We start from the raw sequence: 57,671 nt of genomic DNA on the forward strand, positions 1-57,671 counted from the left end.
GAGCAAAACGATTTGTGGGACATGGTGCTGAAATTTTCCCTCCGCCAAGATGCGCATGCGCCACAGCCCCGGCCAGTGTTCCTAAATGATAGCGCTTGGGATGAATGGAGGTCGATCGATGCTGCGACTCGCGCCAAGCGCCTTGCCCAGCCGGTCATTAGAACTGAGACGCGGACAAGTAGCGACGGCGAGAGCTTTGAAGTATCGCTCTTCAAAGGCTTGCAGACACTGGACGGGAGCGAACCGAAAGAGTGGACGGCAACGGCGAAGCAGATCGCGAGCAACGACTACAATCTCACTAGCGGACGATATAAGGTCTTCGCCGAGTCCAGCGCAACGCATCGCGCTCCAGCAGAAATCATCCGGGAGTTGCAAAGCTTGGAGGGGAAAATCCAGAGCGGCCTCGAAAGTTTGCTGGCAATGGTGGAGGCGGAAAAATGAACGTTGAGAGCTGGCGGGTCGCGCCGCTTGGCGAGGTTTGCGAGATCAGCACAAAGCTGGCGCTCGATCCTGAACCGCCCGCGGAAACGGAAGTAAGTTTCGTTCCGATGGCGGCGATTGACGAGACAGAAGGTGCGATCGTCGCGCTGGAAAAGCGCCCGTACAGTGAGGTGCGACGCGGCTTCACGAGCTTTCGCGAGAACGATGTCCTCTTCGCGAAGATCACGCCCTGCATGGAGAACGGCAAAGCTGCCATCGTGCGCGATCTTCGTAACGGTCTCGGCTTCGGTTCGACGGAATTCTATGTGCTCCGAGCCGGGCCGGACGTACGCCCCGAGTGGCTCTTTGCGTTCATTCGCCGACCTGCGTTTCGAGCGGAAGCGAAGTCAAACTTCACCGGCTCCGCCGGGCAGCAGCGGGTGCCGCTCGAATTCATGCGACGCGTGGAAATCCCGGTTCCACCCCTTGCCGAACAGGATTACATCGTTGGTTTTTTGGGAAAGGCTGGCGAGTTGCGGACCTTACGCAAACAAGGCCTCGAGAGTGTCAACTCGTTAAGGGCCGCTCTCTTTGAAACAGTCTTTTCCGGAGCCGATAGCGAACGATTTCCAATTCGTGAGCTGAATGAAATAGCAGAGGTTGTTTCTGGAGTTGCGAAAGGCAGAAAACTGGATCAGTCACGGGCAATGCTAGTGCCCTACATTCGTGTTGCTAACGTTCAAGACGGATATTTAGACCTCGCTGAGATTAAAGAAATCGAAGCCCTTCCCGAAGAGGTTGAGCAGCTCTCGTTAAGAGTAGGAGATGTCTTGATGACGGAAGGTGGTGATTTCGACAAGCTGGGCCGCGGCGCGATTTGGGAGAACGACATTCCCAAATGTATTCATCAAAATCATGTTTTCCGTGTTCGAACACAGGACGCAGAATTAGAGGCTGTTTTCTTCGCCAATTACCTACAGACCGCTCGCGCCCGACAGTACTTTCTTAGGTGCGCCAAACGCACGACCAACTTGGCAAGCATCAATATGCAGCAGCTACGTAAGCTTCCAGTTCCGCTACCGCCATTGGAATTGCAGCGCAAATTCGTCGCTAGAGCATCGATCTTACGGGAAATGCAGGGACATCAAAGTGCATCTTCCAAATCTGTTTATCAATTGACAGAAGCGCTCCTCGCGCGTGCTTTCTCTGGCGAGTTAACGGCGCGATGGCGTGCGCAACAAGCACCGCAAGAACCCGCGGCGATTGCGGCCAAAGCGCCCGAAGAAATGCCGACACCCGAACCGGAAGCGCCGCCGATTTCTGTTCCGCAGATTATCGCGGACCGCGACCGTATATACACTTCGCTTGGTCCATTCCAGCGTGCGCTTTTTGATCGCGTGGCGGCGGAGCCGGATTATTTCACTGCCGAAGAAATCGCCAAAGAGGATGCATTTGATTTGGTTGGTGTGAAGCGCGGGCTGCAATTGCTTGCGGCGGCGGGTTTCATCGTCGCGGCGAGCCGCGCAGTGAATCCTTCGGAATCGGAGATTTTCTATGTGGATTCCTTTCGCATGCCGCGTGAGGAAGATGACGTGCGAATGGATCTCGTATCTGCATGAGGCTGCGCTACGCCCGCATCTCAAAGTTGCCCCCGCTCGACGATGTGGAGATCAATTTCGGCCACGAGCAGGCGCTGGGACGCGCCTGCGCGATCCATTTTATCGTGGGAGTGAATGGCAGCGGAAAAAGCCGGCTGCTCCAGGCGCTCGCGGAAGTTTTTCTCCAGCTCGAACAACAGCGCGTCCCGCCATTTCCCACGACTATCGTCTATGACCGCGAGGTGAACGCGGAGAGCCACACGATTTCTTTCCATCATCCGGGTGGCGCGACCTCAAGCGCGGGCTTCAAAGTTTTCAAAACGAGCGCGCTGCCGCCCGATGTGAACTGCGCGAGGCTGCACGAACAAACGGATTCGCTGCTTCATTTCACTGGCGACGACCTGCCAGGGTCAGGCACGATCGGAATCTATCTGCCGAGCGTGCTCGTGGGCTACACCTCCGGCGTGACTGACCCGTGGGAGCGGATTTTTGCGCCGCCGCCGCCCGCGCTTGAAGAAGCGCTTACCGACGCGCCGAGGACGGTGGAGCTGGAATCCGAACGGCCTGCTGGTTGGAGCATCGACCGCGAGGCAGAACTAAACCCGGTCGATAAGGAGACGCGGGCGCAACTCTTTGCGATGGTTTCGCAAAGGCAAAGTGGCGAGGGGTCGCAAGGTCGGACGATCGGGCTTTTCGTCTCGCCCGAGGCGCTGCGAGGGGCGCTCTGCGCGACAGCTCTGGCGAGTTTCATTGAGGAACACAAACAGCGGATGTCGGGCGAGGCGGAGGAAAAGCAATTCGTCGCCGACATCGCGGACTCAATCGAGACGCGACAGCGAATGCCCGGGCAGCGAGGGATTTTGAACGAGGTGGACTGGCTTTGGCCCGAGACGATCACGATGCGGATCGTTTGGCGACCCGATCGCCTGGTCAGACAGCGCCAGACGCAAATCGCGCAGCTGGCGAAGGTCGCAACGCGCGTGTTACGCGAGCCGGGCCAGCATGAATCGCTTGTCGGCAGGGCGTTTCATTTTGACCTGCGCCGAGAAGTCACCGACACGCAAGACCTGAAACTGTCGACCGCCGAAGCACTCTATAAAGCGCTAGGCGGAGCCGAGCCCACACCGCTGAGTTTTTTCCGAGAACTGATGGCGTGGAAAAAAGAAGGGCTGCTGAGCGACCTTGAAATCGTGCTGCGTAAACGCAACGTGCCTGACCTGCTGCTCTACGATTGGTTGAGCGACGGCGAGCGAATGTTCCTGGGACGGATGGCGCTTTTCCATCTGCTCGTAGGCACATCCGACGCTCTCTTGATCCTCGACGAGCCAGAGACGCATTTCAACGATGTCTGGAAGCGCGAGATCGTAGACATCATTGACGAAGCGTTAGGCGATCAGCCTGCAGAGGTCCTGATCACCACGCATTCAAGTATCGCGATCACGGACGCGTTCAGCTTCGAAACTTCACTTTTCGAGAAGCAGCGGAGCACGGGCGAGGTTTCAGTGCGGCCGGTGCCAGTCAATAGTTTCGCGGCGCTTCCAGGGGAAATTTTACGGGAAGTTTTTGGCTCGGGCGGAACGGTGGGAAAACGAGCGGGCGAGTTGCTTGAAATGGTGCTCTTTCTCGCCGGGAAAGCGGAGCTTGTCGAGAGCATATGGCAAACGAAGCGCTTATTCGCTCCCTTCCACAGCATGGATGATGATTCGGAATATCAAGCTCTCCTCGCCGAGGTCCGGGAACACCGCGTCTTCCAGCGAATTCCGGATGAAAGGCTGAAGCGGCGTTTGTCTGGGACCATCCTTTGGTTGGAACAACTTGCTGGCCAAACGGAGACCGCGGACGGTCAACCAAAGTTCACGGACGCTCTTTTGGCGCTGGAGGACAAATTAGGCGCGGGTCATTATCAATTTGAAGTGCGCAGCCGCCTTCGCGATCTGCTAGGATACACGCCGGAGCCGACGCATTTCACGAGAGGCTGGGACAAGCACGACGAAGAACCGCCGGCCGCGCAGGCTATGGGAGCGTAGCATGCTGCATCGCATCCAGCTTTGCCCACACTGCGAGAAAATTCTGATGGCGGTGCTCCGCTTACAGGAAGCGATTCTCGTCTATGCCTGCGCTTCAGCAAGCGTATGGCTTCCCTCGGTGGCAGATTTCCCAACTATGGCTCCGTCCGCGGCTCAATGGTTCATTGGGAAGCTCCAACGCGGCGCGAAACTAACGAAATTCGGCACGGCGCTGAAGGCTCTCTTCGATCACGTCCGCGACGATCCGCTTGGCGGGCAGGAGATCGTTGAGGCGTTCCAGAACGATGTGAAATTTCCGAGCTCCGTAGATGATCCGGTTTTTGAGTTTCAGTTCGCGCTGCGTCTTGATGCCGCCACTCAAAAGGTCGTGAAAGAGTTGATGGTGCTCTTTTACGAAACACTTGCCGGTGCGAACTTTCCTAGCGCAGTGCACGGCGAGCCGGAGGATTTCACGCGTGATCTGCTGCTCGAAGGTTTCGAGCGCGCCAACCCCAAGCTGCAAGTCTGCCCAGCGTGCGACGGCCAGAAGCCGAGCAAAATCGAGGCAAAACTACTCGCGGATGCCGATCATTACTTGCCGAAATCGCTTTATCCATTTCTCGCCGTGCATCCGGGAAATCTCGTCCCGGTCTGCCTCGAATGTAATCAGCGAATCAAAGGCGACACCGATCCAGTGCTTGATCACGCTACCACGCCTCTTGCGAATATCTTCCTCCCCTACGTCGTTCCGGCCTCGGAGCATCTGGAGCTGTGCATCCGTCGCGATGGCGGCAAAGGGCTCGCGATTGAGTTTCACGATAGGAGTGCACCCGGATCGAGACGCGTGGAAAGCTTGCAGGCAATCTTCGCGCTCGACAAGCGCTGGCCCGGCCGGCTGGACGGCCAGAAAGACAGTGTAGTCGATGCGCTTATGGCAGCGGGCGAAAGGCGTAGAGATGCTGGTGAGGAGGTGAGCGAGCAAGTACTCGAGAGCCTGCTAACGACGAGTCCCAGAGAGGCGGAGCGATATACTGGCAGGTCACCATTTTTCCTGCTCAAACGCAGTTATCAGGAGTTTGCTCTTCACGATCCAGCGGAGAAACTGGGACTGATTGCCCAGTTCGAAGGGAAATAGTCTGATCCCCGCTCCTAAGACGCGGAGACGAAAAGCACTAGGAATCGACTTCAAGTGGGAGGAAGAGCGTCTGCGCCCGATCGAATAACGGTCGGAGGCGTGGCGGGATCGCGTGGGGATTCTTGCCACTCAGTTTCAGGATGGCCGAGCAGTTGATGACGGGGAGTGGCCTGTCCCCAACCGATGAGAGCTGGCATCTTCCCTTTTAACTGAACCAGAGCGTGGTTGGCATATCGTTCGCGGGTTCCGCCAGACCGCGCATCGCTTCCCTGGACTCGAACCAACAAGCCAGTGATTAAGAGTCACTTGCTCTGCCAATTGAGCTAACGGTGCGTTTTGGCGTCCTCGGGAGACCGCTATTTTGCCGCAGATTCTTCCCGAATCAACCGGCGCGCAGTCAGTCCAGTTGAATCCATCGCCGCGCCGCATGTCCTCGCCCGCACCAGACAAGCACAAAATCCGACGAAGAAAGGCGAGTGGCATCAAGCAACGGATCGGCCCCGCTCTCCGGAACGACAAATCAACCGTATTGGCCTGGTTAAAGTTTGCGATCGCCGCTCCAAACCGTAGTTCAGGCGGCGAATCCAAGCATAAGCCCCTTCCATTCCCGGGGCGTTCGAAAGTCACAACCGCGTTACTTTTCGCGGCTGGCTCTCGCGGAGCGGCGCGGCAAAGTCCGTCACGCCGATGAAAAAATTTTCTTCTCATTTCGATCGATCGTCCCGGAACGCACCGCAAATGCCGCCTGGCAAAAGCCAATTGATGACAAGTCCGGTTACCGCCGCAGACCGAATTTCTCGCATGAAAACGACCACCCGAATTTTTCTCCAGCTGACAATCCTGGCAGCAGCCCTCTGCGCTTTTACCGCAAGAGCAGGCGAACTGATTTATTCCCAAGCCTCGGATAACCAATCCACCTTTGGTCCGAGCCAATTATGGACGGCGACTAGTGTGAACAGCGAAGTTGCTGACGAGTTTAACGTCGTCGCCAACATCGACCGTGTTTCCGCCGGAGGATTTGTCTGGGGTTCGGTAAATTTTCAAGGCGTTTACGTTCGCTTCTATGAATTTGGCGCGGACGGCAAGCCGGGTGTGCTTCAGGGCGAATATTTCCTCCCGGCAGGGGATCCCAAGGTAACGTTCAATTCTCTCACGGGCGGAATCGACGCAACTTTGTCGCCCGCCTTCGCTGCCACCGGCCGCCATTTCCTCTCCGTCCAGCCCATCATCAACTATTGGTATTGGTGGAGCTCGAGCAGCGGCGCCCCACGCGGCCAGGCCTTCTATTTTCGGGACAACACCACCGGGGAAGGGTGGCATCACGGCGACAACCTGAACACCAACGTTAATGCGGACCTCGTTTTCAATCTCTACGGATCGGTCACCAGCGCTGGCGTCATCACCAGTTTGTCCGACACCACTCTGCCTCGCAGTGGTTTTCTGGAGATTTTCGGGAACAACTTCGGCGGTGACGGGACTGTCTTAGTGGGAGGAATCGCCGCACCCGTGGCGGATTGGAGCAGCACTCGCATTGTGGCCTATGTGCCCGAGAATGCGCCTCTGGCCACGCTGCCCTTGCAAGTGGTCAACAACTCGGGCGGCAGTAATACCACTCCGCTTACGGTAACGGCGCGTCCAGCCCCCGCGGACCACGTGAACTGGCGCTTCCGGATGAACGGCCCTTATTCGATGGTGAGGCCCGCCATTGCCGCGGATCGCACCATCTACGCGATTGACGTGTTCGACCACCTTTATGCCCTCACGCCGGATGGCGGACTGAAATGGCTCGTGCGAGGCGCGGGAGACAAAGGTGTCGCCGTCGGCGCGGATGGCAGCATTTACGTGGCCTCCGAGAGCTACATCAAGGCGTTCAATCCCGACGGCTCTTCAAAGTGGACCTACGTGCAAAATCCCCGGTCGCTTACCTGTCTGGGCGTCTCAGTGGGGCCCGATGGCAATATCTACTCGGTTGGGACGGAAGGTCCGGGAGTGTTCTCCCTCACCCCCGCGGGCACGCTGCGCTGGCAACAACCTGAAGTTTACCGGCGGCCAATCGTTGATTACGGCGAAATCGTCTTCGGCCCGAATGGCGCCAATCAACAGCTCTACTTCTATGCGAACACTCATGTTCGCGGTCTGCGCCTCGATGGCACTCCAGTCTTCGAGCTTCCCGTGTCCGGTCAGCCGGCGATTGCTCCCGATGGCAGTGTCCATTTGCCACTCGGAGCCTATTCGCCCAATGGCAACCTGCTTTGGATCTTCCCGACTCCGTTTCCCTATAATGTCTTTACGCCGGCCGACATTGGGAGCAACGGAATCCATTACTTCGTGCAAAATTTGAGCAAGCTGTTTGCGCTCAATCCTGATGGCTCGCAGCACTGGCTCGCGGAGGTGAACGGCTATGTGAACGGGCCAATTGTCGATCCGTTCAATCTGCAGTTGGTGATGGGCAGCGCCGATACCCTCGATCATGCCGGCTTTGTTATTTCCGCCAACACTCAGGACGGGCAGGAGAATTGGCGCGTAATTTTGCCTTTGGAAGATCCGGCCGTTTGGAACCCTGGCGTCGGAATGTTTGGCTTTAATCAATTCCCCAGCACGCGAGCACGATTTACTCAGGATGGCCAGACGGCCTACGTCCATACCGCGACAGCGACGGGCGACAACAACACAAGCAAGTCCTTCCTCTACTCTCTGGCCGTGGGAACCGGCGCTCCGCCGCCGTCCCCGACTCCGAGTGCAAGTCCGACTCCGAGTGCAAGTCCGAGCCCAAGCGCAAGTCCCAGCCCGAGCGTAAGTCCCAGCCCGAGCGCAAGTCCGAGCCCGAGCGCGAGTCCCAGCCCAAGCGCGAGTCCCAGCCCGAGCGTGAGTCCCAGCCCGAGCGTGAGTCCCAGCCCAAGCGCGAGTCCGAGCCCGAGTATTTCACCCAGCCCAGGTGCAACCCCGACGCCCTCAGTAAATCCGCCGGCTCAAGCCATGAACCTTTCCACCCGCACCCGGGTCCAGACCGGTGACAATGTAGGCATCGGCGGCATTATCATCACGGGAAGCGCTCCAAAACACGTGCTTATTCGCGCGGTTGGCCCGTCGCTGGCCAGTTTCGGCGTTCAGAACGTCCTGGCCGATCCGATCCTCGAACTGCATGGGCCCGGCGGCTTCACTACGATCACGAACAACAATTGGCGAGAAACGCAGGCGTCCGAGATTCAGGCCACCGGGCTTTTACCGGCTGATGAGCGGGAGGCCGCGATTGTCGCGACCCTGGCGCCCGGCGCCTACACCGCCGTTGTCAGAGGCGCTGCTAACACCGCGGGCGTCGGCTTGATTGAAGTTTACGATCTCAATCACGGCGTTGATTCCAAGCTTGCGAACCTAAGCACCCGGGCCGCCGTGGGCACAGGTGACGACATCGTTATCGCCGGGTTCATGCTCGGCAGTAATAGCGCCAATAGCAGGATCGTGATCCGCGGCATTGGTCCAAGCCTGGCCGCGACGGGAGTGACCAATGCCCTGCCGGATCCGGTTCTCGAACTGCGCGATGGCAACGGCTTGCTTCTCACCGCCAACAATGACTGGGCCGATACCCCCGCGGCAGCCGCCGAACTGACGGCCATGGGCCTCGCCCCAACAAATCATCTCGAATCCGCCATCGTCGCGACCTTGCCGCCGGGGAGCTATACCGCGCTCCTCTCGGGGACGAACAACGCTGCCGGAGTTGGAGTTGTGGAAGTTTACGAGAGCGGCAGAGCACCGTGAGGTTCATCTTGGGCGCTTGGGCGCGGAGCTGACCAACACAAATCAATTGTAGCCGCAGCTTGAACCCTTGTCACAGTCGCTTCCGTCGCCCCTAAACGGGGCTCGTTCCGATTATCCCTAACCCCGGAGTTCCGCTTCGCTTCACTCCGGGCTCCAATCCGGCGCGCCTTCCGGCGCTAGTGCTTCCCATTTCCGGTCTTTCCGGCGTCAGGCCGGTTCTCTCTCCGAGTCCGAAGGGGCGTCGGAATAAAGCCCGGAGCCGCCAACCCCGGGGTCGGAGATCTTTGCCGTCCAAGCAGCGACCTGATCGGCAATTTGAAGGGTGAAGTCTTCAAGGCCGGGCCGCGCTTCCCTAATCTCAGACGTTATTTGCCTTAGGGAGAACACCCTAGCCGATGTTCCCCCCTTTCCGAATTGCAGTTGATGGGTTAATCGAAAGACCAGCTGACTGCCTGAGAATTCCATGTTACCACCGCGCGAAGAAGACTTTCGACCACTCTCGAGCCAGATCGAACAGGCGATTTGGAAGGCCGAAGAGCGCTACCGCGCGTTGGTGGAGAACTTTCCAGGGGGCAACATTACCCTGTTCGACAGAGAACTCCGTATCCTCTTTGTCGGGGGAGACGACATGAAGAACGCCGGCCCGCCAGACATGTTCGTAGGCAAGTTCTTGCGAGAAGTGGCGCCGGTTGAGACGTGCGCGATCGTCGAACCGAACCTCGGCCTCGCGTTCCAGGGACGGAAAGTAACCTACGAAACACCCTACAAAGGAGGAACGAGATACCGCGCCACCGCTACGCCGATCTTTTCGAATGACGGGGACGTCAGTGAAGTGCTGGTGGTGGCGGCGAACATCACCGAACAGGAACAGACGCGGGCTGCCTTACATGAGAGCGAAGCGCGCTTTCGTTTGCTCGCCGAAGTCACGAACGATGCCATCTGGGACTGGGATCTGGTCAAGAACGAGGTTTGGCGGAACGACGGTTTCGAAACCCTCTTTGGCTATAGCCGCGACGAAATCGAGAACTCCATCGCTGATTGGTCCGACCGGATTCACCCTGCCGAACGTGGCCGCGTGTTTACGGGAATTCGGCGGGTCATCGATGAAGGCGGAACAACCTGGTCGGACGAATACCGGTTCCTTTGCAAGAATGGAAACTACGCCTATGTCCTGGATCGCGGACAGGTGATTCGTAACGGTGCCGGCAAAGCCGTGCGAATGGTCGGCGGCATGCGCGATTTGACCGAGCGCAAGCGCGCCGAAGAAGCGGCGAAGGTTTTCCCGGCCGAACTATTGAGAGCCCAGGATGAAGAGCGCCGGCGAATCGCCCGTGAATTACACGATTCGACCGCGCAGGAACTGGCCGTTGTCGCCCTGAATCTCGGTCGCCTCGAAGAATGGATGGAGGGCCATGATCCGTGGGCGGAGAATCTTCTCGCCGACAGTCTCGCCGTCCTGACCCAGGGAAATCGAGATTTGCGCACCCTGGCTCATCTTTTGCATCCACCGATGCTCGAGGAGCTGGGTTTGATCGGGGCGCTCCGAGATTATGTCGAAGGTTTTTCAGCGCGCAGCGACATCCAGGTGGAATTGGATGCGCCCGAAGACTTCGATCGTTGCTCAGACGAAATTGAGACGGCGCTGTTTCGCGTCGTCCAGGAGAGCCTCGCGAACGTGCATCGTCATTCCGGCAGCGACGTTGCCTTTGTAAAATTGAAGCGCGATGATGAAATCATTGAGCTGACTATTGCTGATCGCGGTCAAGGTTTACCGGATGGCCTGTTCACCGGCACGGCCGACGCAGCGCGCGTCGGCGTTGGTATTTCCGGAATGCGCCAACGAATCGTGCAACTGGCGGGCCGTCTCGAAATCACTTCCCACCAAAGCGGCACTACTGTCGTGGCCGTTCTTCCGTTTTGCCCGAAACGTTCGCGGACCGGCAGTTTCTTTTGAGAATGAAAAAGCTTCGAATCCTGATCGCCGACGATCACCCGCTGGTGCGCCACGGCCTGCGTTCGGTGCTCGAATCGCAGCCGGGTTGGACGGTTTGCGGCGAAGCCGAAGAAGGCCGGAGCGCGGTGAAGCTCGGTCTCGAATTGAAACCGGACGTTTTCTTGATGGACGTCACCATGCCGGAATTGAACGGCCTGGACGCGACGCGGCAACTTTGCCGCGAACGCCCTGACGCTGCGATCTTGATCCTTACCATGCACGAATCCGACCAACTTCGCGCCGATCTGCTGCGGGCGGGGGCAAGGGGGTGCCTGCTCAAGAGTGACAGTCCGCGGCAATTACTCGCCGCGGTGGAAGCGGTGGCGAGCGGCAAGCAATACTTCATCCCCAATGTCACGGGCGGGGCCCGTCCTTCCGACCGCACAAACAACGCGGGCGCCGGAAGGCTGCCGGCGCGGTTGAGCGGGCGCGAGCGCGAGATTGTCCAGCTCCTGGCAGAAGGGCGGACGAACAAGGAAATCGCCACGCTCCTCGGCATCGCCTACAAAACCGTGGACGCCCACCGGACCAACATCATGAAGCGCCTGAACATGCATTCAGTTGCGGAACTGGTCCGTTACGCGATTCGCGAACGCATCATCGAGCCATAGCAGGGCTGCGATCTAGGGTGGGTTCCCTAGGGTAAATTGGTCTCCGAAATAGGGAGGACGGGAGCGAATTCCGGCGCGATAATTCATTGTCCCCGTTGAAGTAAACAATCCCCCCGGGTTGTTAATGCGTTATGGCTCAAAAGAAATTGCGCATCCTCATTGCTGACGATTATCAGATTGCCCGCGAGGGCATCCGGGCCTTGATCGAAAGGCAAGCCCGCTGGGAAGTCTGCGGTTCGGTTGGGAATGGGTTCGAAGCTGTGGAGAAGGCCAGCGAACTCAAGCCCGACATCGTTATTCTCGATATGACAATGCCGGAGCTGAACGGGCTCGATGCCGCCGTCCGGATCAAGCGTCGCCTTCCGAACACGGAGATCCTCATGTTCACCGCCCACGAAAGCGATAACCTGATCCGGCAGGCGTTCGACGCCGGGATTAAGAGTTACGTTCTGAAAAGCGATGGCCATCATTTCCTCGTTGAGGCGATAGAATCGCTTTCCCGCCACAAGCCGTACCTCACCGCGAAGGTGTCCGAAATCTTGTCTTCGAACGTTATCAACCGGGCCGAAAGCAGGCGCGGCGATGCCGAGCCGGGCCAGCGCCGCCTGACCGCTCGTGAGCGGCAGGTCGTGCAGCTAATTGCCGAAGGCAAAAGCAACAAGGAAATCGGTAACGCGCTCGGTATCAGTCTTCGCACAGTGGAAAACCACCGTGCCAACATCCGTCGCAAGCTGAAACTCGACTCGGTGGCGGGCTTGGTTCGTTACGCGATTCGCAACAAAATGATCGAACCGTAAAGGGCGCAAACGCCCCGTTTCGCGACTCCGATTAAGGGCGTGACTGGGCAATTTACGCCCGACTAGGTAGAACCCGCCATCTCCGCGCGCCTTCCGGGCACGTCTTACGCTATTCCTGAAATTGTCATGCTTGAAAAAGGAGCCAGGGAGAATCTTTATCGGATCATGACGGATGTCCGCGCGGGGACCGGCCAGCGATCCGTTTCCGGCGGCGACTTTGGAATCGTCACTATCTGGGTGCGGGCCGCTTCGGTTTCGGCCGCGATCACGAAAGCAGGCTTTGTCCTCAACGATCGCCGATACAGTTCCATCGGCACGCTCCATTGTTACGTCGAAGAACTCGCCAACGATCCGCTGGCTTTCGTCAGCGAAGCGGAGCGGGCCAGGGAACGATCCGCGGATCAGTTGCTCGCCGGTTACGATAAGCTCAAAGAATCCGCGCTGGCCCGGGCTGACGGTCTCCATGAGGTGTGGCTGGGCGCGACTGCTGACGGCGCGCTTCACAAAACGAACCGTGCCGCGGCTGCGTAGCCCCTAAAATTCGGCGACCTTTCCACGTCACCTGCGCGCTGGTGGTCGCGGATTGCGGGAACTGCGCGGAACGCAGGCCTAACGATTTGATGGCAAACCGGCGCGAAGGGCAGATATTGCAGCACCATGCAAACCCCCAATGGCGCGGAACGCGAGACCGGGCTGCCAGCGGTAGGCCGGGTGCCGTGGGGATCACACTTCTGTATCTTTTACGAAACGAAGCAGGACCTCCTCGATATTCTGGTGCCGTATTTCAAGACCGGACTGGAGGCGAACGAGTGCTGCCTTTGGATTGTCACACCGTACGAATTCCTCTCGGAGGCGGACGCAATAGCGGCTCTGCGGCAGAAGTTGCCCAACATTGACGATTATCTGCGAGGCAGACAGCTCACCGTGCGGCGGCATTCGGACTGGTTTGCCGGAAACGGGATCTTCGATACTTCGAAAGCGGTCGCGCGTTTCCGGAGAAAGTCGGCTGAGGCGGAAAGGCGCGGCCTGAGTGGGTTGCGGGTGAACGGCAGCTCGGCCTGGATAAGTTTTCAGCTTGGTCCGGCTAAGTTTTGCAAGTTCGAACGCGACCTAGATGCGTGGTTGGCTAACGGGCGGATAATCGTCGCCTGCACGTTCCCTCTGCATTTGATCGGAGCGGGAGAAATCCTCGACGCGGCGCGAACCCACCAGTTTGCCGTAACGGTTCGCAATGGCGTATGGAAGCGGGTTGAGATCGCAGACGTCAAAGACGCGCGGGCCGCGAAACGAAATGCCAGTCGTTCCCTGCACAAGTTGAGTCCGCGCCAGCGCGAAACCCTGCAACGCATTGCCGAAGGTCAGAACACAAAAGAGATCGCCGGGCTGCTGGGGATTAGTGCGAAAACGGTGGAAGCGCATCGCTTGCAATTGATGCGCCGGCTGAAGATCCACGATGTTCCTGGACTGGTCCGGCTCGCAATTCGCACCGGATTGGTTTCGGCAGAGACGTAGACAGGCTCGGTCTACGACCGACACGAGCGCCGGCAGTTTTGTCCCCGCCTCTAAGGAAATCCCCAATGGCAGGGCGAGGGAAGGCGCGGAGGTTGACCCAGAATGAAAACGCTGCGGCCTTTTTCAAAATGGCGACATGTCGACGCGAGGCTGCGTCACTCATCGTCTGTAGAGGTCCGTAAGCAAAGTGGAATAGGATTGTCGTGGTAGCCGAATTGAAAACCCGTCTCGGTAACGCAATTAAGAGAGAAAGAGCGACCCTGGGAATTTCCCAGGAAGAGCTCGCCGCGCGCGCGGGGTTGCATCGTACCTATGTCTCGGACGTGGAGCGCGGGGCGCGCAATCCGTCCCTCGAGAGCGTGCAAAAGCTGGCAGAGGCCCTCGAGGTTTCGTTGCCGGTCTTGTTCGAGCGGAGCGCCGGCCGGCGAGACTCAAGCGTCGAGATCCTGCTGGTGGAAGACAACCCTCATGACGTGCGGCTCACGATGCACGCCTTCAAAAAAGCGCGGCTGACCAATCCGATCCACGTGGTAGCGGACGGGGAAGAAGCGCTGGAGTTTCTTTTCGCCACCGGCCGTTACGCAAGCCGCAAGGACGTTCCGCTTCCTGAAGTGATGTTGCTTGATTTGAATCTTCCGAAAAAAAGCGGGCTCGAAGTGTTGCGCCAGATCAAGGCCGATCCTTGGACGCAAAATATTTCGGTCGTTGTTCTGACGGTTTCGAACCAGTCCCGCGACGTCAGTGAGTGCCGCCGTCTGGGCGCGACCCACTACATTGTGAAGCCGGTCGAGTTTCAAAATTTCAGCGAAATCACGCCCCGGTTAAACCTGGGGTGGTCATTGATCAAGCCGAGGGAGCAAAGGGCGGCGTAACTCAAACGAAAAAATCCCCGATCAAAACCCCCGCCAGCGCGGTCGCGACGAGAACGGCAGCAGACCGTCCGCCGCCCTCGCAAATTTTTGCCGTCAAGGAGCGCATCCATGCGGGAGAAGCGACCGCGCGCCTGGCAGCGATCGTGGAATGCTCCGAGGACGCCATCATTCGCAAAGACCTGGATGGGACCGTCCAAAGCTGGAACGCAGGCGCGGAAAAGATTTTTGGTTATAGCGCCGCGGAAATGGTTGGCCAGCCGGCCAGGCAACTCATTCCCGCCGATCGTCTCGAGGAGGAAGAGCGGATCCTGTCGAAAATCGCGAAGGGTGAAACGGCGGAGCATTTTGAGACCATCCGCATCCGCAAGGACGGGACCCATCTGAATGTCTCCATCGTGGTCTCACCCATCAAGGACGCTACCGGGCGCGTTATCGGCGCCTCAAAAATCGCGCGGGATATCACCGAACAAAAACGAATCGAGCAACAGCTTCGCGCCTCCCTCCGGGAAATCGGCGATTTGAAGGCCGCGCTCGACGAGCACGCCATCGTGGCGATCACCGACGCGCAGGGACGGATCACTTCCGTAAACGACAAGTTTTGCGAGATCTCGAAGTATTCCCGCGAAGAGCTGCTCGGGCAGGACCATCGCATCATCAACTCGGGCTATCATCCAACCGAATTCATTCGCGACCTTTGGACGACGATTGCGCACGGCAAGGTCTGGCACGGCGAAATCAAAAACCGGGCGAAAGACAGTTCCTTCTACTGGGTCGACACGACGATTGTGCCGTTCCTGAACGAGAACGGGAAGCCGCGCCAGTATGTAGCGATTCGGGCCGATATCACCCAGCGCAAGGAGATCGAAGAACAACTGCGCGCCTCGCTCCGCGAGCTGAATGATTTCAAAGCCGCGCTGGACGAGCACGCCATCGTGGCGATGACCGATCCGCAGGGCCGGATCACCTACGTAAACGACAAGTTTTGCGCGATCTCGAAGTATTCGCGCGAAGAATTGCTCGGCCAGGATCACCGCATTATTAATTCCGGTTATCATCCGACGGAATTCATTCGCGATCTCTGGACCACGATAACGCACGGCAAGGTCTGGCACGGCGAGATCAAGAACCGGGCGAAGGACGGTTCCTATTACTGGGTCGACACGACGATTGTCCCGTTCCTCAACGACAAGGGGAAACCGCGGCAGTACGTCGCGATTCGGGCCGACATCACCGAGCGCAAACAAATTGAGGAGCAGCTCCGAGCGTCGTTGCGCGAAGTAGGGGACTTAAAGACCGCCCTCGACGAGCACGCCATCGTGGCCATGACCGACCCGCAGGGCCGGATCACCTACGTGAACGATAAGTTCTGCCAAATCTCGAAGTATTCCCGCCAAGAGTTGCTGGGACAAGATCATCGTATCATCAATTCCGGTTATCATCCTACGGAGTTCATTCGCGACCTTTGGACTACGATCACGCATGGCAAGGTCTGGCATGGCGAAATCAAGAACCGGGCGAAGGATGGCTCCTTTTACTGGGTGGATACGACGATCGTGCCGTTCCTCAACGAAAAGGGAAAGCCGCGGCAGTACGTCGCGATCCGCGCTGATATTACCGCGCGGAAGCGGGATGAGGAATCGCTCCGGCTCCAGGCGAGCCTGCTCGACCAAAGCTATGACGCGATTCTTTTGTGGGAGCTAAACGGCCCGATCCGCTTTTGGAACCGCGGTGCGGCGGTGCTCTACAGTTACACGAAGGAAGAGGCGGTCGGCCGCTTGAGTCACGAGTTGCTCGGGACGAGTCCAGCGCTGCTTCAGCAAGCCCGGGCCGCTCTGGCGCGCGAGGGAAAGTGGGAAGGCGAACTGAACCATACTGCGAGGGACGGCCGGCAGTTGACGATCGAATCGCGGATGGTGGTGGTGCTGGAGAACGATCAGCAGCTCGTTCTCGAAGCCAATCGCGACATCACGGAGCGGAAGCGGGCCGAGGCAGCGGTGCGCGAACTCAATACCGAACTGGAACAGCGGGTGATCCAACGCACGGCGGAATTGGAGAACGCGAACAAGGAGCTGGAAGCGTTCTCTTATTCGGTTTCGCACGATCTGCGCGCGCCGCTGCGAGCAGTCGATGGTTTTTCCCAGGCGGTGCTCGAAGATTTCGGGACGCAGTTGCCCGAGGAAGGCCGGCATTATCTGAAGACGATCAGGGAAGGCGCGCAAAAAATGGGCGCGCTCATCGATGATCTCCTGACGTTTTCACGGCTGAGTCGATTGCCGCTCAACAAGCGGAGCGTGAACACCAACCGGATCGTGCGCGAAACGCTTGAAGAATTGGGGTTCCCGGAAGAAGGCCGGCAAATCGAGATGCGCATCGCGGAGCTGCCGGCGTCGCTCGGCGATTCGGCGTTGCTCAAACAGCTTTGGCTCAATCTTCTTTCGAACGCCTTGAAATACACGCGGCGGCGCGAGTCCACTGTCATCGAGGTCGGTTGCCGGCGCGAAGATGGAAAGGGCGAGAACGTCTTTTTCGTTCGCGATAACGGGACCGGCTTCGACATGCGCTATGCCGGCAAACTGTTCGGCGTCTTCCAGCGCTTGCATCGCGTCGAGGAATTTGAAGGCACGGGCGTCGGCCTGGCTATCGTGCAGCGAATCGTCCACCGCCATGGCGGACGCATCTGGGCCGAAGCCGCTCTCGACCAGGGCGCGACTTTTTATTTCACCCTCGAAGGAGAGCCACACCATGAATGAAAAACCGGTAGAAATTTTACTCGTCGAAGATAACCCGAACGACCTGGAGCTGACCCGGCGGGCCTTGCGCAAGGCGAATCTAAGCAACAATATCCAAATCACGCGCGACGGAGCTGAGGCGCTCGAGTTCCTCTTTTGCGAAGGGTCCTATGCGAACCGGAAGCTCGAGGATGGCCCGAAGGTCATCCTGCTCGATCTGAAGCTGCCGAAAGTGGACGGGCTCGAAGTGCTGAAGCAGGTCAAGACCGATCCCCGGACGAAGTCGATTCCGGTGGTGGTTCTCACTTCGTCGAAAGAACAGCGCGACGTCGTCGAAAGTTACCAGCTTGGCGTTAACAGCTACATCGTTAAGCCGGTAAACTTCGAAGGATTTGCCACCGCCGTGCAGGAGATCGGGATGTATTGGCTGCTCCTGAACCAGCCGCCGAAGATGGAGGGATAGATGGCGAATCCATTGCGGATTCTCATTCTCGAAGATCAACCGAGTGACGCGGAGCTGCTCCTCCGCGAATTGCGCCGCGCCGGTTACGAGCCGCAGTGGAAGCGCGTTTTTGCGGAGAAGGATTTCCTCGAAGAACTCGAAGCGGATTACCACATCATTCTCTCGGACTATTCGATGCCGCAGTTCGACGGTATCCGCGCGCTCCGCTTGTTGAACGAGCGCGGCTCGCAGGTCCCTTTCATTCTCGTTTCCGGCACGATGGGCGAAGAGACCGCGGTGGCGGCGATGAAAGAAGGGGCCACCGATTATCTTTTGAAAGACAGGCTGGCCCGACTTGGGCCGGCGGTCGGTCTGGCGCTCGAGCAAAGCAGGCTTCGGCAAGAGCGCGCGCGCGCCGAGGAAGCATTGCGCGAAAGCGAGGAGCGTTTTCGCCAGATTGCCGAGAACATCGAGGAAGTATTCTGGATTACGAATCCGGCGAAGAACCAGATCCTGTACGTGAGTCCGGGCTGCGAATTGATCTGGGGACGGAAATGCGAGGATGTTTACGCGGCGCCCGAAAGCTGGCTGGAGGCGATTCATCCAGAAGATCGTGAGCGGATTGCGCAGGCCGCTTCAACCAAGCAGGTCGATGGCACCTACGATGAGGAATACCGGATCGTGCGTCCAGACGGTTCGATTCGCTGCATTCACGACCGCGCTTTTCCCGTCCGCGATGGGGCGGGCGAGATTTACCGGGTTGTCGGCGTGGCTCGGGACGTAACTGAGCGCAGGCGTTCCGAAGAAGCGATTCGTGCCAGCGAGCACCGCTTTTCGTTGTTCATGGATAATTTGCCTGGTTTCGCCTGGATCAAGGACGCGGACGGCCGCTACGTCTATGCGAACAAGACAGTGCGGAAGATGGTGATGAACGGGCGGGATTGGTTCGGCAAGACAGCCGCGCAAATGTGGCCGGCCGAGTTTGCTGCCTCCTACGAAGCGAATGATCGGCAGGTCCTCGAGACCAAGGCCCCAAAAGAAGTCGTCGAACCAACGCTCGTGGGTGAGGAAGAGCGGACCGCGCTCAACAGCAAGTTCCCGATCCTGAATGAGCGAGGCGAAGTCGCGTTCGTCTGCGGGATCGGGATCGATATTACCGAGCGCCTTCAGGCTGAAGAACGTATTCGCGAGCAGGCCGATATCATCAACCGCGCTCACGACGCCATCATCATGCGCGATTTTGAAACGGAACGGATAACCTTTTGGAATGCGGGGGCAGAAGATCTCTACGGTTGGACCGCCGACGAAGCGGTTGGGCGGCTGATTAGCCAGTTAGTTTTCGCCGATCCGATGCAAGTCGAGCCGATCAAGAAATCGCTGCTGGCAACGGGAGAATTTCGCGGCCAAATCCGCCAGGTTACCAAGAACAAGCACGAAGTGATCGTCGAAGGCCGTTCAACTCTGATTCGAAATGCCGCCGGTGAGCCGCGTTCCGTTCTCATCATCAATACGGATGTTACCGAGCACAGGAAACTCGAGACCCAGCTGCTCCGGGCTCAGCGGCTCGAGAGTATTGGTACCCTTGCCAGCGGGGTCGCGCACGACCTGAATAATATTCTGGCGCCTATCCTGATGGGCTCGGCCGTCCTTCGTCGCGCCGAGATGGAGCCGGACGATGAAGCAATCCTTTCCACTATCGAAACGTGCGCGCAGCGCGGAGCCGATATCGTCCGCCAGGTCCTCACCTTCGCGCGCGGCGCCGAGGGCGACCGGTTACCCCTGGCCGCGGCGCCTCTCATCAAAGACGTGGCGAAAATCGCCGAGGAAACGTTCCCGAAAAAAATTTCGGTGCGGACCCGCATTACGGAGCCGCTTTGGACGGTGATCGGCGATCCGACTCAACTGCATCAGGTGCTGCTCAATCTTTCCGTGAACTCGCGTGACGCAATGCCAGTAGGCGGCACGCTCACACTGCTCGCGGAAAATTTTCCGGTCGACCAGCATTACGCGAGCATGACTCCGGGCGCGACGCCTGGTCCGCATGTCTGTTTTCAAGTAACGGATACGGGCATGGGGATTCCGCCGCAGAACCTCGACAAGATTTTCGATCCGTTCTTTACCACGAAAGAACTTGGTCATGGAACTGGGTTGGGGCTTTCGAGCGTGCTCGGGATCGTGAAAGGCCACGGCGGATTCATGAGCGTTTACAGCGAGGTGGCTCGCGGTACGACCTTCAAGGTTTTTCTGCCGGCAAAGACAGGCGAACTGGACGCGCCGGAACATCCCGACGCGGAATTTCCGCTGGCCGCCGGCGAGTTGATTCTCCTGGTGGACGATGAAAAACCGATCCTGCAAATCGCTCAGGCCCTGCTGGAGGGACATGGTTACCAGGTTCTTACGGCGGGCGACGCCGCCGAGGCGCTCGCGATTTTCGCTACCCGCCGGGACGAGATAAAACTGGTGCTAACCGATCTGTCGATGCCCGTGATGGATGGCGTCGCGCTTATTCGAACCCTGCGAAAAATTAAGCCGGACGTGCGGCTGATTGCTTCGACCGGGCGTGGTGGCCAGGAGCAGCACTCAGAGGAACTGAAGGAGTTGAACGTCCACGCCTGCCTGACCAAACCATACAACAGAACCAAACTGCTGAAGACGCTTCACGAGGCGCTTCACGCCCAACCTGACAACTCATGACAATTCCGACATCATCCCTGCGCATCCTGATTGCGGACGACCACGACGTCATGCGACAAGGCACTCAAGCCGTGATCCAAAGACAGCCGGGCTGGGAAGTCTGCGGGCTGGCCACGAACGGCCGGGAAGCGGTCGCGCGCGCGATCGAGCTCAAGCCTGACATCGTCATCCTCGACATGACCATGCCGCACCTGAATGGGCTCGATGCGGCGATCCAGATCAAGCGGCAAGTTCCTGAAACTGAAATCGTCATGTTCACCGCCCACGAAAGCGATGACTTGATCCGGCAGGCATTCGACGCCGGGATCAAGAGTTTCGTCGCGAAAACCGAAGCCCATCATTTCCTCGTCGAGGCGGTCCAATCGCTGGCGCGGCATAAACCGTATTTCACCGCGCGAGTGTCCGAAATCCTGTTCTCGAACATTATCAATCGCGCCGAAGGCAGGCGCGACGATAATGAGCCCGGCCAGCGTCTGACCGCTCGCGAGCGCGAGGTCGTGCAGCTCATTGCCGAAGGCAAAAGCAATAAGGAAGTCGCCGACGCGCTCAGCATCAGTGTCCGCACCGCCGAAACCCACCGCGCCAATCTCCTGCGCAAACTCAATCTCGCCTCGGTCGCCGATCTCGTTCGTTATGCGATCCGCAACAAGTTGATTGAGCCGTAGTCAGCGCCTGCTGGGACTGGCCACGACCATTAGAGCGGAATCTGAAGCCTCAGCGCCTGGAGATTTCCCGAGGTCGCCTCCAGCTTTGCTATTCGGGCGGCCAGATTCTCCTGCACCGTCATCACGCGTAGCCCCGCGAGAAGGCGGGCGTGCAGTTCCTCGGCGTGGAACGGTTTCACCACGTAATCGTCCGCGCCGGCCCGTAACCCTTCGATCATGTCCTCCTTCTGGCTGCGAGCGGTGAGCAGAATGAGGTAAACAGTCTTCTTGCTGTCCCGAAGCCGGCGGCAAACTTCCAGGCCGTCCATCTCCGGCATGCACCAGTCCAGAATGGCGATCGCCGGAGCGTCAGGCTGGCGGAGAATTTTCATCGCTTCAGCGCCGTCGTGGGTGGCGATGACATCGTACCCCCACTTCTGGAGCCAGCTTACCACCAGCACTCGCGAGATGGGATCGTCCTCCGCCACCAGAATCCGCGTCTTGGTTGGGACATCAACCGACAAGTGGGTCGAGTCACCGGGACTGATTCCGGGTCAGGCGAGGGCAGCGTGAATTTTATTAGTTTCTCGTTCAAGTTTTCTGAATGTTTGTCTGGCCCGATCGAAATTATTTTTCCGGCCTTGCGTCTCCAGGCGCGCGGCCAAAGTTTCGGCGGCGCCGGCGCCAAAATAGCGGAGCGAGCTGAGTAACTTGTGCGCCTGGGCGGCGAGCGCCGGTCCGTCCTGCCGCAGGAGCGCCTCCCCAATCGCCGCCATCATTCCCGGTGTGCTTTCCCGGAATATCGAAATCAATTCAGCTCTCAATTGTTCGTCCCCGTCGCAATGGGGCAGAAGCCGATCGTGAAGCGAAGACGTTTTGCCGGAACTCCGACGCGCGCTCTCCACCAGACTCAACACTCCCAACAGATCCTCTTTGCGCAGCGGTTTCGCGATGTAGTCGTCCATTCCGGCGGCAAGACAGCGCTCGCGGTCGCCGGCCATCGCATGCGCGGTCATGGCCACGATCTTTAGGTGAAGGCCGGTTGCAGTCTCCTGTGCGCGAATCCGGCGCGTCGCTTCCAGGCCATCCATTTCCGGCATTTGCACGTCCATCAAGACCAAGTCGAACTCCTGGGTGCTGGCCGCCTCGACCGCCTCGCGCCCATTCGCCGCATGCCGGATCGAATGACCGCGCTTTCCCAGAATCCCAACGGCGACCGCGCGGTTGATTACGTTATCCTCGGCCAGCAAGATGCGCAGACCGCCGTTAGCTGCTGCTCCGTCGGTCGCGGTGTCAGGGCCGGCCTCGATATCCTCGGTATGTCCGAGCGCGACGAGGATCGCATCGAGCAGCTCCGACTGGCAGACCGGTTTGGTCAAATAACTGGCCACGCCTAATTTTCCGCAACGCGCGGCTGCGCCCGACGGCATTGCGGAAGAGAGCATCATCACCGTCGCGCCAGAAAGCTCCGCGTGTTCGCGAATTTTTTCCGCCACCATGAAACCGTCCATTTCCGGCATCATCCCGTCGAGGAGCACCAGAGGATAAGGTCTCTCCGCATGGGCGGCTCGAAGCATCTCGACGATCGCCGCGGCGCCCGATGCAACCACGGCCGGCTTCATTCGCCAGTTTGCCAGCATGTCGCGCAGAATGCGGCGATTCACCGCGTTGTCGTCGACGACCAGGACGCGCATGCCATCGAGTGAAGCAGGGTCCAGATGACGGATGTCGGGCGCGGGGGTCTGGCGCACGGCCAGATGCGCCGTAAAATGAAACTTCGTGCCCCGGCCCACGGCGCTCTCGATCCAGATGCGTCCACCCATTTGCTGGGCAAGGCGCGCCGCGATGGCGAGTCCGAGTCCGGTTCCGCCATAGGTCCTTGTCGTCGTGCCGTCCGCCTGGGCGAAGGCCTCGAAAATCAACGCCTGCTTGTCCGCCGGGATGCCGATGCCCGTGTCGCTCACCGTGAAACCGCAGGCACTCTTTGTCGCCGCCCGGTTCGACCGCGATGGCCAGCGTCACATCCCCGCGGTCGGTGAACTTGATCGCGTTGTCGATCAGGTTCGTAAGGATCTGACGCAAGCGCATCGCATCGCCAACCACGTGATCGGGCACCCCAGCGGGAATATCGGCCGTGAGCTCAAGACCTTTCTGGTCGGCCCGGAGCGCGAGCGGTTTGAGCAGGTTCCCGATGCAATTTCGGAGACTGAAACCGATATCTTCCAACTCCATCTTGCCGGCTTCGATCTTGGAAAAATCCAGGATATCGTTGATCAACCCAAGGAGCGAATGAGCGGAGGATTTCGCCATGTTGAGATACTCCCGCTGGGTGCGATCGAGACTCGTTTCGAGGACCAGGTCCGTCATGCCGATGATGCCGTTCATCGGGGTGCGAATCTCGTGGCTCATGTTCGCGACGAATTCGCTCTTGGCCCGGCTGGCTGCTTCGGCCGTATCCTTCGCTCGGCGTAGTTCTTCCTCCGCGCGTTTGCGCTCCGCGATATCGGTGAAGACGACAACCGCGCCCTTGATGTCGTCCGAAGATCCCCGGATGGGGGCCACCGTAAACTCTACCGGGAAGGAGCTGCCATCACCCCGCCAAAAGGTATCATCGCTAACCCGTCGCAGGGCGCCATCGCGCATCGTGGCGTAGATAGGACACTTTTCGACGGGGTAGGGAGAGCCGTCCCCATGAGAATGATGCATCGTCGCATGCGCCGGTTTTCCAGTTAACTCTTCCGGTTGGCAGCCGAGCATTTTGGCTGCGGCCGGATTTTCGAAAATAATCTTCCCGTTCTTGTCGATCCCGTGAACACCGTGGCCGATTCCGTCGAGGAGCGCTTGCTGGAATTCCTGCAAACGCCGGCGTTCCGTTTCTTGATGTTTTTGACCGGTAACATCTTCTCCGATACTGGCCGTGCCGATCACCTCGCCGGAGGTGGAGCGCAGAACCGAATTATTCCATCGGATCAGGCGGCGCGCCCCGGAACGAGTCATGATTTCATTTTCGTGATGCCAGGCGACCGGCAGATCATTGAGCAAAGAGGAGTGGACGCCGTGGAGCTCATCCGCCAGTTCGGCCGGCACGAAAAGGTCGAACCAATTGCGGCCTATGATCGTTTCCCGCTCCCAGCCGGTGAGTCGAAGCAGGTGATCGTTGCAATAAGTGATCCGCGCGTTCTCATCGAGCATCATCGAGACAAGCTCGAGATTGCCGAGCATGTCGCGAAAGCGACGATCGCTTTCGCGTAACGCGTCCGCTGCCTGTTTGCGTTCGGTGATGTCACTGGCAATACCGGTAAATCGAATCACGTTGCCGGCGCTATCGAGGACTTGAAACCCGCGACTCAAGATCCAGCGCGTCGTGCCGTCGGGACGCACGATTGGAAATTCAACCGTGACCCTCGCTTTATCGGTCGCGAGTCGGGTAAAGCTTTCATACACGCGGGCGCGGTCTTCGGCCGGGATTGCGTCCGCCCACTCCTGCGGATTGGCGTACAGGCTTTCAGTGGTCCGGCCCCAGATTTCCTGATAGCCCGCGCTGACGTAGTGGATGGCCTGGAAATCCGGCGCAGTAATCCAAAAGACGTCCTGAACGTTGTCCGCCAACTGGTTGAATTTTACCTCGCTTTCGCGCAAGACTTCCTCCATTCGCTTGCGCTCGGCGATCTGGCTTTCAAGGAATTCGTTGTGCCGCCTCGATCGCCGCGCCAGTGCTGCCGCCGCCAGGCCCGCTCCAATCGCGATCAGGATCGCAAGGATGACAATGAAATGGCCTGCTGCCCGAATCCGAGAAATGCGGCGGTCCGTCGTCGCCGCAATCCCGGCGACCTCCATCTGGACGTGATTTGTCATCGCACCGATCGCCTGCTGATATCGGTCGTAAGCGGGGATTTGTTTCGAGACGGCGAATTCGTTGGTTTCGCCGTGCCGGTTCGCGCGGCTCAGGCTGAGAAGCTCCTCGGTCCGCTCGAGGTATTCCTTTCGCGCTTGCAGGACGCCAGCGTAGAGCTGTCCCTCTTTCTGCGTATCGACGAACTTCTCATAAGCCGCGATCGTCGCCGCGTTCGTGCGGTCGATCTCCTGAATAGTCTGTTCGTGTGCCTGGTCCTCGGCGGATGACGACGCGAGGATGTGCCGAAAAATTACAGCCTGCATTGGGCCCACGTTTTGCCCGGCGACCGCCACGAGCGCGGCTTCGTCTACGACGTAGGAAAGTTGCTTTTGCGTGTGCTGTTGAATCGAGCGGAGGCTGAAAAAAAGGAACGCCCCGATTAAGCCGAGGATCGTGATGAGCATCCCGAACATCGCAAGGACCTGCTTGCTGAAGGGAAGTCGATTGAGCCTGTTCATCGGGGCGGCGGAGTGGAAGCCGCGAGCTCCGCCGCGATGTCTTCATAGAAATGGGTTACGTCGGTGGTGGACCGCGCCGAAAGCTGAGGCGGCCGGGTCGTCTCGAACCGCAATCCGGCGAAGGAGAGGATCGCGGCAATCACCAAAAGAAGTGGAATGCCGATTGAGCGGAATGGACTGGATGAATACACGCCGTGCGTAGGTAGCGAACGACATGCGCGGGAGAGCGCGGGAACTACCTAATCGCCGGTGGATAGCCCGCGAGACGAGGTATACTTCGTTCGGTGACGCGACAATATCTCCGCATTTTTCGCTGGCACGTGCTGCGGTATCTGCGGCGGCATCCGCTCCTGGGCTTGCTGAATATTCTGAGTGTCGCGCTCGGCGTGGCCGTTTTTCTCGCGACTCAGATTGCGAACCAGAGCGCGAACCACGCTTTCGCGGCGAGCGTCGATCTCATCGCGGGCAAGGCCGAGCTCGAAATCACTTCGCCGTCACGGCAGTTGCCGGAGACAGTGTTCCCCCAGGTCGCGGCCGTGCCGGGCATTTCCGGGGCGACGCCGCTGGTCCACGGGTTTGTCCCGTTGCGGGATTTTCCCGGCGACTATCTCGAGATCCTCGGAATCGATGTTTTCACGAACGCGCCATTCCGCACGTTTGATCCGGCGAACTTCGATGCCAGCGAGCTCGATCTCCAGCGCTGGCTCGGCTCGCCGAACGCCGTCGCGGTCTCGGAGGAATTCGTTCGACAGCATCGCCTCAAGCAGGGAGACAAAGTCCGGGTCCGGGCCGGTGGGCGCGATATCGAATTGGAAATTGGCTTTTTCCTGCGCAAAGACGACACCTTCGATCCGCACTTCGCGGCCATGGATATCGGCTGGGCGCAGGAGTTGTTAGGCCGGCGCGGCGAGCTCAGCAGCATTCAACTGAAGTTGGAGGACCGAAGCAAACGGGAGGCGGCCGTGGCGGCGTTGCGCGCGATCATTCCCCGGGATGCGCGGGTCGCGGCCCCGGCCCGGCGAACTGAGGAAGTCGAGAAAATGCTCGGCGGATTTCAGCTCAATCTGGCGCTCACGAGCCTGGTTTCGCTCTTCGTCGGAATGTTTCTGATTTACAACACCGTTTCGGCGTCGGTCGTCCGGCGTCAGCATGAGATCGGCATCCTTCGTTCGTTAGGCGCAACCCGGGGCGAAGTCCGGATGTTGTTCCTCGCCGAAGCGATCGTCCTCGGCGGTATTGGCGCGTCCCTCGGTTTGCTTGGGGGACTTGCGCTGGCTCGCGTTTTGACCAACGCCGTTTCGGCCACGATCACGTCGCTGTACGTCCTGGTAAGTGTCCGCGATCTCGCGTTGCCGTTCTGGCTGTTTGCCCTCGCGTGGGGAATCGGTGTCGCGTCAGTGATCTTTTCCGCCTGGGTCCCGGCCCACCAAGCCGCCGGACAAAGACCGGTCGAAGCCCTTCACGGAGGCGCCAGGCTGGAGCGATCGGTGCTTCCTTCGGCCGCCTGGTTGGCCGGCGGGCTCGGCTGCGTTTTGGCCGCGGCCCTCTTTTCCTGTCTCGCGCTTTCCACCGGCCCACGCTGGCTCAGCTTCGTCGCGGCGTTCTTCGTGATCGCCGGGTTCTCTCTTCTCGTTCCGCGCCTGATGTTTCATTTCAGCACGGGAGTGGGGAACGCCTTTCGCGCTTTTCGGGCCCGGCGCCGGCAGGTGAAGATGGAGACCGAGCTCGCCGCCGCAAATCTTCGCCGGGCGCTTCTGCGCAATTCCGTGACCGTCGCCGCGCTCGCCATCGCCGTGGCCATGACCGTCGGCGTGAGCGTCATGGTGTTTTCCTTTCGCAAAACCGTCGAAGCCTGGATCAACCAAACGCTCTTGGCCGATCTCTTCATTACGCCGGCTGCGAACGAGGCCTTCGGTGATTCCGCCTTCTTTCCCCGCGAGGCGTTCCAGTTTCTCGCGGCCCATCCCGCGGTCGAAACCGCCGATACTTTCCGGGCGGTTGAAGTCGCGATGGGCGAGAGCGACGTGGCCCTGGCCGCGATCACCGGGATTCGCCGCGAATTTCAATTTCTCCGCGGTGATCACACTTCGCTCATCCGCCGATTTCACGGGGAGGTCTGCGTTTTCGTTTCCGAAAGCTTTGCCCGCCGTCACCGCGTTCGCGAGAACGACACGATCGAATTGATGACGCCGGGCGGGCCGCGTTCATTCCCGGTGGCCGCGATTTTCTACGACTACGTCACCGATCAGGGCATCATTTATCTGAGCGAAGAGAACTTCGTTCGCTTCTGGCACGACGACCGCATTCACAGCGTCGCGGTCTACCTGAAAAGCGGGCACACCGCCGGGGAAGTAACCGATGAATTCCGGGCGCGGTTCGGCCAGGCGGGACAATTCGCGATTTTTTCCAATGAATCGTTGCGACGGCGGATCTTCGAGATTTTCGATCAAACCTTCGCCGTCACTTACGTCCTCCTGCTCATCTCGATCTTCGTCGCCATCACCGGAATTTTTCTGTCCCTGACCATATTGATCGCCGAAAGGCGAAGGGAGCTGGCCATTCTGCGCGCCATCGGGGCCAGCGCCGGTCAAATTCGGCGGCTCCTGTTGACCGAAACGGCGATGCTCGGTTTGCTGGCGGCAGCGGTCGGGCTGGTCTGCGGACTATCCCTTGCGTTCGTCCTGACTGGCGTCATCAATCGCGTCTTCTTCGGCTGGACGATTCATCTCGCGTTCCCCTGGAAGAGCCTGGCTTGGACGCCGGTATGGATTCTCGCCGCGGCCATCATGGCGGGGATTGTCCCGGCCTGGCGCGCCAGCCGGATGGAATTGGCGGATAACCTTCGGGACGAATGAACATGAAATTTCGATTCTCGATTTTGAAAGCCCGGCCTCGCCAGCTACGCTGGCTGCGTTACGGCGAATTTCGATTGTTTGTCATCACTTTTGCCCTGACTGCGTCCGCGGCTGATTGGAAGACGGCTGAGCCCGGATGGCATTATGAATTCCCCCGGGATCACCGCAGCCATCAAGAATTCAAGACGGAGTGGTGGTACTTCACCGGAAACGTTTTCGACGCGGACGGCCATCGGTTCGGATACGAGCTGACTTTCTTCCGTCAGGGCATCAGGCCCGCGGGAGGACGCGATCCGAACGCCTCTCGCTTCATTATCGACGATCTCAAGTTCGCGCACTTCGCCATTACGAACGTCGCCGGAAAACAGTTTCGCTTCGAACAGAAAACGAATCGTGGTGCTTTCGGCGAAGCTGGGTTCGACGATGGACAGCGCCTGGCCTGGATACAGAACTGGACGCTGGAGTTGACCGGAGAAAACCAGTTCGAACTTCAGGCGGCGACAAGTTTCGGCGCCTTGCGTCTCCATCTTCGCCCGGCCAAGGCACCGGCGATCCACGGCGAGAACGGCGTGAGCACGAAGACCGCCGACGGAACGGCTGCGTCTCACTATTATTCCCTGACGCGCCTCGAGACGAGCGGCGAACTGACTTTCGATGGAACGAAGTACCAGGTCCACGGGGCGAGCTGGTTCGACCACGAATGGTCGACGAGCCAGCTTGGCAGAGGACATGTCGGTTGGGATTGGGTTTGCCTGCAATGGGAGGACGGCGCCGAGTTGATGCTCTACCGAATGCGGCTCGCCAACGGCGAGGCGGATCCGGCGTCGAGCGGCAGCTGGATCGCGCCGGATGGGACCACGAAGCACCTTCGCGCCTCCGATTTCCAAATGACACCACTTGAATTCTGGGAAAGCAAAAAAAGCGGCGGCCGCTACCCGGTTGCGTGGAAGGTCACGATCCCGGGAGAAAAGATCGAGTTCACGCTGAAGCGAGCGCTCGAGGAGCAGGAACTGCGGATCGCCCCGATTACCTATTGGGAAGGCGCCATCGATGCGAACGGGACGCGGGAGGGCCAGGCTGTGACGGGCCGCGGATATCTCGAGCTGACCGGTTATGCCGGGCGGCTGGGCAATGAGTTGAACCGTTGAACCGTTGAAGGCTGAAGCGTGCGGCCGCTTTAACGGTTCAACGCTTTGACGCTACTACGCCTTCGTATGCCGGGCGTAATGGACTTCCGTGCCCTTCGGCAGGAGGCGTTTACGTCCGCGCTGACGGCGCCGGGCGAGGGTGGCCCGCCCGCCTTTGGTGCTCATGCGCGCGCGAAAACCATGCTGATTCTTTCGGGTGCGTTTTGAGCGCTGGAGCGTGCGTTTCATAGCTGAAGAGCGGCTACGTTAAGGGGTATCGCCCTCCTGTCAACCGTTCGCCTGCGGGCCCCCTCGTCATCGTGCTCGCTCCTGCTTCTGGGATTGGAGCCGGCACGCCATCGTGCCGGAGGGATGACGCGAGGCCTCGTTCTCAACGGCCTGAAGGCAGGCCGTCTCCAAGGCCTGTTGGCCGTCCATCTCCAAGGCGGAATCGGCAATCCGCATTGCCAGAGGGTTGCGTTTATGGAATAACGGAGTGCCCATGAGCGAAGTCGTTATCGAGCCTGCCATTTTCGAAGACCTGGACGAGCTGTCCAATCTTTTGGGCGAGCTTTTTAGCGAGGAAAAAGACTTTCGCCCGAACAAGGAGAAACAGCTGCAAGGCTTGCGCCTCATCTTCGAGGAGCCGAATCGCGGGCGCGTTTTTGTCCTGCGGCGCGATCGCACGATCGTCGCCATGATCAATCTGCTTTTCACGATCAGCACGGCCGAGGGCGGCTTTGTCATCCTCCTGGAGGACCTCGTCGTGCACGACTCGTTCCGAGGTCACGGCTACGGATCGCAACTGCTCGAATACGCGATCAATTTCGCGAAGCAGAAGAAGTTTTTGCGCATCACCCTGCTGACCGACCGGCCGGAGCTGCGCTCGCAGAATTTCTTCAAGCGCCACGGGTTTTACGAGTCCCACATGCTGCCGATGCGGCTGTTGATTGCCCCGGACGCGCCTTCGACCACGCTTTAACTGAAGCGACGGGCTCGGAAGAGCGCGCGGTTCGGAAAACCGCCGGGCAGGAAGATGGGCGGTTTGCCCTTCGGTTGGACTCAGGGCCTTGAGCCTGTCGAAACGGGAAAGCGCTTGGTCACGAAATCGTGCGCGCAGCCTCCTAATCAGTTGTAGATTTGCGGCCGATGGGCGGCACGATTCGTCTTTTCAAATTCAGCGGCATCCAGGTTTATCTGCATTTTTCCTGGTTCCTGGTCGCGGCCTACGAGATTCAGCGAGCGAATCCTTACAGCTCAACGATTTGGGCGGCGTACGAATACCTCGCACTTTTTCTTCTAGTGCTGCTGCACGAGTTTGGTCACGCCCTCGCCTGCCGCCAAACCGGAGGGCGGGCCGATCAGATCGTCCTTTGGCCCCTCGGCGGGATCGCTTTTGTCGATCCGCCCCGGCGCGCCGGCGCCATGCTTTGGAGCATTGCTGCGGGACCGCTGGTAAACGTGATTCTCATCCCCGTCTTTTCCGTAGCTGTCGCGATGTTAGAAGGGGCAGCCGAGGAGGCGCCCAATTTTTACCTTCTGCTCACCCAAGTTGGGCAGATCAACCTGATGTTGCTGATCTTCAACATCCTCCCCGTCTATCCGCTCGATGGTGGCCAGATTTTGCGCGCTTTGCTTTGGTTTCCGTTGGGTGAAATTCGCAGCCTGCAGATTGCCAGCGCCCTTGGTTTGGTCGGTGCGGTCCTCCTGGCGGGCCTTGCCCTTTTGTTGCGGGTCATGGAGCCAATCTGGGTGGCAGTGATGGCGTTTTTCCTGATCAGTCGCGCCATTGCCGGCTGGCAGTATGCCAAGGCGCTCGTGCAGGAGGAGGAGGCGAATCGCGCGGCGCGTTTGGTTCCGACAATTCCGGAAACAGAGCGCCCGGGTCTCTAGAGTAAATCCAAACGGCTCGCCGCGGCGAGCCGCCTCCAAAAAACTACTTTTTTTCAAGCGTGTAGGTCAGCCAGGTCGACATCTCGGCCGTCACCCGCGATTTCATGTCCGCACGGAAACCCACTTCGTCGCTCGCCTTCGCGACATCCCTCGCCGCGCTCGCCGGCAAATCGGATTTCGCGTAGCGCTCCAATTCCGCGATCCGCGCCGGATCGGAAAACAACGTGAACAATCCCGGCGCATAACTGTTCGCGGTGAGCGCGTCGGTCTTGGCCAGCAATTGTTTCATGTGCCCTTTCGCGAAAGTCCAGGCGACTTCGGGATGTTCGCTTTCCCGGGCCACTCGGGAGACGAGGTAAGTCGCGCGACTCGTGGGCAATTCATCGCCGAGCGAGATTTCGAGGGTCCGCGCGGCGAGCTTGGGGTCGATCGTCGCGGAGAGGGCATTGTAGTAGGTAGCCTTCTCCTCGATGCTGGTGGTCTTCAGTCCGAGCTCGTGCAGCATTTTCCAGGTCGCTTCATCGGCGTAGCGCCCTACCACCGCCAATACGGCCGGCCGCAGATCCGGCGCGAGCGTTTTCGAGTCGGCGAGATATTTTTCGAAACGTTCCCGGCAGCCGGCCACGATCTCCTTGTCGTCGAGTTCGCCGAGCGCCTTGATGAGGCTCGCCCTCAGCAACGCGATTTTTACCGGCTCGCCCTTCTTCGGTTCCCAACCCACTTCAGCGAAACTGGGCTGCAAAATTGACCGGGCGTACTTCTGGAACTTCGCCCGGTTTGGGTCGGTGGCGAGCAGGCGATTGATGAAATCGAACACGAGCATGATCTGCTCGCGCTCGGCCAATTCCGTTTTGGTCGGGAGCTTTTCGACGAGCCCGAGATAGAGCGACAGCGGGGCCCGGTTGGCCTGGACCATCGCCCAGGCGTCCGTCAGCAGATTGACCCGATCAGGCACGCTGAGCTTCGGCAAGTCCGCAAGGAGCAGCGTCCAGGACGCCTCATCGTATTGGACCCGGTAGTTACCCGCTCCTTCGACGTTCAACTTGATCGCGCGATCCCCGGACGTTCCCGGCAACTCCATCTGCTTCGAGGTCATGAGGACGCTGGGCGCCGGAGGTTCGCCGGGAACCGCGTAGGTAAGGGGAATCTTCCATTCCAGGGGCGGCGCCTTCTCAAAGTGCACCGTGAATCGCTCCTGGGTCAGGGTAATCTTGCCAGCCGCATCTCGCGCGACTTTCACCACGGGGAGGCCGGGCTGTTCCGTCCAGGCGGCGGCAATTTCCGCCACCGGTTTGCCGGATGCTTCGCCGAGCGCGTTCCACAAATCAGTCGTGGTTGTGTTTGAGAACTTGTGAGCGGCCATGTAACGCCGGATGCCGTCCCGGAAAACATCTTCCCCGAGAAAACTCTCCAGCATCCGGATGAACGACATTCCTTTGCGGTAAGTGATGTCGTCGAATGCGCTGTTCGCTTCCGCCTCGGTTTTGATCGGCTGCTGAATCGGGTGGGTGGTCGAGCGAGCGTCGCCTTCCATGGCCGCTTCCTTGCCGATACCATGCCGGCGCAGTGGATCGCGCGGCGTGTTCCTGGCGAGCCAGACTTCCCAATCCGGATTGAACTTGGCTGTGACCTTCGTCCCCATCCAGGAAGCGAACCCTTCGTTAAGCCAGAGATTGTCCCACCACGCCATCGTGACGAGGTCGCCGAACCACATGTGGGCCGTTTCGTGCGCGACCACTTCGTAGATCGCCTGCCGGGTGTGGGCCGACGAACGCTCGGGGTCGAACAGGAGAGCGGATTCGTAATAGGTGATGCCGCCCCAGTTTTCCATGGCGCCGCCAAACCCGCCGGGAACGGCGATGTGATCGAGCTTCGGCAATGGATAGGGAATGCCGAAGTAATCGTTGAAATAATCGAGGATTTGCTGCGAACTCTCCAGCGCGTAACGGCCCATCTCCGCCTTTCCTTTCGTGGCGACAACGCCGTGAGTGACTTCCCCTTTCTTATTCTGGATGGCGTCGAGCTCGCCCGCGCAAAAGACGTTGAGGTAACTCGCCATGGGCGGGGTGATGCCGAAACGCAATTCCTTTCCGCCGGCCACCTTGGTTTCTTTCTCCACCGGCATGTTCGAGACCGCGACGAAGTTTTCGGGAACGACAGCGGTTAACTGGAATCGCGCCCGGAAGCTCGGTTCGTCCCAGCAGGGGAACATGCGGCGGGCATCGGTCGCTTCGAACTGTGTCCCGAGCATGACCTTCTTCGCGCCCGTGCCGTGTTCCTGGTAAGGCGCGTCGTAAAGGCCGACGCCGCGCTGGTTGATTATCCCGGTGAACTCCAGCTCGAGCTGGTGGTTCCCGGCGGTCAGCTCCGCCGTCAGGGTAAGCGTCTCTTCTTTGTCATCCAGTTTGATCGCGGAAACGGGAAGCGCCTTTCCGTCGATCGCGGCCTTGGTGATCTTGATCTCGGCGGAATTGAGCACGATTTGCTTCACTGCTTCGCGAGCGTTGAGCTTTATCGTCTCCGATCCGGTGAAGGCGCGCTTCGCCATGTTCGGCATGATCCGGATGGCGTACTCTTCGGGCACGACATTTTTCGGTAGTTTTCCCGGCGTGCTGGCGAAATCGAAAGGTTTTTCGGCGGTCAAGGTAGTGGCAGTCATGAGCAAGAGTGCGAACAGGGAATTGCGCATCCGTTATTAAACAGCGCGTTGCTGCTGAAACAAGGTGTAGCGGCGGCGCTCTGTCGCCGCAAACACGCGTCGCCAAGAATATGCTGCGTTTGTACGGCGACAGAGCGCCGTCGCTACAGAAGAGCGCGCTACTGCACCACCAGGAGCAGCAATAACTGTCCGTCGCCCACTTGCGGGCCCTTGACGATGATCGGACGCCCCTTGCTCAACTTCGCTTCCCATTCCAACAGAAGATTCTTCTCCTGAAACAACTTCAGGTTCACGCGGTAACCTGATTTGACGTTCCCCTCCTTGGAATCGATGTGGAGCGAGAAATATTTACTCTGCGCCAGCCAATCCTCGGAACCGGTGACCAGGACTGCGCGGGATTGGCCGATGACCTTATATTGATTGTAACCGAACCAATCCTTGAGCGTTTCCTCGAGGTAAACCAGGTCGGGTGAAACCGGGTCCGGTTTCGCCGCATTGGTTGCAATCACGAGGCCGCTCCAGACGGTCTCGGATGCGCGTGCTTCCACGCCGCCAAAAATCAGCGCCAGCCCAAGGCCAAGCAGCAGAAAGCAGCGTCGCGGCATGACAGGAACCTATTTTGCGGCGTACTCCGATGGGAGTGACTGCAACCCTTCCACCCAAACGATCGTCACTTTATCTTCCTTGGATTCGAACATCGTAATGGTCGCGTTTGGACTGACCACGGGATCTACCCGCGCATTCAGAATCTGGGAGAGATATTGGGACTGATCGGCCGACGGCTGTTCCCGCATGACGAAAAAGGTGCAGACGAAAAAGATCGCGAGAGCCGTGGCCCCCACCCAGAGCAGCCGGCCGATTGGCCACCAGGCCGGGCTGCCGGCATCGCTTTCAGCAGGGTTGTCGACATGCGTCTCGGCGGCGATCCGCTCGCGCAATTGATGGCTGAAAAACTCCTCGTTCCCCATGGCCGGAGCAGGGAGGTGCTCTTTCAAAAACGTTCCAAGTTTCAGGGCGTCGCGCTTCTCGGCTTCGGCCACCGCCCGATCGGGCAGCGAGGCTTCAAACTCCGCCAGCTCATCGCCGGCGAGCTCGCCGTCAATCCACGCGGTCCATTTTTCTTCAAACGTTTTCATAGAGGTCCCTCAGGAGGTTTTGCAGTTTTTTTCTGGCGTAGAAAAGCCGGGACATCACCGTGCCAATCGAGCAGCCCAGTGCTTCCGCAATTTCGTGGTATTGCATGTCTTCGGTTTCCTTCATCAAAATCACCGCGCGATGTTCGGGCGAAAGCTGCTCGATGGCAGCGTCGATCCGCGCCCGGATCTCCTGTCGTTCCATCCGCTTATGCGGCAGCGCGTCCGCCTTCGGCACCGTCCGCGAGGCCGGATCGATTTCCTTTAACTGCACCGCGTCGTCAAACTCCGTCCCACTGCCTTTGACCTGCTTTTTGCGCAGCCAATCGATCGTCACATTGGTCACGATCCGGTACATCCAGGTATAAAAAGAGGACTGGCCGCGGAAACGTGCGATCGATTTCCACGCCTTCAGGAAGCTGTCCTGGGCGAGGTCCCAGGCGTCCTGCTCGTTATGTACCATGTTGTAAATCATGCCAAAAACCCGTGTCCGGTAACGGCTTACCAGTTGGTCGAATGCTTCGGTGTCCCCGGCCTGGCACTGTTTGACCAGATCGAGTTCCGAGACATCGGCCTGAGCCGGAGTCGCTTCCGTATGCATGATTGGACGGAACCAGGCCCTATTTCATTCAACCCCGATAGCCTTCGGAGCCGAAGCGCCGGAGCCATTCCCCGCGGTACTGGCCCATGAGGGTAATGATTCCATCACGGACCTCGAAGAGGCGCTGCTGGAGAACGCCGTGCTGGCGCGGGGTGATAAGTTGCTCGGCCAGAAGCTGCGCCCCCGCTTCCATCGACACGGTGATCGCCTTCAGGGCCCGCTTGAGATAGGCGATGGTCATCCCAATTTCGTCCACGTCGTCGTCGCTCAGGGCGGCCGCCAGTTTGGCGCTGGCCAGCGCGGAATGGGTCGCCAGCTTGACCGCCGCCGGGGCGTTTTGCAAAGAGGGATGCTCGTCAAAGAGCTGGTCGATCCAGACCGTCAGCGCGAACGCGGCTCGGTAGAGCGTGTGGTCCTCAAACCCGTCGATAAAGCTCGAGCTCTCTTCCGTGCCCTCGGCGTCGGCTCCGATGGCCCGATTTTCTTCGGCGATCATGGCGTCCACTTCGTCGCTCCACGATTCGCCCTCATCATTCAACAACTGGGTCCAACCCATTTCGCGGGCGATGATTTGATCGCGCTGCGGATGGTCGAGGTACTTCTCGAGCAGCTCCATGTATTTCTCCGTCTTATGGTCCTGCTGCTGGAGAAAACGCTCCCACTCGTATTCATCCCAGACCCGATCCGGCTCTGGCTCGTACCCCGACATATCTGTGTTCTAGGCCCGTTTCTCCGCCCGCGCAAAAATTTTCAGCGGCGACATTCCTCTGTAGCGGCGGTCTCAGACCGTCGTCGTTGGGCGAGAGGTAGATCGCTCGGCGGTCTGAGACCGCCGCTACAGTGCTGGAGGGCGGAGCTTTGCGACGCCGCGTTTCAAGGAGCGGTGTGGATTGCGAAGGCGTCACTTTACGCGGCCGTCGCGGAGCTTCGCCCCGCGCGCCACACCATCGCCAGCGCGTAAAACGCGATCACGAGCCAAAGCAACGCGTGATAACCGAAAAGCATGCTCAGGTACTCCAGCATTCCTCCGGCCATGATCCCGAGGAGATTTGAGGCGAAGGCGATATCGGCCGTTTCGGTGTCCCGAAATGAATTGGAGAAAATCACGTTTGCCAGGAAGACTGGAGCGAACGCCAGGATGCTCGCCACCGCATAGCGCGCGAAGACATTCGCGAACAGCAACGTCTCCGGCCGAACCAACAGGTTCAGCGCCAGCATTCCAAACAGGAGCAGGTAAAAGATCCAGACCCGCCGGATGCGAAACAGGGTGTTGACGCGGACCGCGATCAGGACGCTCGCCAGGATGGCGAAGAAAACGAGCGAGTTCACGATCCAGGTGCTGCCGAACAGGAGCGCGAAAGTGATCAGCGCCTTCACTTCCAGGAGCGCGAAGGCCGCGCCGAGAAAAAACATGTGCCAATCGAATCGCTGCAGCGCGCTTCGGGGCGCGATCAGCCAAACGCCGGCCAGCGATATTCCCGCCACCAACGCCAGCCCGCGAAGGTAGAGCGCCGGAAACGAAGGCCGCGGCAGATAGACGAACGGCCAGTCGTCGGTCGCCGCTGGGATGGCGCTGGTGCCCATGGTTCCTTCGCCGGTGACGCGCAAACGCGTTGCTCCGGCCGTCGCTTCCTCACGATACGGCTTTGCGTTCGCCGCCGGTGAGCTCGCCAGGCGCGGCCCGTTGATGATCACCGCGCCGCGGCCTTGTCCGCCGTAGGTGGAAACAAAGGAATCCCGGCCAAACGTGCGGCTTACCATTCCGGCCAGTTTCTCGATCAACCACGGCTCGCGGTAATAATTATAGAGGACCAGGACGCCATCCGGCGCTAGGGCCGCTCTCGCGGTATCGAGCGAATCCTGGGTGAAGAGGAAACTTTCCAGGCGCAAATTCGCGATGCTCGACGTGAGGGTGAGCGAATCGGGCAACGCGAAGATAATGAGATCGTATTTCTCGGTCGTGTTCCGGAGGAAAACGCGGCCGTCGTTGTTGACCAGTTTCACCCGCGGATCGGAATAGGGCCGATCCGGATGCAATTCCGCGCCGAGCTTTGCAATAACCGGATCGATTTCGACGGCGGTAATTTGTTGCACGTCGTGGGCGAGCGCCGTTGCCGTGTCGGACCCGGTGCCGGCGCCGAGGATGAGCGCGCGCTTAAACTTCGCGTCCGGAAATAATTCGTAGACCCGGCGGTAGAACGGCTCCTTCGATTGCCACGGGATCATGCTCTGGTGGCCGATGCTGTTTACGTCCAGCTCGTAGCCGCTCGGCTGCGCCGGGGTGAGCGTGATTTTGTAATAGGGCGACCAGTAGGTGTTGCGCTGGAGAAAAAGCGCGATCGCCGCCGCGGCGACGACCAGCAGAGCCGTGAGGGGAAAGTTGCGACGCTGGCCTAACAACAAGACCAGCAGACCGAGCGCGCCAAACCAGATCACCGGCGGCAACGAGAAAAATCCGATGAGAAAAAACGCGGCCGTTCCAGCGAGGCTTCCGAGAATATCGAATGTGTAAGCCGTGAGCGGCTCCGTTTTCGTGAAGAGCAAACCAAGCGAGCGGGCGAGGGGAATGAACGCCGCCGCGACGAAGACAAAAATCAGCGGCAGCAGAACGAAACTTTCCGCGCGCGCGACGCCGGTCGTGCCCGAGCCGAAATAGAGAACGTCGGTGCTGGAGATATTGAGCTCGAACCGATTGAGCGCGACGACCACTGCGAGCGCCAGGACGAGGAGCGGGAACGGCGGAAACCGAAAGTTCGCTCTTCGTGCCGCCAAAATCCCCAGCCCCATCCCTAGAAACGACGCCAGGAGAATGAAGTTCGTGAAATAGCTGAGGTAGCGGACGTAAGCCGGGATCCAGCGAATGCAGAGCAGCTCGAAGAAGAGCAGGGTAAACGACACCAGAAAAATCCGTGTTCGCACCCCTGTGATCCACAATTGCCGCTCGTTCGCCTCCATCATTTGCCGTTAAAGCCGGCAACCCTTTCGTGACGCTCGCCGCTTGTAAAGGTATTCCGCGTCAAACGTCGCCACGCTTCAAGGAGCGGCGGTTTGAAACCGCCGACCAGCGCCACGGCGATTTCAAATCGCCGCTCCTTGAAGCTTCAAAGCGATCCGGCGCCGCGCCATCCAATCCACCCCTTCTGTCGTCCCTGCGGGACTCGATCCTTGAGGATCGGGAAATCCCCAGCGCTAAAGCGCTGGGCTATTTTCGGGGGCCGGCGCGCCGCGCCGTCCGACCAAGGAGGGGCGCTTTCCAAACCGCCGCCCTCTTCTGCAGCCGTCGCCCTGCCTCGCCACGCCAGGGACGAAAGAAGCGATGGCTGCTTGTTGCTGATCCGCATGTTTGATAGGGAGAAGGAATGGTCCTTATTCGTTCCCTCTTTCTGACGTTGATCGCCCTCGTCGCCGCCGAGAGCGGATTTGGCGCGACACCGGAGAAAGTCAGGATCGTCGTCGTCCCATCCCCGCTCGATGAATTGCTTGTTCCTGCCGGCAATGTTGAACTCACCTATTCGGATGGGCGCAGAGAACTTCTGACCACGGATGGCCATTGCCTTGACGCCCGACTGTCTGCGCGAGGTGTTATTGGTTGGATCCACATGGAAAATTTCAGCCTTGATCCCGATACGAAGCGTCGAAACGGGAACATCTGCTAAAAATCCGATTGCCCGATGGGACGATGAGAGAGTTCTGGCCGCATTTTGAAACCCGTTTCATCGGAAAATGGCTCTTTGCCGAAAATGATTCGGCCGTCATCATTCGATCCATGGGCCATCACGGACCTTTTTCGTTCGTGAAGTACGAGATCAAAAGCGGTCGCGTGTTGGGAGAGGTTCACGGCTATACGCCGTACGACAAGCTGCCGGATTGGGCCAAACAACTGGCCGATCCCAAAGAATAACGGAACGGACCGCCGCGCCGAACACCGTGCACGCTACAACGCGGCTTTGCGTTTCGGCGCTTTCTCCCTCAACTCCCGCTTCTCCTCCTCCGACAGAAACGCCGTCTGCAACGCGTTGATTTGCGCCTGGCGAATCTGCTCGGGCGTCAATCCCGCGGCCGGCGCGGCGACTTCGAACTCGTGACGCAAATCGATCCCGCTCACGCCGGGATCGTCGGTGTTGATCGAGCAAACGAGGCCGCGCGCCATCATCTCCCGCAACGGATGGCTCGCCAGGTTCGGCACTGTGCTGGTGTGAACGTTACTGGTCAGGTTCGCCTCGATCGGCACCCGCTTTTCGGCGAGATAATCGGCGAGCTTCGGATCTTCCAGCGCCCGTGTCCCGTGGCCAATACGTTCCGCGCCCAATAGCTTCAGCGCGTCCCAGACGCTTTGCGCTCCGCCGGCTTCCCCGGCATGAACCGCCACCCGCCACCCGGCGTCACGGCCTTTCTTGAAATGATCGACAAACATCGGTGCCGGAAAATTCGCTTCGTCACCCGCCAGATCGAGCGCGACGAAATGCTGGCGATAGGCAAGAAGCGCATCGAGTTCCTTGTGGCAAACCTCCGCGCCGTAGGTCCGGCTCAGGATGCCGATCAGGTTCACGCGCACACCGGTCGCCGCCACACCCTCCGCGATCCCAGCCACCACGCCCTCGATCACTTCCGCCATGTCGAGCTGATGCGGTTCCGCCATGAAATACGGACTGAACCGCAGCTCCAGGTAATCGATTCCTTCTTGTTGCGCGTCCTCGACATTCTCCCGGGCGATTCGCCGGCAGGCCTCGCCGTTCACAAGCATCCGCGTCGCCCAAAGCATCTTCGCGATGAACGCCATTAACCCCGGCTGCGCTTCCGTCACCTGCACATGCGGCCTGATTTCCTCCACCGTCGTCCCCGGCAACTCGATATTATGCTTCCGCGCCAGATCAATGATCGTCTCCAGCCGCACGCTCCCGTCGAGGTGCCGGTGCAGGTCGATGAAAGGAAGGACGGGATCGATAATCGGTGGGTTCGTCATGACGGGCGCCAATCTGAATCAACGAGATGATTAGTGTCGATGTGATTTACGATTGAACATCAAGCCTGTACTCTCGGAACTGAAAGCCTTCATCCGGCTCGGTCGCGTGCCACATGGCAGGAAAAAAACTCGGTGTCCAGCGATCGTTGAGAATACTCGGGAGTTTCACTCGCAAGCTTCTTTGGTCCGCGGAGATCGAGACGAGACTCCATCTCCGTGCCGAACGCGGATTGGCTGCAATATGATTCGAGTCAGACCCGGTTCCCTAAACGGCGCGTGCCCTCCAAAGCGGAAGCCCGCTAGCGAATTTCCTTCCAAACGCCTCTCCAATCCGTGTAATTTCGCTTCCGAACAAGAACAGCGGGACCCCCGCAACCCCATAACCGCGTTTCCGAGCCTCAGAACGGAGCTGTTTCTCCGCGCCGGGCCGAAGGCGCACAACAAAAGGAAACAGCCATGAAAACAAAAATGATCATTTGCCTGGCGATCGCCGCCAGTGTCGCAGTCATTAGTCCGACGACCTTCGCCAAGGAAAAAAGCGCGGATACCAAAGCCGTACCGGGTAAGAGCGTCGTGCACACGGGAACCGTAAAGAAAATCCCCGCGGGCGTTTGCCCTTTGGAGGGCGCGAAATGGGATCTTCTTTCCAACGTCGGCCAGCCGATCCATCTCGCGGCCGCAAATGCGCAGGTTGGAAAAGCGTTGGATAAAGCCGCCGACAGCCACGAGACGGTCCGCGTCGAGGGAACCCAGGTGGCTGGGGTGGAATGCCCGCACGTGAAGGTGACGAAAGTGACCCCGGTCCCCAAGAAAAAGTAAAAGTTGGAGTAGATCTCCAAATTCTTCAGCGGGCGGTCGGACGGCGAAGAGGACCATTTACGTTCCTTTGGGACCTGACGTTGTCGTTAGGGGGGACGCTCCATGGGCCATGAACACAAAAACGACAGTGCTCGCACTTCTCATTTCGGCGACCGCAGCCAGCCTTTGCCTGGCGGGCGACGACGCCTTCATGGGAACGTGGAAACTCAATGAAGCGAAATCGAAGATCGGGGAGGGCATGCCAAAGAACACGACGGTTGTTTATGCCCAAAGCGGTGACGAGGTGACGATCACTGTCGACGGGATGGACGGCGGCAAAGCCGTGCACCACGTTTGGAAAGGCAAGTTCGACGGGAAAGATTACGCGGCCCAGGGCAGTGACATGCACAACGTGCGCGCCTACACGAAAGTCGACGCGAAGACGCTGACCTACACGGTGAAGAAAGACGGCAAGGATGTGGGCAAGGGTAAGGTGGTCATCTCGGCCGACGGCAAAAGCCGCACGGTCACGGAAACCGACACCGGCAAAGACGGCAAGGACGCGACCACGACGGCCGTTTACGACAAGCAGTAGAAATTCAGCGATTCAAAATCCTTGCCCGCGAATAGACGCGAATTTTCGCGAATAGGTCTGGAACATTCCAGTCTCTGAAAACATTCGCGTGATTCGCGGGCAACTTCCGCGAGCGTCGACATCACGCCGCGTCGCGCTGCGATCAGGACGTTGTTACTTTTCAGTTCTGTGGTGCGCGTAGAATGTGGTAAACTGTGAGCGGAGGTTCACCCAATATGAAGAAGCTAAGTTCGACATTTCTGGTTCTGGTTTTAGCCGTTGGCGCATTGATCTTCGCGAGCGCTAGCCAAAGCGTCGCAGGTCAATCCACCTACTATTCGCAGGGCGCGAATGGAGTTCTACGGATGAAGCATTCACCGACGCTCGGGATCAATATCCCGATCGCGGTCTGGATCGACGGGCAGCAAGCGGGAGTATTCACAAGAGGCCACGTTTACGAGCGGTCCCTCGCCCCGGGAAGGCATTCGCTTTATGCGAGCCGTCCCGGTCAGCTCTACTGCTCATTTTACGGAATGCTCGATGTGCGGCCGGGTGAAACCTATTCCTACGTCGTGAAGAGCAATTCGAATCAGATTTATCTGATACCGACGGCGAGAATCGACTGACGTCGAGCGCCCGCCTGCATCGCTATGCGAAGGATTGCGGGCAGGGAAGCACGAAATTCGAATCTCGAAGTCCGAAACAAGGTTCGAATTAGGGAAGGCCCGAATTTTCAAAACGGACCGGGGCGGCCTTAGTTTTAGTCATTCTCGGTATTTGAACTTTGAATTTGTTTCGAATTTCGAACTTCGGATTTCGAGATTCCACTGCTAGGTTTCGGTTCACTATGAACACGAAACTTCTGGCAGGAATGTTGAGCGCGCTCGCCCTGGTGGCGTTGCAGGCGGCGGAGACACAAAGTCCGGCCCCGGCGACCAGCGACGCGAAACCACAGATGCATACGGAAAACCAGCCCAAGGCGGGAGACATGGCGCCGGCGTTCAGTTTGCCGAGCGGCGATGGAACGACCATCAGCCTGAAGGATTACAAGGGGAAATGGGTGGTCCTTTATTTTTACCCGAAGGATTTCACCAGTGGTTGCACGCTGGAGGCGAAAAATTTCGAGCGCGATTCATCGAAATACCAGGGCGCCGACGCGGTGGTCCTCGGGGTTAGCGTGGATAGCGCCCAGTCGCACAAGGATTTTTGCGCGAAGGAAGGTTTGAACTTCAAGCTCCTGGCCGATCCGGACGGGAAGACCGTCGCCGCCTACGGCTCGGGGATGGAATACAAAGGCGCCAAGATGGCGGCGCGGAACACATTCCTGATCGATCCGCAGGGAAAGATTGCGAAGGTTTATGCCGCCGTGAAGCCCGCCGAGCATAGCGACGAAGTGCTGAAGGATCTGGCGGAGCTGAAAAAGAAAACGTAGGAGGGCGGAAAGCTCGGCCGCCATTCTGTAGCGGCGGTCTCTGACCGTCGGCAGGACGGCCGCGGAAACGATTCGACGGTCTGAGACGAGTCGACGGTCAGAGACCGCCGCTACAACAAATGAGTTCACAATTCCTCGGCCTCCGCACCGTCATTTATCACGCGCCCGACTTGGCGAAGGCCAGGGCTTGGTACGCGAAAGCGCTCGGGATCGAGCCGTATTTCGATCAACCGTTTTATGTCGGGTTCAACGTAGCCGGCTACGAGCTGGGCCTTGATCCCGATGCGGCCAGCACTCCGGGCGGCAAAGAGGGTGCGGTGGCGTATTGGGGCGTAGCCGAAGCGGAGGAGTCATTCCGGCGCCTGGTCTCGTTAGGCGCGACCGAGCGCTCAGCCCCGCAGGAAGTGGGCGAGGGGATTCGGGTGGCGACGGTGTTCGATCCGTTCGGGAATATTTTCGGGATTATCGAGAATCCACACTTTAAGGCAGTGACGAGTGACGTGTGACAAGTGACGTGTCGGCGGCTTCGGCGCGCTTGGTTTGCAACCGCAGCTGGCCGCAGGCCGCTTCGATGTCGTGGCCTTTTTCGCGGCGCAGAGTGGCCACGACCCCGTGTTCGCGGAGGATCGATAGGAAGCGTTCCTGTTTGTCGCGCGACGGGCGCGACCATTCGAGGCCTTCGACGGTGTTATAGGGAATAAGATTGATCCGCGCGCTGATGCGACGGGCATGGCCGGCCAGTAAATGGGCCTGCTCTTCGGAGTCGTTGATGCCGGCGATCAGGATGTATTCGAAATAGATCCGCTGCTTCTTTCGGCTGGCGTAGTAATCGCAGGCGGCGAGCAGAGCCGCGAGTTTGTATTTCCGGTTGACCGGCATGATCCGATCGCGCACTTCGTCGGTCGCACCGTGAAGCGAGATGGCGAGCCGGCTTTGGAGCGGTTCCTCGGCCAGCTTTCTGATTTGGGGGGCGAGCCCGCTGGTCGAGACCGTGATGTGGCGGGCGCCAATCTCGAGACCCCAGGGCGCATTGATGATGCGGATGGCGCGGACGACGTTAGTCAGGTTGGCCAGCGGTTCGCCCATCCCCATGAAGACGACGTTGTCGATCTTCTCCCCGCTCGCCTTTTCGACGGCGAGCAACTGCTGGACGATTTCGCTCGCGTCCAGGTTGCGGGAAAAGCCGTCGAGGCCGCTCGCGCAAAACTTGCAGCCATAAGCGCAGCCGACCTGGGTGGAGACGCAAATCGTGCGGCGATCGGAGGTCGAGCCATAGAGCGATGGGGAGGCGGGGATCAGGACGGATTCAATGAGATTTCCGTCGCCGAGCCGAAAGAGAAATTTTCGGGTGGTGTCTTTCGAACCGAGAACGCGGACAGTTTCGAGATGGCCGAAAACGAATTCGCCGGCCAGGCGATCGCGCAACGCCTGCGGCAAATCGCTCATCTCTTCGAACGAGCTGACCCGTTTTTCGTAGAGCCAATCGACGATCTGTTTCGCCCGGTACGGCTTTTGGTTTTGCGACGCCAAATGCTTGGCGATCTCCTCGAGGAAAAGTGATTGAATGGATGGTTTGCCCGCCGTTTCCACGGGAGAGGTTACGCCACGGGGCGGTTCATTTAAAGACCAAGGAGGGGCGCTTTCCAAACCGCCCATCTGAGGATGGCTCCCGCCGTCCTCTCTGGACGTCCTTTCCAAAAGGGCGGTTTGGAAAGCGCCCCTCCTTGGTGCAGGATGCGAGTCGCGCACTCGGACAAAATTGACGTGTTAGTCCAGCAAAGTAATCGTTCCGGTCACGATCCGGCGTTGGATTGGCCACCCGCCCGAAGGCACGGTTTCGCTGTCGTGGACGACCAACTCGGTCGCTTTGAAGCGATGTCCGGCCGCTGTCATTTGTGCTTTTTTGCGCCAGGCATCCTTCAGGACTTCGGCCGAAGTCCCCCGGGAACCGTGGGCGGTAATTTCAAAGCTGTGCGGGTAGAGCGGCGTAACGAAGAACATGATTGAGCGGGAGACGCCTGCCGGCCGCGGCTCCTGCGCCACACAACTCGTCAGGCAAAAAAGAGCGGCAATGAACAGCACTGCTCCGCGCATCACATTAACGGCTCGGCCGCGCTGCGCTGAGTGGTCGTGCTGACGAGAATCAATTTTTTCGCCAACGCCTCGGCGGCTTCGTTCGCCATTTTCGGCCACAACGCGGGGTTGGCCTCCAGGTTTTCCAGGAGCGTGGTGGTATTGCTCGCCGCCCATTCGTCTTTTTGCCAAATCAAGGCGCCGTCCCGTCCGCGGAGCGTCAAGCGGGCGGCGACGATTCCGCCGAGTTCGCGGCCATTCACCGGCCCGACGCCATAGGCAATGATATCGATCTTCAGCGTGGTGTCGGCATTCGAGGGACTCAGCGTCAGGAGTTTCGAGGTCTGCAACGCTTCCTCGACGCGGCGCCGGACCAGCGCCCGGATGTCGATCGGATTTTTCGATGCGGCCGCATCAAACCGGTGAAAACCAGGGCTTTCCGAAGCAGCGCCAATGAGGGCGCCAATAAGGCCGCCGCCGAGCATCCCGCGGGAACGCTTGCCGGTAATGTCGCGGTAAACGTAGTGGTCCGGAGCCTTGATGTTGGGATCGAGGGCAACGGTTTTGTATTTAGCGCGATCGATTGAGGTCAGTGGTTGCTGCGCGCAACTGGCCAGCAAGAAAGTACTCAGCAAAATCGAGCAGGTGCTCAAAGGAAATTTCGGCATCCGCGGAGTGTGTCGATTCGATACGATTCGTCAAGAACCGCCGCGCGCCATTTTTTGGGACTTGATCGTAAGTCTTGGCGCGAGAGTTTGCGCACGATGTCGCTCGCAGCCGGGAAAGAGAAACGCGCCTCGCTCGCGCTGGGTTGGGAAGCCGCCAAGGCGAATGCCGTTCCAGGCTTCATCCTCCAGGCCGCGATGTTGGCCGTGTTGATCGCCTATTACCTGAGCCCGGTTTTTGCCGATCTGCTAAATCGTCTTGCTCGTTACAAAACTGAACATGGCCTCGCCTTCGTCGTCGTTTCTGCGGTTCTGGCCGGCGCCGTGCTGCCGGAGATTTTCGTGATCGTCTTTTTCCAACGATGCCGGCCGCGGGCGGAGAATCTGCGCAACCTTGCCTTCACCGTCCCGACCTGGGGAATCGACGGCATCCTGGTGGATCTGATGTACCGGCTGAACGCGGTCTGGTTCGGCGATGTAACGACGGTCTGGGTGGTTACGGCGAAAATTCTGGTGGATCAGCTGGGCTATAACCCGTTCTTTGCCGCGCCGGCCGAGGTGCTGGTTTATGAGTGGAAAAACGAGGGGTTCTCCTGGAAATCAGTCCGGCGCGCGCTGACCTGGGATCATTACCGGGACAAAATCGTGCCGACGCTGCTCGCGACGTGGGCGGTTTGGGGACCGCTCATGGCGATCATTTATTCGCTGCCGTTCGCGCTCCAGTTCCCGCTCTTCAGCATCGCGCTCACCTTCTGGGTCCTGTTGCTCACCTACATGACAAATCGATTCGCCGGGAAGATTGAAGCGGACGCGCCGCCGGCTTTGTCCGTGGCGACAAAGAATTAGACCGCGGATTACGCGGATTTAGACGGATTCAGAATTTCTCCATCTGGGCCATCCGCGAAATCCGCGGTCAAATTCCCTTCTTAGTTCCGCTCAATCGGTGGACGAAGCGACGGAAGCTGGCATCGTGTCCGCGAACTGATGAAGTCGCACGAAATTTTCCAGCGGATGTCGCCCGGGTTGGCGGCGCAGATTTTCGCGTTCCTGCACACGGAACAGAAGCCGGTTTACAAGGCCGCGATCCAGGGCCTGGCCAACCAGCGGAATCTGCGGGCGGTCTTCATCGAACGAAAGCCGCCGGGGGAGCGTTTCCCGTGGATGCAGGCGGCGCTTGGCCGTCCCTTGAGCGACGCGCTGGCGGCCCATCTTTTGCAGGCCTGGCTGCTTGGCGCCAACAAGGAGATGCTTTGCGATTTCCTCGACGTACTCGAGATCAAACACGATGAGGACGGTACGGTGGAGGAACTTCCTTCTGCTCCGCCGAAGGAAAAAATCGCGGGAGCGGTCACGCGGCTTCTCGAGAAATATCCTGCCGAAGCCGTGGCTGTTTACCTTCATGCTTTCCGAGGCATGGATAGCAGCGTGGAGTGGCCAGCGCTGGACGAGATTCTGTCCGAAGAACCCCGACTGAAGCTGTAACGTTCCAAACAAGGCAGATTGAACCGCGGATTACGCGGATCAAACGGATAAGAATTTCCCAATCCGTGCTATCCGAGTAATCCGCGGTTCAATTTTCTGCGAAATGGAGCAGGGCTTCGTGGACCCCAGCGCCATAATTCCTGGATGCGACATAGCCGCCGGCTGACCGGACGGCGTCCTTCACCTCGGCAATCGCGTTTGCCGGACAGGCGGGATATTGAGCGAAGCGGCCGTCGAGCATCGAGACATCGTTATGGTGGTCGCCCGCGGCGAAAATCTCTTCCCGCGGAATTTCCAGCAGCCTGGACAACTCGGCGAGGGCTGCGCCTTTGTGGTAATCCGCGTGGCAAAAGCGCAGGTAAACTGTGTTTCGTTGATAGTGAAATTTCGGCTGTTTCTCTCGCGCTCGATCGATGAATTTCGTGACGCGGTCCAATTCTTCTTCGCTCTCGGCGACGAGCCCCTCCAATCCGGCTGTGTGATAAAGCAGGCGCGCCCGGGTTTTTTGATTCACGAAATCGACCACTTCCGCGAGGACTGACCTGGCGGAATGAAACAGTTCGGCATGATCGCGGGCGACCCGCTCATTCCAATCGCCATACGGCTCCCATTTTCTCCCGCCGTTCGACGCAGGACGAAAGATGTCGCGTTCGCTCGTCAGGATGAAATCAGGGTGGACCGGAAAATCGAAATCGGTCAGGCCTGATTCGAGCAGTTCCACGGACCGGCCGGTATTGATCGCCCAGAGGACGCCATTTTCCTGCAGCTTTTCGATCTGCGCCATGCAGCCGCGATCCAACACTGGATCGCTCCCGTGAGCGACCAGGGTGCCGTCGAAGTCGGTGCTGAGAAGGCGGATTTTCGCGGCCATCGGGTCGTTAATTTAGGGTTTGATTCCACAACCGCAATGCGCCTTAGCCTTGCGCGATCGAATCAGGAGCGTGATTGTGAGCAGGAGCGGGAGGGAAGATGAAATCGGCTTACGAATTAGCGATGGAACGACTCGAGAAAAAGGCGCCGTCCGTCGCGTTGACGGACGAGCAAAAACAGCAGATCGCGGAGGTCGATTCCACGTTCAAAGCGCGGATTGCTGAGAAAGAGCTTTTCCTCAAGGATCAGATCGCCAAGGCCCAGACTAACGGGAACGCGGAGGAGGCCGAGTCCCTCCAAAAGCAGCTCACGATCGAAATCCGGCGTTTACAGGAAGACGCCGAAGCGAAGAAAGACAAACTCCGGGCCTCCTTTGCGGCCTAAGAGTGTTTCGCAGACCCCGATTGGCTTGGCACGCCGGAAGCCCGGGCAACCCGGCAGGGTCGGGTCAAGCCTCCGAAAATCCGCTACTTAAGTAATTCCATGCGTTGGCCCTCCGAAAACTGGCTTCCGGAGCGGTCACCCTTCTCAATCTTGGAGGGCCGGAAAACGGATAATTTATTGCTCAAAATGATAATTTTTTCTTGCTTCCACACAGGGGGATCGCGTAAAAGCACGGCTGTCAGGCAAAAAAATATTAATAGGGGCATAAAATTTGTTATTGACGGTGAGAGTCAATTATGACAAATATGGGAAACATAACAGATGCCCGTGACCGCAAAGGTTGTGGAAACGGCCTCAAAACATCGCAATAACAAACTGGACTCAGGAGAAAAAACAAAATGATCAAACGGAACTTCACAGCAGCCTTGGTCGCCCTCGGCATGGTGGCAATGGCAAGCGTCTCGCAAGCGGTCATCGTCGACCTCATCAATAACGACCAGGGCACCGTCACCAACAGTTACGGCACAGCCATTTTTCAATTCACCACTCCCCAGCCGACTGGCACGGGCGTGATTCAACCGTTCCTGCGCATCCAGGCCACGGGCGTCGAGCAGGGTTACAACACCTCGGGTGGAACTCCGTTTGACGACAAAGCCGGCCCCTGGACGCATGACCTGAAGTTCTCGGACCTGCAATCAACGGCGGTCATGGTCAATGGCCAGACCTATTTCAAGCTCATGGTCGATCTCAACGAGCCCAACGGCAACAAGTCGACCATCAGCCTGGACAGCCTGAAGTTCTTCTCGTCGCATACCGGCGGCGCGACCACGACCAACATCTCCCAGCTCGGAACGCTCCGTTACGACCTGGATGCGGGTGGTGACAACCAGATCCTGTTCGATGCCGGCCGTAACCACGGCAGCGGTTCCGGTGACGCGTTCATGTATATCCCGGCCAGCGCCTTCGCGGGCGTCGGTGCGAACGACTTCATCTACATGTATGTCAAGATGGGCGAATCCGACGACGACACCGCTGGTGGCTTCGAAGAATTCACCCTCGTCCGCAACATGACGCCAGTTCCGGAAATGAGCGCGCTCTTCCCGATCGTTGGCTTGCTGGTCGCGGTTGGTTCGACTCACGTTCTGCGCCGCCGCCGCGCCGCGCAGGTGAAGTCCTAAGTAGTTTACTTTTTTCTTATCTCCATTGTTTGGCGGAGGCGACAGTGATCCTGTCGCCTCCGTTTTTTTTGCATATCGCTTGTCCAATCAGCGATTGCCAATCAGACCCGGGCGCGCCTAAGTTAGCGGCCCTTCGAGATTATGTTTGCGCTCCAACCCGAAATGAAGGTCTTCAGCGGTTCCGCCAACCGGGAGCTCGCCCAACGCATTTGCGACTGCATCGGCACGCCGCTCGGCCAGGCGACGATCAGCTCATTCCCCGACGGCGAGACCTATGTAAAAATCGAGGAGAACATTCGCGGCCGCGATGTTTTCATTATTCAGCCGACCTCGCCGCCGACCAATCAGCACCTGATGGAGTTGCTGATCATGGTGGACGCGGCACGCCGGGCGAGCGCGGATCGGATCACGGCGGTCATCCCGTTTTTCGGTTACGCACGGCAGGACCGTAAGGATCAGCCGCGGGTGCCGATTACGGCCAAGCTGGTGGCGAACCTCCTTCACGCGGCCGGAGTGAGCCGGGTGCTGACGATGGACCTGCACGCCCAGCAGGTGCAGGGTTTTTTCGATATCCCGGTGGATCACCTCTATTCAATGCCGGTGCTGCTCAAGTACGTCCGGACGCGTCTTACCCGCAAAACGGTCGTCGTTTCGCCGGACGTCGGCGGATTAAAGATGGCCTCCGCCTACTCGCAGGCTCTGGGCGCGAACCTGGCGATCGTGGCCAAGCAGCGCAAGAGCGCGACCGAGACCAAGGCGTTGTACGTTATCGGCGAGGTGGACGGCTGCGATGTCCTCCTGGTGGACGACCTCACCGAGACAGCGGGCACGCTGACCTCCGCCGCCACGGTCCTCAAAGAGCACGGCGCCTTGGACATTTACGCCGGGGTGGCCCACGCCGTCCTGGTAGATGTTGCGATTCCCCGGTTGCAAAATTCCCAGATCGAGGAATTAATAACGACCAACAGCACGCCCATACGCCCGGTGGAAGGATTTAAGACCACTGTGCTATGCGTCGCCGAGCTTCTCGGCGAAGGGATGAAACGAATCCACAACGACGAATCCGTTTCCTCGCTGTTCAAGATCGATAACGACGGCAAATAGAATTCCATTATGGCTAAGCAGGTAAAACTCACGGCGGAGCGGCGGACAGCGACAGGGCGTTCCGCAGTGCGAAAACTCAAGGCAGCGGGCTCCATCCCGGCGGTAATTTACGGCGCGAAGGACAAGCCGGAGACCCTGCAGGTATCGAAGCGCGAAATCAACGCCATGCTCAGCCATGCCGCGGGTGAAAACATCCTGGTGGAACTGGAGATCGGCGGGAAGAACCGCCTCGCTCTCGTGCAGGAAGTCCAGCACGCGCCCATCGGAGGCGGGATTCTGCATATCGACTTCCACGCGGTCTCCGTGGACGAAGTGATTCAAGCCGACGTCCCGGTCGAGCCGGTTGGGGTGGCCAACGGCGTCAAGAACATGGGCGGCCTTCTCGAACAAAATCTTCGCTCGCTCGCGATTGAATGTCTTCCGCGCGATCTGCCTGATGTCATCAAGGTGGACGTTTCCGCGCTCAACATTGGAGACGCCATTCACGTTCGGGAGATCCAGTTGCCGGCCGGTGTGACGACCAGAATTCAGCCCGACCTGACCGCGTTCTCCGTCCTCGCGCCGACGGTCGAGGAAGAACCAGTGGCTGCCGTGGCCGACGCCGCAGCCGGGCCGGAAGTCATCAAGGAGAAGAAGGAAGAACCGGAAGGCGGAGCTGCTCCGGCCGGTGGCGCGAAGGAGAAAGAGCCGAAGAAATAAGGTGGATCGAGCGCTCCGCGCTCGATGTTTGCAGGCGGCGGATCCGTAATTTTGTTAGCATCGCCCGCCAATTGCATGTCCACGTCGAACGCTGTTCGTTTAGTCGCCGGCCTGGGTAATCCCGGGCCGGAATATGATGGCACTCGCCATAATATCGGGTTCGCGATCGTGGATCGGCTGGCTGCCGAATTGGGGCTCACCTGGCAGCATGAGAAACGGTGGCATCTGCTCTGGGCCAAAGGCGAGAGAGTGATCCTCGTTAAGCCGACGAGCTACATGAATCGGAGCGGCGAACCCATCCAGGCGATCGCCCAATTCTACAAAATCACGCCCGCGGAAATGCTTATCGTCCTTGACGACATGGATTTGCCCCTGGGACGGCTTAGGTTGCGGCCCGATGGCGGAACCGCCGGTCACAACGGCCTCGAGTCGGTAATCGTGCAGTTCGGGACCGAGGAAATTCCGCGGTTGCGCGTCGGGATTGGCGCCGCTCCCAAGGAGGGCTCCGTCGATTATGTCCTCGGCCGTTTTTTCGAGGAAGAGCGCCCAATCGCGGAAAAGACCGTCGCCCGCGCGGTGGAGGCGGTGAAATGGTCAATTGACAAAGGCGTGCTTTCCGCGATGAACCTTTTCAACAAAAATCCAGAAACATGAAGAACCGTTACGAAGCTTTGCTCGTGTTGAATACACAGGGCAGGGATGACACCGTCAAGGACGTCGTCGATCGCCTTGAATCCGAATTTCAAAAGGAAGGGGCCGAGATCGAGCAGGTCCAGAAAATGGACAAGCGCCAGTTTTCCTACATGGCGGGCGAACTCGAGGCCGGCCATTACGTGAATTTTATTTTTCACGCCGACCCGCAGTTGATCACCAAGCTGCGTTCGAAGTTCAAGCTCGATCCGGAAGTTTACCGCCAGCATTACCAGCGCCTCCGTCCGAAAGTGGAGAAGCCGGCGAAAAAGTTGGCCGGGGCCGAATAATTCCGCTAGAAGGGCGGCATGGCCAGTTTCAATAAAGTCATCCTTCTCGGAAACCTCACCCGCGATCCCGAGGTCCGATATACCCCCAAGGGGACAGCCGTCACGGAATTAGGCATGGCCGTGAACCGCGTTTACAGCGCCGAGAACGGCGAGAAACGCGAGGAAACGACATTTGTCGATGTCACGCTTTGGGGGCGGACCGCGGAGATTGCCGGGGAATATCTAAAAAAAGGGCGCCCTGTTCTTATTGAGGGCCGTCTCCAGCTCGACACCTGGGACGACAAGCAATCGGGTCAAAAACGGAGCAAGTTGAAAGTCGTTGGGGAAGCCCTTCAGCTGATCGGCGGCCGCCCCGGCGCTGGTGGCGGCGGCGGAGACGAAGAGGGCGGTTCGCGATTGAGCCGGCCGGCGCCTCCCCCGAAATCCGCGCCTTCCGCCCCAGACGACGACGAAATTCCATTCTAGCGTCTCCCGGGCGCTGAATAGATGACCCCCTCGGAAGCCTGCATCGCGCTGAACATGCTTCCGACGATGGGGCCGGTGCGGCTCCGGAAGCTGCTCGAAGTTTTCGAAACGCCGGACCGAATTCTTTCCGCCAGGCGCGACTCCTTGCGGGCGGTCGAAGGTATCGGTCGGGAAGTCGTCGACCAGATTACGAATTGGGAGACGCTCGTCGATCTTCCAGCGGAGTTGGAGCGCATTCGGGATTTCGGAGCGGAAGTGATCACGGCGGAGTCGCCCGTTTATCCGAAGCAACTGCGCGAAATCCATTCGCCGCCGATCGTTCTCTACGTCTGGGGCGAACTGACCGAGCGCGATCAACACGCCATCGCCGTCATCGGCTCGCGGCGGACAACCCATTACGGGTTGGAGTCGGCCAAGAAGCTTTCCTATCAGCTCGCTTACGCCGGCCTGACCGTGATCAGCGGGCTGGCGCGCGGCATCGATACGGCGGCCCACCAGGGAGCGCTCGCCGCCAAAGGGCGCACGGTGGCGGTGATCGGTTCGGGATTGTCGAAGCTCTATCCGCCGGAGAATGCGGCGCTCGCGGAAAAGATTCGGAGCGGACACGGCGCCGTCGTCTCCGAATTCTCGATGGAGATCGAGCCGGACCGCCAGACGTTTCCGATGCGCAATCGCATCATCAGCGGCTGGAGCCAGGGCCTGCTCGTGGTGGAGGCGGGCGCGAATAGCGGGGCGCTCATCAGCGTGGCTCAGGCGCTGGAGCAGGGGCGCAACGTTTACGCCGTGCCTGGGCACATTAATGCGCCGACCGCCATCGGGTCGAATCGCCTGATTCAGCAGGGAGCGAAGCTGATCATGGACGCGAGCGACATTCTTGACGACCTGCAGATCTTGCTGCCCGAGTCCCGGCCAGCGCCGGCGGCGACCGTGCGCGCGTTGCCGGAGCTCAGTGACGACGAACGCCGGGTGTATGATTCCATTCGCGAAACCGAAACGTCGATCGACGATATCGCAACGAAAGCAGAATTGCCGAGCGGCACCGTCTCTTCGACGCTGTTGCGTTTGGAGCTCAAGAAGCTGGTGAAACAACTGCCCGGAAAATATTTCGTGAAGCTCGGATAGTCTTCTGTAGCCGCGTCGCTGTGCGATGCGCCGTTGTAGTGTTCGCTGTCTCAGCGAAAATGTCGAAGCGGCGCTAGCGGTAACAAACGGGTTACTTTTCGCAATTCGCATCGTCGGGTGTGGTCGTGCAACGTCCGCGCCATGATTCAACCAAATCCTCTCCAAAGTTTTGGAAAAAAACGGGCGCGAAGCAAAACGCTGTCGCGCATAACTGACAATTCATTTGCGGCACGAGCGCGGTCGACGGGAGCAAAACTTCTGTTCGGTGCGGCGACGGCTATTCTCTTCACGATGGCGGCGGTCGATCGATCGCTCGCAGCAGCGAGCGCCGGTTGCGAGGGCGGAGCATTTACTCTCCTCGGTCTGAGCGGCGATCAACGCGCCACCGTTCCGGCCAGTAGCGTGCCGAGCTCGTTTTTGGTCAAAGGCAAGTACGTCGAATTCACTGTCGATGCGGCAACGTTCGGGGTCCGGGACTGGACCCTGAGCGGCGCACCGAATCCTCTGGACATCACCGGAGGTCAGCGCACGGTTGTGTTCGCGAGCAAGATGCCCGACCATCGCGGTGCGGTATTGAACAGCGACATCCGGGTCGACAACTCGGGCGGTTCTATCGTGATTTCCCGCACCGGACCCGGTGTGGCGATGAAAATCCAGGCGAAGGATTGTGCGAATGGCGGCGTGTTCCAGATGGAGATCGAACGTGACGATGCCACCGCGACCGTGTTCACGCACGTGCTCGGCGACGGCGTTTTTTACTTCGATAATCCAAACGTACGGGACCGGCTCGGCGAAAATATTCCGTGCTCGGGTGTTTTGCCCGACGGCACGCCAGTGGCTTGTAACGGCGCGAATCCTGACGGCACCGTCACCGTGACCGCGCGCGTTAATTTCGGGAACGATGTCTCGAGCAAGTTTGTCGGCCGCGATAGTTCGCAGGTGGCCACGCGGATCTCGGGCGGTTGCCCAAACAACATTCCGAACCCAACCCATCCGGGATCGGTCAATCATTGCGGAGCGATCTCGCAATGGAGCGTGGCGAGCGGCGGACGCATGGGACAGGTGATGGGTGAAGATGCAACCGAGATCGCGCCGGCTGCGACGGCTTGCACGGAAAACTGCACCGCGCAAAACCAGGTGAATGGCCGGGCACTGGTGGTCGGGTTCCCATTCCCAGTGCCGGACGCGGTTCGTTTGAAGCCGCGTTTCGCGCAACTTTCGAACGGTCAGCTGGCAGCAATCACCGTCTCGCCCGACAATTTGGTCGGCGGCACAAACGCGCAGGCGACCGTGAGTCTGGCGGCCGGGGCGCCGGCGGGCGGCGTGGTGGTGCAATTGAGCAGCAGCAATCCGAACCTCGCGAATGTGCCGGCAACGGCGACGATTCCGGCCGGATTGGTTGAGACGACGTTCAACGTGACGACCACTCAGGTCCTCTCACCAACGTCGGCCACGTTGCGAGGAACCGCGGGCAATGCGACACAGAGTGTCGGCTTAACGGTGAAACCGCCGCAGCAGGTCGCAACCGATTCGGTAGCGATTACGCGCGCCGAGTACATCAGCTCGAAGCGTCAATTGAACGTGGAAGCAACGAGCACGAATAAAGCGGCCACGTTGACGGTGTATGTGACCTCGACCAACGCCATGGTCGGCACTTTGACCGGCGACGGCAGCGGACGATTCAAAGGTTTGCTGAACCTTGCCACGTATCCCGGCAACATCACTGTCCGCAGCAGCGCGGGCGGCACTGCGGCCGGAGGGGTAATGCTGAAGTAAGGTTACTGACTAAGAACAATTAACAGCCCTGCCATTGTCTCGCGCGTTAGCGAGGGATTGGCAGGGCGATTGTTTTTAGAGACGGACAAGTGCACGCTACCGCGCGCGATGCGAGCAATCCGTTTAACGTCTGTCGGCTCTCCACTCGAAGAGCAGGGGATCGCTGTTCCGACCATTGGCCCGGCCGACGTCCTGATTCGAATTCGCGCTGCTGGGATCTGCCACTCAGACGCGCATTACCGTGCCGGCGTCTCCTCGGTCGCGCGGTTGCCTCTCACCCTCGGTCACGAAGTCGCGGGCGTCGTGGAAGAGATCGGGGCCGCGGTCCGGAATTTCAAGCCAGGCGACCGCGTCTGCGTTCATTACCTCGCGACTTGTGGCGAGTGTGCCTTTTGCCGGGCCGGGACAGAACAGTTTTGCCCAAGCGCAGAAATGATCGGCAAACATCGCGATGGTGGTTACGCCGAATTCATCGCGATGCCGGAACGGAGCGTGTTTCGATTGCCTGATGAAATCCCGTTCGAGCAGGGCGCAATCGTGATGTGTTCGTCAGCCACTTCGCTGCATGCCTTGAACAAGGTTCGCTTCCGGGCCGGCGAAACGGCCGCGATCTTCGGGACTGGCGGGCTGGGGATCTCAGCCGTGCAGCTGGCGAAGAATTTTGGCGCGGCCGAAGTGTTCGCCGTCGATATTAATCCCCACAAGCTCGAATTGGCGGAACGCTTCGGGGCGGTCCCGGTGAACGCAGCGGATGGCGATCCGGTCGACCAACTTCGAGAATTAACGAAGGGCCGCGGAGTCGATGTCGCGCTGGAACTGGTCGGTTTGGCGCTGACGATGCGGCAGGCCATTCAATCGTTGGCGATTCTCGGCCGCGCTGCCGTGGTGGGCCTCACTAAAGAGAACCTGGAAATCGCCCCGTATACCGAGGTCCTGAACAAGGAGGCGGAAATAATCGGCGTCTCGGATCATTTGGCGAGCGAGATGCCCCTGCTTCTCGACCTGGTGCGAACGGGAAAACTGGATCTTTCGCACGGCATCATCCGGACCGCGCCACTCGAAGCGCCGTCTATTAATGCTGCCCTGGACGGCCTCGACAAATTTGGCGGCGACGTCCGAACCGTTATTGTCTCCTGACCGCGATTTACCAATTGCGATTTGCGAACTGGCGGTCTCTCTTTTACCCTCCCCGCCTTAATTGATCCAAACTCGGGTTCCTAATAATCGTTAGCCAAGACGTTTACCCCGAAACGAAATGTCCAAATCGCTCATCATC

57 protein-coding genes (2 of these 57 cut by a window edge) are annotated in these 57,671 nt (G+C 59.1%); 42 read left to right on the top strand and 15 right to left on the bottom strand.

Annotated elements, in window-relative coordinates; genetic code table 11:
- The 15 genes from VJU77_15465 to VJU77_15535 all read left to right on the top strand — a co-directional run.
- Positions 1–441, top strand: the final stretch of a protein-coding gene (locus tag VJU77_15465; GenBank protein ID HKP04750.1) for a class I SAM-dependent DNA methyltransferase. Its footprint begins 1,290 nt before the window's first position; 441 of the gene's 1,731 nt are visible here — the last part of the coding sequence; its start codon lies off the left edge, out of view; the stop codon is at positions 439–441.
- Positions 438–2,039, top strand: coding sequence for a restriction endonuclease subunit S (locus VJU77_15470; protein HKP04751.1), 1,602 nt, complete (start codon positions 438–440; stop codon positions 2,037–2,039). Before VJU77_15465 ends, VJU77_15470 begins: the two co-directional genes overlap by 4 nt.
- Positions 2,036–4,045: an AAA family ATPase gene (locus tag VJU77_15475; GenBank protein HKP04752.1), complete on the top strand. Its 2,010-nt coding sequence runs from the start codon at positions 2,036–2,038 to the stop codon at positions 4,043–4,045. The genes VJU77_15470 and VJU77_15475 overlap by 4 nt, the downstream gene beginning before the upstream one ends.
- 1 nt (position 4,046) lies before the next feature.
- On the top strand, positions 4,047–5,159 hold the full coding sequence (locus VJU77_15480; protein HKP04753.1) for a hypothetical protein: 1,113 nt from the start codon (positions 4,047–4,049) through the stop codon (positions 5,157–5,159).
- Between the two features lie 801 nt (positions 5,160–5,960).
- The gene (locus VJU77_15485; protein ID HKP04754.1) at positions 5,961–8,915 is read left to right on the top strand and encodes an IPT/TIG domain-containing protein; all 2,955 of its coding nucleotides are present in this window, start codon (positions 5,961–5,963) and stop codon (positions 8,913–8,915) included.
- A gap of 463 nt (positions 8,916–9,378) precedes the next feature.
- Positions 9,379–10,869, top strand: a complete 1,491-nt coding sequence (locus VJU77_15490; protein ID HKP04755.1) for a PAS domain-containing protein — start codon at positions 9,379–9,381, stop codon at positions 10,867–10,869.
- Between the two features lie 2 nt (positions 10,870–10,871).
- Positions 10,872–11,519 (top strand): response regulator transcription factor, encoded by a 648-nt coding sequence (locus tag VJU77_15495; protein HKP04756.1) that lies wholly within the window; start codon positions 10,872–10,874, stop codon positions 11,517–11,519.
- A gap of 131 nt (positions 11,520–11,650) precedes the next feature.
- Complete coding sequence (locus VJU77_15500; GenBank protein HKP04757.1) at positions 11,651–12,316, top strand: response regulator transcription factor; 666 nt, start codon at positions 11,651–11,653, stop codon at positions 12,314–12,316.
- A 126-nt stretch (positions 12,317–12,442) separates the two neighbouring features.
- Positions 12,443–12,847 carry a hypothetical protein gene (locus VJU77_15505; protein ID HKP04758.1) on the top strand — a complete coding sequence of 135 codons (405 nt, stop codon included), beginning with the start codon at positions 12,443–12,445 and terminating at the stop codon, positions 12,845–12,847.
- Between the two features lie 126 nt (positions 12,848–12,973).
- Positions 12,974–13,828, top strand: a complete 855-nt coding sequence (locus VJU77_15510; protein HKP04759.1) for an MEDS domain-containing protein — start codon at positions 12,974–12,976, stop codon at positions 13,826–13,828.
- Between the two features lie 215 nt (positions 13,829–14,043).
- Positions 14,044–14,700, top strand: a complete 657-nt coding sequence (locus VJU77_15515) for a helix-turn-helix domain-containing protein (protein HKP04760.1) — start codon at positions 14,044–14,046, stop codon at positions 14,698–14,700.
- Positions 14,661–17,450: a PAS domain S-box protein gene (locus VJU77_15520; GenBank protein ID HKP04761.1), complete on the top strand. Its 2,790-nt coding sequence runs from the start codon at positions 14,661–14,663 to the stop codon at positions 17,448–17,450. Before VJU77_15515 ends, VJU77_15520 begins: the two co-directional genes overlap by 40 nt.
- Positions 17,443–17,892, top strand: a complete 450-nt coding sequence (locus tag VJU77_15525; GenBank protein ID HKP04762.1) for a response regulator — start codon at positions 17,443–17,445, stop codon at positions 17,890–17,892. Before VJU77_15520 ends, VJU77_15525 begins: the two co-directional genes overlap by 8 nt.
- Positions 17,893–20,565, top strand: a complete 2,673-nt coding sequence (locus tag VJU77_15530; GenBank protein HKP04763.1) for a PAS domain S-box protein — start codon at positions 17,893–17,895, stop codon at positions 20,563–20,565.
- Complete coding sequence (locus VJU77_15535; GenBank protein HKP04764.1) at positions 20,562–21,230, top strand: response regulator transcription factor; 669 nt, start codon at positions 20,562–20,564, stop codon at positions 21,228–21,230. The genes VJU77_15530 and VJU77_15535 overlap by 4 nt, the downstream gene beginning before the upstream one ends.
- A 29-nt stretch (positions 21,231–21,259) precedes the next feature.
- Here VJU77_15535 and VJU77_15540 read toward each other — a convergent pair whose 3' ends face one another.
- Together VJU77_15540 and VJU77_15545 are read right to left on the bottom strand one after the other, a co-directional pair.
- Positions 21,260–21,733: a response regulator gene (locus tag VJU77_15540; protein ID HKP04765.1), complete on the bottom strand. Its 474-nt coding sequence runs from the start codon at positions 21,731–21,733 to the stop codon at positions 21,260–21,262.
- Positions 21,734–21,763: 30 nt separating this feature from the next.
- Complete coding sequence (locus VJU77_15545; GenBank protein HKP04766.1) at positions 21,764–23,173, bottom strand: response regulator; 1,410 nt, start codon at positions 23,171–23,173, stop codon at positions 21,764–21,766.
- Between VJU77_15545 and VJU77_15550 the strand changes: the two genes are divergently transcribed.
- The 3 genes from VJU77_15550 (at position 23,163) to VJU77_15560 (ending at position 25,331) form a co-directional block, all read left to right on the top strand.
- Complete coding sequence (locus VJU77_15550) at positions 23,163–23,681, top strand: hypothetical protein (protein HKP04767.1); 519 nt, start codon at positions 23,163–23,165, stop codon at positions 23,679–23,681. The genes VJU77_15545 and VJU77_15550 overlap by 11 nt on opposite strands.
- A gap of 270 nt (positions 23,682–23,951) precedes the next feature.
- Positions 23,952–24,461: a hypothetical protein gene (locus VJU77_15555; protein HKP04768.1), complete on the top strand. Its 510-nt coding sequence runs from the start codon at positions 23,952–23,954 to the stop codon at positions 24,459–24,461.
- Between the two features lie 297 nt (positions 24,462–24,758).
- Positions 24,759–25,331, top strand: coding sequence for a hypothetical protein (locus tag VJU77_15560; protein ID HKP04769.1), 573 nt, complete (start codon positions 24,759–24,761; stop codon positions 25,329–25,331).
- 227 nt (positions 25,332–25,558) lie between these two features.
- Here VJU77_15560 and VJU77_15565 read toward each other — a convergent pair whose 3' ends face one another.
- A complete protein-coding gene (locus tag VJU77_15565) occupies positions 25,559–25,753 on the bottom strand; it encodes a hypothetical protein (protein HKP04770.1) in 195 nt (64 codons plus the stop codon).
- A gap of 93 nt (positions 25,754–25,846) precedes the next feature.
- Here VJU77_15565 and VJU77_15570 point away from each other — a divergent pair, with 93 nt between their 5' ends.
- Together VJU77_15570 and VJU77_15575 are read left to right on the top strand one after the other, a co-directional pair.
- On the top strand, positions 25,847–28,417 hold the full coding sequence (locus VJU77_15570) for an FtsX-like permease family protein (GenBank protein ID HKP04771.1): 2,571 nt from the start codon (positions 25,847–25,849) through the stop codon (positions 28,415–28,417).
- A 2-nt stretch (positions 28,418–28,419) separates the two neighbouring features.
- On the top strand, positions 28,420–29,565 hold the full coding sequence (locus VJU77_15575; protein HKP04772.1) for a lipocalin-like domain-containing protein: 1,146 nt from the start codon (positions 28,420–28,422) through the stop codon (positions 29,563–29,565).
- A 54-nt stretch (positions 29,566–29,619) separates the two neighbouring features.
- Here VJU77_15575 and rpmH read toward each other — a convergent pair whose 3' ends face one another.
- Positions 29,620–29,793: a 50S ribosomal protein L34 gene (gene rpmH / locus VJU77_15580; GenBank protein HKP04773.1), complete on the bottom strand. Its 174-nt coding sequence runs from the start codon at positions 29,791–29,793 to the stop codon at positions 29,620–29,622.
- A 253-nt stretch (positions 29,794–30,046) separates the two neighbouring features.
- Between rpmH and VJU77_15585 the strand changes: the two genes are divergently transcribed.
- Together VJU77_15585 and VJU77_15590 are read left to right on the top strand one after the other, a co-directional pair.
- Positions 30,047–30,526, top strand: coding sequence for a GNAT family N-acetyltransferase (locus VJU77_15585; protein ID HKP04774.1), 480 nt, complete (start codon positions 30,047–30,049; stop codon positions 30,524–30,526).
- Between the two features lie 167 nt (positions 30,527–30,693).
- On the top strand, positions 30,694–31,437 hold the full coding sequence (locus VJU77_15590) for a M50 family metallopeptidase (GenBank protein ID HKP04775.1): 744 nt from the start codon (positions 30,694–30,696) through the stop codon (positions 31,435–31,437).
- A gap of 43 nt (positions 31,438–31,480) precedes the next feature.
- Here the strand turns inward: VJU77_15590 and VJU77_15595 are convergent, their stop codons facing one another.
- The 6 genes from VJU77_15595 to VJU77_15620 all read right to left on the bottom strand — a co-directional run bounded on the left by VJU77_15595 (position 31,481) and on the right by VJU77_15620 (position 38,788).
- The gene (locus VJU77_15595) at positions 31,481–34,126 is read right to left on the bottom strand and encodes a M1 family metallopeptidase (GenBank protein HKP04776.1); all 2,646 of its coding nucleotides are present in this window, start codon (positions 34,124–34,126) and stop codon (positions 31,481–31,483) included.
- Between the two features lie 128 nt (positions 34,127–34,254).
- Positions 34,255–34,701: a hypothetical protein gene (locus VJU77_15600; protein HKP04777.1), complete on the bottom strand. Its 447-nt coding sequence runs from the start codon at positions 34,699–34,701 to the stop codon at positions 34,255–34,257.
- 9 nt (positions 34,702–34,710) lie between these two features.
- Positions 34,711–35,232, bottom strand: a complete 522-nt coding sequence (locus VJU77_15605; GenBank protein ID HKP04778.1) for a hypothetical protein — start codon at positions 35,230–35,232, stop codon at positions 34,711–34,713.
- Positions 35,219–35,830 carry a sigma-70 family RNA polymerase sigma factor gene (locus VJU77_15610; protein HKP04779.1) on the bottom strand — a complete coding sequence of 204 codons (612 nt, stop codon included), beginning with the start codon at positions 35,828–35,830 and terminating at the stop codon, positions 35,219–35,221. The genes VJU77_15605 and VJU77_15610 overlap by 14 nt, the downstream gene beginning before the upstream one ends.
- A 28-nt stretch (positions 35,831–35,858) precedes the next feature.
- A complete protein-coding gene (locus VJU77_15615; protein HKP04780.1) occupies positions 35,859–36,539 on the bottom strand; it encodes a hypothetical protein in 681 nt (226 codons plus the stop codon).
- Between the two features lie 197 nt (positions 36,540–36,736).
- A complete protein-coding gene (locus VJU77_15620; protein ID HKP04781.1) occupies positions 36,737–38,788 on the bottom strand; it encodes a hypothetical protein in 2,052 nt (683 codons plus the stop codon).
- A 401-nt stretch (positions 38,789–39,189) separates the two neighbouring features.
- Between VJU77_15620 and VJU77_15625 the strand changes: the two genes are divergently transcribed.
- Positions 39,190–39,486 carry a hypothetical protein gene (locus VJU77_15625; protein HKP04782.1) on the top strand — a complete coding sequence of 99 codons (297 nt, stop codon included), beginning with the start codon at positions 39,190–39,192 and terminating at the stop codon, positions 39,484–39,486.
- 23 nt (positions 39,487–39,509) lie between these two features.
- Positions 39,510–39,731 (top strand): hypothetical protein, encoded by a 222-nt coding sequence (locus VJU77_15630; protein ID HKP04783.1) that lies wholly within the window; start codon positions 39,510–39,512, stop codon positions 39,729–39,731.
- 33 nt (positions 39,732–39,764) lie between these two features.
- Here the strand turns inward: VJU77_15630 and add are convergent, their stop codons facing one another.
- Positions 39,765–40,793, bottom strand: coding sequence for an adenosine deaminase (gene add / locus VJU77_15635; protein ID HKP04784.1), 1,029 nt, complete (start codon positions 40,791–40,793; stop codon positions 39,765–39,767).
- A 456-nt stretch (positions 40,794–41,249) separates the two neighbouring features.
- Between add and VJU77_15640 the strand changes: the two genes are divergently transcribed.
- The 5 genes from VJU77_15640 (at position 41,250) to VJU77_15660 (ending at position 44,103) form a co-directional block, all read left to right on the top strand.
- Positions 41,250–41,612 carry a hypothetical protein gene (locus VJU77_15640; GenBank protein HKP04785.1) on the top strand — a complete coding sequence of 121 codons (363 nt, stop codon included), beginning with the start codon at positions 41,250–41,252 and terminating at the stop codon, positions 41,610–41,612.
- 109 nt (positions 41,613–41,721) lie between these two features.
- Positions 41,722–42,186: a hypothetical protein gene (locus tag VJU77_15645; GenBank protein HKP04786.1), complete on the top strand. Its 465-nt coding sequence runs from the start codon at positions 41,722–41,724 to the stop codon at positions 42,184–42,186.
- A 215-nt stretch (positions 42,187–42,401) separates the two neighbouring features.
- Positions 42,402–42,791: a hypothetical protein gene (locus VJU77_15650; GenBank protein HKP04787.1), complete on the top strand. Its 390-nt coding sequence runs from the start codon at positions 42,402–42,404 to the stop codon at positions 42,789–42,791.
- 221 nt (positions 42,792–43,012) lie between these two features.
- Entirely contained in the window at positions 43,013–43,597 is a 585-nt protein-coding gene (locus tag VJU77_15655) for a peroxiredoxin (protein HKP04788.1), read from the top strand.
- 119 nt (positions 43,598–43,716) lie between these two features.
- Entirely contained in the window at positions 43,717–44,103 is a 387-nt protein-coding gene (locus VJU77_15660; GenBank protein ID HKP04789.1) for a VOC family protein, read from the top strand.
- Here VJU77_15660 and rlmN read toward each other — a convergent pair.
- The 3 genes from rlmN to VJU77_15675 all read right to left on the bottom strand — a co-directional run bounded on the left by rlmN (position 44,078) and on the right by VJU77_15675 (position 46,338).
- A complete protein-coding gene (rlmN, locus tag VJU77_15665; protein ID HKP04790.1) occupies positions 44,078–45,187 on the bottom strand; it encodes a 23S rRNA (adenine(2503)-C(2))-methyltransferase RlmN in 1,110 nt (369 codons plus the stop codon). The genes VJU77_15660 and rlmN overlap by 26 nt on opposite strands.
- Before the next feature lie 177 nt (positions 45,188–45,364).
- Entirely contained in the window at positions 45,365–45,694 is a 330-nt protein-coding gene (locus VJU77_15670) for a hypothetical protein (protein HKP04791.1), read from the bottom strand.
- Positions 45,691–46,338 (bottom strand): hypothetical protein, encoded by a 648-nt coding sequence (locus VJU77_15675; protein ID HKP04792.1) that lies wholly within the window; start codon positions 46,336–46,338, stop codon positions 45,691–45,693. Before VJU77_15675 ends, VJU77_15670 begins: the two co-directional genes overlap by 4 nt.
- A 96-nt stretch (positions 46,339–46,434) precedes the next feature.
- On the opposite strand from VJU77_15675, the gene VJU77_15680 reads away from it, so the two are divergent.
- The gene (locus VJU77_15680) at positions 46,435–47,181 is read left to right on the top strand and encodes a hypothetical protein (GenBank protein HKP04793.1); all 747 of its coding nucleotides are present in this window, start codon (positions 46,435–46,437) and stop codon (positions 47,179–47,181) included.
- Between the two features lie 138 nt (positions 47,182–47,319).
- A complete protein-coding gene (locus VJU77_15685) occupies positions 47,320–47,817 on the top strand; it encodes a hypothetical protein (protein HKP04794.1) in 498 nt (165 codons plus the stop codon).
- Positions 47,818–47,905: 88 nt separating this feature from the next.
- Here VJU77_15685 and VJU77_15690 read toward each other — a convergent pair whose 3' ends face one another.
- Entirely contained in the window at positions 47,906–48,688 is a 783-nt protein-coding gene (locus VJU77_15690) for an HAD family hydrolase (GenBank protein HKP04795.1), read from the bottom strand.
- 122 nt (positions 48,689–48,810) lie between these two features.
- On the opposite strand from VJU77_15690, the gene VJU77_15695 reads away from it, so the two are divergent.
- The 11 genes from VJU77_15695 to VJU77_15745 all read left to right on the top strand — a co-directional run.
- Positions 48,811–49,071, top strand: coding sequence for a hypothetical protein (locus VJU77_15695; protein ID HKP04796.1), 261 nt, complete (start codon positions 48,811–48,813; stop codon positions 49,069–49,071).
- A 398-nt stretch (positions 49,072–49,469) separates the two neighbouring features.
- Entirely contained in the window at positions 49,470–50,249 is a 780-nt protein-coding gene (locus VJU77_15700) for a hypothetical protein (GenBank protein HKP04797.1), read from the top strand.
- Between the two features lie 141 nt (positions 50,250–50,390).
- Entirely contained in the window at positions 50,391–51,353 is a 963-nt protein-coding gene (locus VJU77_15705) for a ribose-phosphate pyrophosphokinase (protein HKP04798.1), read from the top strand.
- A 9-nt stretch (positions 51,354–51,362) separates the two neighbouring features.
- Positions 51,363–52,052 carry a 50S ribosomal protein L25 gene (locus VJU77_15710; protein ID HKP04799.1) on the top strand — a complete coding sequence of 230 codons (690 nt, stop codon included), beginning with the start codon at positions 51,363–51,365 and terminating at the stop codon, positions 52,050–52,052.
- A 75-nt stretch (positions 52,053–52,127) separates the two neighbouring features.
- Positions 52,128–52,706, top strand: a complete 579-nt coding sequence (gene pth, locus VJU77_15715) for an aminoacyl-tRNA hydrolase (protein ID HKP04800.1) — start codon at positions 52,128–52,130, stop codon at positions 52,704–52,706.
- Entirely contained in the window at positions 52,703–53,032 is a 330-nt protein-coding gene (rpsF, locus tag VJU77_15720) for a 30S ribosomal protein S6 (protein HKP04801.1), read from the top strand. The genes pth and rpsF overlap by 4 nt, the downstream gene beginning before the upstream one ends.
- 18 nt (positions 53,033–53,050) lie before the next feature.
- Complete coding sequence (gene ssb / locus VJU77_15725; protein HKP04802.1) at positions 53,051–53,497, top strand: single-stranded DNA-binding protein; 447 nt, start codon at positions 53,051–53,053, stop codon at positions 53,495–53,497.
- A gap of 21 nt (positions 53,498–53,518) precedes the next feature.
- Positions 53,519–54,619 (top strand): DNA-processing protein DprA, encoded by a 1,101-nt coding sequence (gene dprA, locus VJU77_15730; GenBank protein ID HKP04803.1) that lies wholly within the window; start codon positions 53,519–53,521, stop codon positions 54,617–54,619.
- 141 nt (positions 54,620–54,760) lie between these two features.
- Entirely contained in the window at positions 54,761–56,395 is a 1,635-nt protein-coding gene (locus VJU77_15735) for a hypothetical protein (protein HKP04804.1), read from the top strand.
- A gap of 108 nt (positions 56,396–56,503) precedes the next feature.
- A complete protein-coding gene (locus tag VJU77_15740) occupies positions 56,504–57,532 on the top strand; it encodes a zinc-binding dehydrogenase (GenBank protein HKP04805.1) in 1,029 nt (342 codons plus the stop codon).
- 118 nt (positions 57,533–57,650) lie between these two features.
- On the top strand, positions 57,651–57,671 hold the 5' end (the start) of the coding sequence (locus tag VJU77_15745; GenBank protein ID HKP04806.1) for a DNA topoisomerase III. 2,769 nt of this gene lie beyond the right edge of the window; 21 of the gene's 2,790 nt are visible here — the first part of the coding sequence; the start codon lies at positions 57,651–57,653; its stop codon lies off the right edge, out of view.

Source organism: Chthoniobacterales bacterium, assembly GCA_035274845.1.
Taxonomy (GTDB): Bacteria; Verrucomicrobiota; Verrucomicrobiia; order Chthoniobacterales; family UBA10450; genus AV80.

Excerpts from the sequence above, each read along its gene's own strand:
- VJU77_15610 (HKP04779.1), bottom strand. The coding sequence starts at position 35,830 with ATGCATACGGAAGCGACTCCGGCTCAGGCCGATGTCTCGGAACTCGAT.
- VJU77_15575 (HKP04772.1), top strand. The coding sequence starts at position 28,420 with ATGAAATTTCGATTCTCGATTTTGAAAGCCCGGCCTCGCCAGCTACGC.
- VJU77_15620 (HKP04781.1), bottom strand. The coding sequence starts at position 38,788 with ATGATGGAGGCGAACGAGCGGCAATTGTGGATCACAGGGGTGCGAACA.
- VJU77_15685 (HKP04794.1), top strand. The coding sequence starts at position 47,320 with ATGAAGTCGCACGAAATTTTCCAGCGGATGTCGCCCGGGTTGGCGGCG.
- VJU77_15475 (HKP04752.1), top strand. The coding sequence starts at position 2,036 with ATGAGGCTGCGCTACGCCCGCATCTCAAAGTTGCCCCCGCTCGACGAT.
- VJU77_15485 (HKP04754.1), top strand. The coding sequence starts at position 5,961 with ATGAAAACGACCACCCGAATTTTTCTCCAGCTGACAATCCTGGCAGCA.
- VJU77_15590 (HKP04775.1), top strand. The coding sequence starts at position 30,694 with ATGGGCGGCACGATTCGTCTTTTCAAATTCAGCGGCATCCAGGTTTAT.
- VJU77_15490 (HKP04755.1), top strand. The coding sequence starts at position 9,379 with ATGTTACCACCGCGCGAAGAAGACTTTCGACCACTCTCGAGCCAGATC.
- ssb (HKP04802.1), top strand. The coding sequence starts at position 53,051 with ATGGCCAGTTTCAATAAAGTCATCCTTCTCGGAAACCTCACCCGCGAT.
- rpsF (HKP04801.1), top strand. The coding sequence starts at position 52,703 with ATGAAGAACCGTTACGAAGCTTTGCTCGTGTTGAATACACAGGGCAGG.
- VJU77_15735 (HKP04804.1), top strand. The coding sequence starts at position 54,761 with ATGATTCAACCAAATCCTCTCCAAAGTTTTGGAAAAAAACGGGCGCGA.
- VJU77_15645 (HKP04786.1), top strand. The coding sequence starts at position 41,722 with ATGAACACAAAAACGACAGTGCTCGCACTTCTCATTTCGGCGACCGCA.
- VJU77_15650 (HKP04787.1), top strand. The coding sequence starts at position 42,402 with ATGAAGAAGCTAAGTTCGACATTTCTGGTTCTGGTTTTAGCCGTTGGC.
- dprA (HKP04803.1), top strand. The coding sequence starts at position 53,519 with ATGACCCCCTCGGAAGCCTGCATCGCGCTGAACATGCTTCCGACGATG.
- VJU77_15690 (HKP04795.1), bottom strand. The coding sequence starts at position 48,688 with ATGGCCGCGAAAATCCGCCTTCTCAGCACCGACTTCGACGGCACCCTG.
- VJU77_15630 (HKP04783.1), top strand. The coding sequence starts at position 39,510 with ATGAGAGAGTTCTGGCCGCATTTTGAAACCCGTTTCATCGGAAAATGG.
- VJU77_15700 (HKP04797.1), top strand. The coding sequence starts at position 49,470 with ATGATCAAACGGAACTTCACAGCAGCCTTGGTCGCCCTCGGCATGGTG.
- VJU77_15470 (HKP04751.1), top strand. The coding sequence starts at position 438 with ATGAACGTTGAGAGCTGGCGGGTCGCGCCGCTTGGCGAGGTTTGCGAG.
- VJU77_15675 (HKP04792.1), bottom strand. The coding sequence starts at position 46,338 with ATGCCGAAATTTCCTTTGAGCACCTGCTCGATTTTGCTGAGTACTTTC.
- VJU77_15625 (HKP04782.1), top strand. The coding sequence starts at position 39,190 with ATGGTCCTTATTCGTTCCCTCTTTCTGACGTTGATCGCCCTCGTCGCC.
- VJU77_15680 (HKP04793.1), top strand. The coding sequence starts at position 46,435 with ATGTCGCTCGCAGCCGGGAAAGAGAAACGCGCCTCGCTCGCGCTGGGT.
- VJU77_15510 (HKP04759.1), top strand. The coding sequence starts at position 12,974 with ATGCAAACCCCCAATGGCGCGGAACGCGAGACCGGGCTGCCAGCGGTA.
- VJU77_15740 (HKP04805.1), top strand. The coding sequence starts at position 56,504 with ATGCGAGCAATCCGTTTAACGTCTGTCGGCTCTCCACTCGAAGAGCAG.
- VJU77_15505 (HKP04758.1), top strand. The coding sequence starts at position 12,443 with ATGCTTGAAAAAGGAGCCAGGGAGAATCTTTATCGGATCATGACGGAT.
- VJU77_15640 (HKP04785.1), top strand. The coding sequence starts at position 41,250 with ATGAAAACAAAAATGATCATTTGCCTGGCGATCGCCGCCAGTGTCGCA.
- VJU77_15615 (HKP04780.1), bottom strand. The coding sequence starts at position 36,539 with ATGTCGGGGTACGAGCCAGAGCCGGATCGGGTCTGGGATGAATACGAG.
- VJU77_15710 (HKP04799.1), top strand. The coding sequence starts at position 51,363 with ATGGCTAAGCAGGTAAAACTCACGGCGGAGCGGCGGACAGCGACAGGG.
- VJU77_15500 (HKP04757.1), top strand. The coding sequence starts at position 11,651 with ATGGCTCAAAAGAAATTGCGCATCCTCATTGCTGACGATTATCAGATT.
- pth (HKP04800.1), top strand. The coding sequence starts at position 52,128 with ATGTCCACGTCGAACGCTGTTCGTTTAGTCGCCGGCCTGGGTAATCCC.
- VJU77_15525 (HKP04762.1), top strand. The coding sequence starts at position 17,443 with ATGAATGAAAAACCGGTAGAAATTTTACTCGTCGAAGATAACCCGAAC.
- VJU77_15655 (HKP04788.1), top strand. The coding sequence starts at position 43,013 with ATGAACACGAAACTTCTGGCAGGAATGTTGAGCGCGCTCGCCCTGGTG.
- VJU77_15480 (HKP04753.1), top strand. The coding sequence starts at position 4,047 with ATGCTGCATCGCATCCAGCTTTGCCCACACTGCGAGAAAATTCTGATG.
- VJU77_15695 (HKP04796.1), top strand. The coding sequence starts at position 48,811 with ATGGAACGACTCGAGAAAAAGGCGCCGTCCGTCGCGTTGACGGACGAG.
- VJU77_15595 (HKP04776.1), bottom strand. The coding sequence starts at position 34,126 with ATGCGCAATTCCCTGTTCGCACTCTTGCTCATGACTGCCACTACCTTG.
- VJU77_15535 (HKP04764.1), top strand. The coding sequence starts at position 20,562 with ATGACAATTCCGACATCATCCCTGCGCATCCTGATTGCGGACGACCAC.
- VJU77_15705 (HKP04798.1), top strand. The coding sequence starts at position 50,391 with ATGTTTGCGCTCCAACCCGAAATGAAGGTCTTCAGCGGTTCCGCCAAC.
- VJU77_15600 (HKP04777.1), bottom strand. The coding sequence starts at position 34,701 with ATGCCGCGACGCTGCTTTCTGCTGCTTGGCCTTGGGCTGGCGCTGATT.
- VJU77_15495 (HKP04756.1), top strand. The coding sequence starts at position 10,872 with ATGAAAAAGCTTCGAATCCTGATCGCCGACGATCACCCGCTGGTGCGC.
- add (HKP04784.1), bottom strand. The coding sequence starts at position 40,793 with ATGACGAACCCACCGATTATCGATCCCGTCCTTCCTTTCATCGACCTG.
- VJU77_15605 (HKP04778.1), bottom strand. The coding sequence starts at position 35,232 with ATGAAAACGTTTGAAGAAAAATGGACCGCGTGGATTGACGGCGAGCTC.
- VJU77_15530 (HKP04763.1), top strand. The coding sequence starts at position 17,893 with ATGGCGAATCCATTGCGGATTCTCATTCTCGAAGATCAACCGAGTGAC.
- VJU77_15585 (HKP04774.1), top strand. The coding sequence starts at position 30,047 with ATGAGCGAAGTCGTTATCGAGCCTGCCATTTTCGAAGACCTGGACGAG.
- rpmH (HKP04773.1), bottom strand. The coding sequence starts at position 29,793 with ATGAAACGCACGCTCCAGCGCTCAAAACGCACCCGAAAGAATCAGCAT.
- VJU77_15660 (HKP04789.1), top strand. The coding sequence starts at position 43,717 with ATGAGTTCACAATTCCTCGGCCTCCGCACCGTCATTTATCACGCGCCC.